Origin of the sequence: Streptomyces sp. NBC_00885, from assembly GCF_045207475.1 — a bacterium.
Classification (GTDB): Bacteria; Actinomycetota; Actinomycetes; order Streptomycetales; family Streptomycetaceae; genus Streptomyces.
Map to the genome: position 1 here is coordinate 3121052 of NZ_CP108796.1, position 56067 is coordinate 3177118.

The following is a 56067-nucleotide window of genomic DNA, read 5'->3' on the forward strand; positions in this document are numbered from 1 at the left end:
GCGCCGCGCGGCGAAGAAGTCGGCGTCGGCGGCCTCCGGTGACACCCTTGCCTCTCCGATGCAGGGCACGATCGTCAAGATCGCGGTCGAGGAGGGCCAGGAGGTCAACGAGGGCGACCTCGTCGTCGTCCTGGAGGCGATGAAGATGGAGCAGCCGCTGAACGCGCACCGCTCCGGCACGATCAAGGGCCTGTCGGCCGAGGTCGGCGCGTCGATCTCGTCGGGCGCGATGATCTGCGAGATCAAGGACTGACGTCCGGCCGAGTGTGTACGTGTGTGGGGCCTGCCCGGTACGACGACGGGCAGGCCCCACGCGTATGCATCCTGGACACTGAACGCCGGGGGGCGGACTCAGGGAGGACGACGCGATGGCGACCAGTACGGCGGTGGGCTCGGCGCGGCCGATGCGGGCGGATGCGCGCCGCAACTACGAACGGCTGCTGACCGAAGCGCGCGCCGTCTTCGCCGAGTACGGCACCGACGCCTCGCTCGAAGAGATCGCGCGGCGGTCGGGCGTGGGCATCGGCACGCTGTACCGGCACTTCCCCAACCGCCACGCGATGATGAGCGCGGTCTTCCAGGAGGCCCTGGCCGCACTGCTGGAACGCTCGGGCGAACTGGCATCGGCGGAGCGGCCCTGCGGGGCGCTGGTGGAGTGGCTGCGCGCCCTCATCACCCATGCGGGTGAGTACCGAGGGCTGGCCCGAGCGCTCATGTCGGCCTCGCACGACAAGACTTCGGCCCTGTCGGCATGCAGCGTGCCGCTGCGCGAGGCGGGCGAACGGCTGCTGATCCGGGCGCAGGAGAGCGGGGCGGTGCGGGCGGATGTCTCGATCGGCGACCTGATGCAGCTGACGAACGCGATCGCACTGGCGGCGGAAGAGGAGCCGGGGGACGCGGAGTTGGCAGACAGACTGCTGACGCTGACGCTACGGGGCCTGAAGGGGGAGGACGGAGCCCGGGCCTGAGGCGGTCCGGCCACCCGGCGCCGTGTGGTGCGGGTTCCGGGTCGCCTCGGGGCTCGACTCCTCGGCGTCGGCGGCGATGAGGGGTCCGTATCGGTCACCCGGTGTTGGCCGCCAATCGGGGGTTCGCCCACGAAACCACCCACCGGACAGCAACCAACAACGCCCCCTGGCCCACGGCACCCACGAACCCGGTACAAGCGCCGTCGGGATCGACTCCTCGGCGTCGGCGGCGATGAGGGGTCCGTAACGCTCACCCGGTGTTGGCCGCCAATCGGGGGTTCGCCCACGAAACCACCCACCGGACAGCAACCACCAACGCCCCCTGGCCCACGCCCACCACGACCGCTGGAAACGCGGGGACGACCCTTCACCGCCCCTCCTCAGGCCGAGGGGCTGTGTGCGCGGAGGTCCGCCGGATGTCTGTACGCAGCGCGAAGCTGCCGCAGGCGGGGGTGCGAGGGGCGCCAGCCCCTGCATTCTTCTCCGCGGCGAAGCCGCTGGAGTCTCGGGGTGGGGGCGTCAGCCCCCACACCCCCCCCAGGGGTCTGGGGCGAAGCCCCAGTTACGGGAAGGGGCGGGGTGGGGGAACAACCCCGGACCCGCACCCCGCGCACCTACCGCCGGCGCAGATCCGCCACCCTCGCCGCCCTCTCCCCTGGAGGCTCCGACGTCAGGGCGTTGCGCAGCTGAGGGCCCGGCCCGGCCCCGCCGCGGGTGCGGCGTTGGGACGGGAGCGGGACGTCGCGGCGGGGCTGGCGGCCGGGCCCGGCCGTGTCCGACGGCGCGCCCGAGCCGGCCACCGCGATCTGGACGCCCTGGTCCGCCAGCGCCTGGAGTTCCGTCGCCGCCCGGTCGTCGTGCGTCGGCGGCTCGTCCGTGACCAGCCGCGTGATCACATCCGTGGGCACCGTCTGGAACATCGTGTCGGTACCGAGCTTGGTGTGGTCCGCGAGGACCACGACCTCCGCCGCGGCCTGGACGAGCGCCCGGTCGACACTCGCCGAGAGCATGTTGGACGTGGACAGGCCGCGCTCGGCCGTCAGCCCGCTCCCCGAGAGAAACGCCCGGGACACCCGCAGGCCCTGCAGGGACTGCTCCGCCCCGCTGCCCACCAGCGCGTAGTTGGAGCCACGCAGCGTCCCACCGGTCATGACGACTTCGACCCGGTTGGCATGGGCCAGCGCCTGGGCGACGAGCAGGGAGTTGGTGACGACGGTCAGTCCGGGGACGCGCGCGAGCCGGCGGGCCAGCTCCTGCGTCGTCGTCCCCGCTCCGACCACGATCGCCTCGCCTTCTTCGACGAGGCCCGCGGCAAGATCGGCGATGGCCGTCTTCTCCGCGGTCGCGGACAGGGATTTCTGCGGAAAGCCGGACTCCCGCGTAAAACCGCCCGGCAGTACCGCACCGCCGTGACGGCGGTCGAGGAGTCCTTCTGCCTCCAGAGCCCGCACGTCCCGCCGTACGGTCACTTCGGAGGTCTGGACGACGCGGGCGAGCTCACGGAGCGACACGGCTCCGTTGGCGCGCACCATTTCGAGGATCAATTGGCGACGTTCTGCAGCGAACACGAAACTGACAGTAACCTGACCGACCGATACTTTTCAGCACTATGCGCCGAATAACAGAAGTTGCGCACAGACGGGACCGCCAAGTGGTATGGGCGGCCCGGGAGTTGATCGGTTGCCGCGCACAGTGCCCGGGGTTCGTCGGGTTTGCGCCCGCATCACCCTTCGCCGGCCGCCTTGCGGGTGTGCAACTGCCGTGCCACCTCGGCGATCGACCCCGACAGAGAGGGGTACACGGTGAAGGCGTTTGCGATCTGTTCCACCGTCAGATTGTTGTCGACCGCGATCGAGATGGGATGGATCAGTTCGCTGGCGCGCGGCGAGACGACCACGCCGCCGACCACGATGCCCGTGCCCGGGCGGCAGAAGATCTTGACGAAGCCGTCCCGGATGCCCTGCATCTTCGCGCGCGGGTTGCGCAGCAGTGGCAGCTTGACCACGCGCGCGTCGATGATGCCGCCGTCGACGTCCGCCTGGCTGTAGCCGACGGTCGCGATCTCCGGGTCGGTGAAGACGTTGGACGAGACGGTCTTGAGGTTCAGCGGCTGCACCGCGTCGCCCAGGAAGTGGTACATCGCGATACGGCCCTGCATGGCCGCCACTGAGGCGAGTGCGAAGACCCCGGTGACGTCACCGGCCGCGTACACGCCGGGAGCGCTCGTACGGGAGACCTTGTCGGTCCAGATGTGGCCCGAGTCCCTGAGCCGGACGCCGGCCTCCTCCAGGCCCATTCCCGCGGAGTTCGGGATCGCGCCGACCGCCATCAGGCAGTGCGAGCCGGAGATGACGCGGCCGTCGGAGAGCGTGACCTCGACCCGGTCGCCGACGCGCTTGGCGGACTCGGCGCGGGAGCGGGCCATGACGTTCATGCCGCGGCGGCGGAAGACGTCCTCCAGGACCGCGGCGGCGTCCGGGTCCTCGCCCGGCAGCACGCGGTCGCGGGAGGAGACGAGGGTGACCCGGGAGCCGAGCGCCTGGTACGCGCCGGCGAACTCGGCGCCGGTGACGCCGGAGCCGACCACGATGAGCTCGTCGGGGAGCTCGGTGAGGTCGTACACCTGGGTCCAGTTCAAGATGCGCTCCCCGTCGGGGAGCGCATCGGGGATCTCGCGCGGGTGGCCGCCGGTCGCGAGCAGTACGGCGTCGGCGGTCAGCGTCTCCTCGGTGCCGTCCGCGGCGGTCACGACCACCGTGCGGGAGCCGTCCATCGCCTGCCGGCCCACCAGCCGGCCGCGGCCGCGCATCACCCGGGCGCCGGCCCGGGTGACGGAGGCGGTGATGTCGTGGGACTGGGCGAGCGCGAGCCGCTTCACCCGTCGGTTGACCTTGCCGAGGTCGACGCCGACGATCCGGGCGGCCTGCTCCATCGGCGGGGTGTCGTCGGCCACGATGATGCCCAGCTCCTCGTGCGAGGAGTCGAAGGTCGTCATCACCTCGGCCGTGGCGATCAGGGTCTTGGAAGGTACGCAGTCGGTCAGCACAGAAGCCCCGCCGAGGCCGTCGCAGTCGACGACGGTCACCTCCGCGCCGAGCTGGGCGCCCACCAGGGCCGCCTCGTATCCGCCGGGTCCGCCGCCGATGATCACGATCCGGGTCACTGGGGTTACGCCTCGCGCTCTCGTTCGTTCTGCCGGGGTTCGGGGGGTGGCCCCTTTGGACTGCAGTACGTCCTCCATTGTCCCGCACGGTTCAAGTGCCCTCGCCCCGGGTCCCTTCATCGGTGAACCGCAACCACCCGCGCCCCTCCCGTACCCTCGATCCCATGTCGCTCTACGCCGCGTACGCCGGCAACCTCGACGCGCGGCTGATGTCCCGCCGCGCCCCGCACTCCCCGCTGCGCGGCACCGGCTGGCTCAACGGCTGGCGGCTGACCTTCGGCGGCGAGCAGATGGGCTGGGAGGGGGCACTGGCCACGATCGTGGAGGCGCCGCGCTCCCAGGTCTTCGTCGCGTTGTACGACATCGCCCCGATGGACGAGGACTCGATGGACCGCTGGGAGGGTGTCGGCCTGGACATCTACCGGCGCATGCGGGTCCGGGTGGACACCCTGGACGGCGAGGAGCCTGCCTGGGTGTACGTGCTGAACGGATACGAGGGCGGGCTGCCGTCAGCGCGGTACCTGGGCGAACTGGCCGATGCGGCGGACTCGGCGGGCGCGCCGCACGACTATGTGATGGAGCTGCGGAAGCGGCCTTGCTGATGCGTTTACCGTCGCGTTCGTGGGAAACGACAAGGCAACGATCCGAAGACCGTGGGCTGCGTCATCTACGCGCGTAGGAAATGACCGGCTACCCTCGTCGGCGTGAACGCATCTGTGAATCCGGACCTCAACGGCGTTAGCGCCGACCCCCACGCCGCAGCCGACGCCGCCGCCGCGCGCCTGCGCGAGCTGACCGGCGCCGAGACGCATGACGTAGCCCTGGTGATGGGCTCCGGCTGGGCACCGGCCGTCGACGCGCTCGGTACGCCCGAGGCCGAGTTCCCGGTCACCGACCTGCCCGGCTTCCCGCCGCCCGCGGTCGAGGGCCACGGCGGCACCATCCGCTCGTACCGCATCGGCGTGAAGCGGGTGCTGGTCTTCCTCGGCCGTACGCACTTCTACGAGGGCCGTGGCGTGGCCGCGGTCTCGCACGGGGTGCGCACCGCGGTGGCCGCGGGCTGCAAGACCGTCGTGCTGACGAACGGCTGCGGCGGTCTGCGCGAGGGCATGCGCCCCGGGCAGCCGGTGCTGATCAGCGACCACATCAACCTGACGGCGGCGTCGCCGATCATCGGCGCGAACTTCGTGGACCTGACGGACCTGTACTCGCCGCGCCTGCGGGCGCTGTGCAAGGAGGTCGACGCGTCGCTGGAGGAGGGCGTGTACGTCCAGTTCCCCGGCCCGCACTACGAGACGCCGGCCGAGATCAACATGGTCCGCGTCATGGGCGGCGACCTGGTCGGCATGTCCACGGTCCTCGAGGCGATCGCGGCGCGGGAGGCGGGCGCGGAGGTGCTGGGCATCTCCCTGGTCACGAACCTGGCGGCGGGGCTTACGGGCGAGCCGCTGAACCACGAGGAAGTGCTGCAGGCGGGCCGGGATTCGGCGGCGCGGATGGGCGAGCTGCTGACGCGGGTGCTGGACCGCATCTGACGGTCCGGGTCCACCGGGGTGCGCGGTCGGGGGTGTGCCGGTGCCGCGCGGTGCGGGTCTTGGCGTCCGCGGTGCGGGCGCGCCGCACGGCGCGGTTTCCGGGTCGCGTGTTGGCCGCCAATCGGGGTTCGCCCGCGAAACCACCCACCGGAGAGCAACCACCAACGCCCCCTGGCCACGCTCACCACGGACGCTGGAAATGTGGGGACGACCCTGCACCGCCCCTCCCCACCGGACGGGCTGCGGTGCGCGGCGGTTCGCCCGCGAAGCCACCCACCGGGCAGCAACCACCAACGCCCCTGGCCCAGGTCCACCACGAATGCTGGACACGCAAAGCCGGCGCCGATCCCCGTCGGGGGCCGGGTCTGGAGCGGTTCGCCCCGCCGGGGCAAGCGGGAACGCCGGAGGCTCCGCGGCGGAGCCGCCGGAGCATCGGGGGTGTGGGGGCGCAGCCCTCACGAGACCCCCTCCTCCCAGGGGCCCGGGGCGCAGCCCGGTTCGGGATGGGGGTACCTCCCACGGCCGCCAGGCCGTAGGGGGAGGGCGGGGTGGGGGAACAAGACCCCGCCGCGCCACGGCACCCCGAAACGCCCAAAACTCCGCGGCGGAGCCGCCGGAGCGCGGGGCCGGGTCCGGGGCACAGCCCCCACGCGGCCGAGCCGCACAACGACACAGCCGAAGGGGCGGGGCGGGGAACAAGCCAGGCACCCGCCCCACCTCGCCCCGCACACGCGGACGTCCGTCCAGAATGGCCGGGCGACCAAACCACACGAGAGGCGGACCAACCGTGCAGCAGGACCTCATCGCGCGGGCCAGCGCGTGGCTGGCGGAGGACCCGGACAGTGAGACCCGGGACGAGCTCGCCAAGCTCATCGAGGCGAAGGATGTCGCCGAGCTCGCCGCGCGGTTCGGCGGCACGCTGGAGTTCGGGACGGCCGGGCTGCGCGGCGAGCTCGGGGCCGGGCCCATGCGGATGAACCGGGCCGTGGTGATCCGGGCGGCCGCCGGGCTCGCCGCGCATCTCAGGGCGAAGGGCCAGGGCGACGGCCTCGTCGTCATCGGCTACGACGCCCGGTACAAGTCCGTCGACTTCGCGCGCGACACCGCCGCGGTGATGGTCGGCGCCGGGCTCCGCGCCGCCGTGCTGCCGCGCCCGCTGCCGACCCCCGTGCTCGCGTTCGCCATAAGGAATCTCGGCGCGGTGGCCGGGGTCGAGGTCACCGCAAGCCACAACCCGCCGCGCGACAACGGCTACAAGGTCTACCTCGGCGACGGCTCGCAGATCGTGCCGCCCGCCGACGCCGAGATCGCCGCGGAGATCGCCGCAGTGGCGAGTCTGGACGACGTACCGCGCGCCGAGAGCGGCTGGGAAACCCTCGGCGACGAGGTCCTGGACGCCTATCTGGCGCGTACGGACGCGGTTCTGACCCCCGGCTCCCCCCGCACGGCCCGCGTCGTCTACACGGCCATGCACGGCGTCGGCAAGGACGTGCTGACCGCCGCCTTCGCCCGTGCCGGATTCGCCGAGCCCGTCCTCGTACAGGAGCAGGCCGAGCCCGACCCGGCGTTCCCGACGGTCTCGTTCCCCAACCCGGAGGAGCCGGGGGCGATGGATCTCGCCTTCGCGACCGCCCGCCGGGTCCGGCCCGACATCGTCATCGCCAACGACCCCGACGCGGACCGGTGCGCCGTCGCCGTCCCGGACGGCGGGGACTGGAAGATGCTCCGCGGCGACGAGGTCGGCGCGCTGCTGGCCGAGCACCTGGTCCACAAGGGCGCACGGGGCACGTTCGCCGAGTCGATCGTGTCCTCCTCCCTGCTGGGCCGGATCGCCGACGCGGCGGGGCTGCCGTATGAGGAGACGCTGACCGGCTTCAAGTGGATCGCCCGTGTCGAGGGCCTGCGTTACGGCTACGAGGAGGCGCTCGGCTATTGCGTCGACCCCGAGGGCGTACGCGACAAGGACGGCATCACCGCCGCGCTGCTCGTCGCCGAGCTGGCCTCCGAGCTGAAGGAGCAGGGCCGCACGCTCACCGATCTGCTCGACGACCTCGCCGTCGCGCACGGGCTGCACGGCACCGACCAGCTGTCCGTGCGGGTCGAGGATCTGAGCATCATCGCGAACGCCATGCGCCGGCTGCGCGAGCAGCCGCCGACCGTGCTCGCCGGGCTGCGGATCGTCTCGGCCGAGGACCTGAACCGGGGCACGGACAAGCTGCCGCCGACGGACGGCCTGCGCTACTACCTCGACGGCGAGTTCAAGGCGCGGGTCATCGTCCGCCCGAGCGGCACCGAGCCCAAGCTCAAGTGCTATCTGGAGGTCGTGGTCCCGGTCGGGGACGCGAGCGAGCTCGGGAACGCGCGCGAGCGGGCCGCCGAGATCCTGGACGGGATCAAGCGGGATCTGGCGGAGGCCGCGGGCATCTGACCCAGGACCCCGCCCCGCGGCGCGAAGCCGCCGGACGCACAGGGGCGTCAGCGCCCCGGTCCCGTCAGGGTGTCGGAAAGGGACGGGGCGGGGGCCCAGCAGCCCGCGCCCCGGACCGGCTCGGCCGGCGCGTCAGCCCGTCGCCAGCAGGATGACCAGCAGCACCGCACCCGCCACCGCGGGCGCCGCGATCTCGTACGCCCAGCGGGCCTGCGGCTCACCCTGCGCGCCCGGCTTGCCCGCATTGCGCTCCATCAGCTCCCGCAGATCCGCCATCGCCCGGTCCGCAGCGGGCAACAGAGGCGAGGAATGGGTGGAATCGGCGCCTGTCGGCATCCGGCCGCGCGTGGCGCCGTTCGCGGGCGAGAGCGGGCGCCGTGCTGCCCTCTTGCGCGCCCGCAACGAGACGGGGATGGCCCAGAGCTGGTACTTCGCACCCTCGTGGGTGACGACCTCGCTGGAGTACCCGGCCCGCACGTCCGCGACGGCCGCCCAGGGAATCGTGATCGTCCGGAAGGGGTTCCTGACCCGCATCCGGTCGTCGTTCGCGAAGACCGCGGGCCGCAGCGTGAAGGCGACCACCAGAGGGACGGCGAACAGCGCCCCGGCGAGGGCCGCCCACGGCGTGCGCCCCTCGCCCCGTACGACGGCGTCTCCGGCGAGCCAGGCGATGAGCGCGAGCAGCAGCACTCCCCCGGCCATCCCGGCGGGCGACCGGAAGACCCGGTCGGCGTACGTGGGCTCGCTGGGCTGCTGGGGACTCGTCATGGCTCCGATTCTGCCGTACGTCCCCGCCCGGCCGACCGGGTCCACCCCGCGCTAGGTCCTGTCCGGTCGATCAGGCCGGATCAGTGAGCGGGGTCTGGTGCGTGCAGATGCAAGGCGGAGGATGGAGCCGACGCGGAGCGTCGGCGACTGACGACAACGCGGCAGATGTGCGCACCAGGGCACGCGAGCCCGGCAAGATCGGCCGGACAGGACCTGGGGGACAAGCCCTCGGCCCCACCCCCTGTACAGGCCGCTACGCGCGTAGATATGCTCATCTGGTGACCATGCCCACCATCCCCACCGCATTCGCTGACGTGACCGCGTCCGACAGCACACTGCGGCGCTTCCTCCACGGCCTGCCCGGCGTCGACGCCGTCGGCCTGGAGGCCCGCGCCGCAGGGCTCGGTACGCGTTCGATCAAGACCACGGCCAAGGCGTACGCCATCGATCTGGCCATCTCGATGATCGACCTGACGACGCTCGAAGGCGCGGACACCCCGGGCAAGGTCCGGGCGCTCGCCGCCAAGGCCGTCCACCCCGACCCGACCGACCGCACCACTCCCTCGACCGCCGCGGTCTGTGTCTACCCCGACATGGCCGCGATCGCCGTCGAGGCCGTCAAGGGCTCCGGCGTCAAGGTCGCCTCCGTCGCCACCGCCTTCCCGGCCGGCCGCGCCGCGATCGACGTGAAGCTCGCGGACACCCGCGACGCCGTCGCCGCCGGGGCCGACGAGATCGACATGGTGATCGACCGCGGCGCCTTCCTCTCGGGCCGCTATCTCAAGGTCTTCGACGAGATCCGCGCCGTGAAGGAGGCCGCGGGCCCGGCCCGGCTGAAGGTCATCTTCGAGACCGGCGAGCTCTCCACGTACGACAACATCCGCCGCGCCTCCTGGCTCGGCATGATCGCCGGCGCGGACTTCATCAAGACCTCGACCGGCAAGGTCGCGGTCAACGCCACCCCCGCCAACACCCTGCTCATGCTGGAGGCGGTGCGCGACTACCGCGCGCAGACCGGCATCCAGGTCGGCGTGAAGCCCGCGGGCGGCATCCGCACCAGCAAGGACGCGATCAAGTTCCTGGTCCTGGTCAACGAGACCGTGGGTGCAGACTGGCTGCATAACCACTGGTTCCGCTTCGGCGCGTCGAGCCTGCTCAACGACCTGCTCCTGCAGCGTCAGAAGCTCGCCACCGGCCGTTACTCCGGCCCCGACTACGTGACGGTGGACTGATCACCATGGCATCTGCACCAGCATCTGTTTTCGAATACGCGCCCGCACCGGAATCGCGGTCGATCGTCGACATCGCACCGTCGTACGGCCTGTTCATCGACGGCGAGTTCACCGACTCCGCCGACGGCAAGGTCTTCAAGACCGTCTCCCCCTCCACCGAGGAGGTCCTCGCCGAGGTCGCCCAGGCCGGCACCGAGGACGTGGAGCGTGCCGTGAAGGCGGCCCGCAAGGCCTTCGAGAAGTGGTCGGCGCTGCCCGGCCAGGAGCGTGCCAAGTACCTCTTCCGTATCGCGCGGATCATCCAGGAGCGCTCGCGCGAGCTCGCCGTCCTGGAGACCCTCGACAACGGCAAGCCGATCAAGGAGACCCGCGACGCGGACCTTCCCCTCGTCGCGGCGCACTTCTTCTACTACGCGGGCTGGGCCGACAAGCTCGACCACGCCGGCTACGGCGCGAACCCGAGGCCCCTCGGCGTCGCGGGCCAGGTCATCCCCTGGAACTTCCCGCTGCTGATGCTCGCCTGGAAGATCGCCCCGGCGCTCGCCACCGGCAACACCGTGGTGCTGAAGCCCGCCGAGACGACCCCCCTCTCCGCCCTCTTCTTCGCGGACATCTGCCGCCAGGCGGGCCTGCCCAAGGGCGTCGTCAACATCCTTCCGGGATACGGCGAGACCGGCGCCGCACTCGTCGAGCACCCCGACGTCAACAAGGTCGCCTTCACCGGTTCGACCGCCGTCGGCAAGGCGATCGCGCGTTCCATCGCCGGTACGGACAAGAAGGTCACCCTGGAACTGGGCGGCAAGGGCGCGAACATCGTCTTCGACGACGCCCCCATCGACCAGGCCGTCGAGGGCATCGTCTCCGGCATCTTCTTCAACCAGGGCCAGGTCTGCTGCGCGGGCTCCCGCCTGCTGGTCCAGGAGTCGGTCGAGGACGAGGTGCTCGACTCCCTCAAGCGCCGGCTCTCGACGCTGCGCCTGGGCGACCCGCTGGACAAGAACACCGACATCGGTGCGATCAACTCCGCGGAGCAGCTGGCCCGTATCAAGGCCCTGACCGAGACGGGCGAGGCGGAGGGCGCCGAGCGCTGGTCCGCCCCGTGCGAGCTGCCGAGCTCCGGCTACTGGTTCGCGCCGACCCTGTTCACGAATGTCACGCAGGCGCACCGGATCGCGCGCGACGAGATCTTCGGCCCGGTCCTGTCCGTGCTGACGTTCCGTACGCCCGACGAGGCGGTCGCCAAGGCCAACAACAGCCAGTACGGCCTGTCGGCGGGCATCTGGACGGAGAAGGGCTCCCGCATCCTCGCGGTCGCGAACAAGCTCCGGGCCGGCGTCGTGTGGGCCAACACGTTCAACAAGTTCGACCCGACCTCGCCCTTCGGCGGCTACAAGGAGTCGGGCTTCGGCCGCGAGGGCGGCCGTCACGGTCTGGAGGCCTACCTCGATGTCTGAAGCGACTCGTCTTGGCGTCTTCAAGACCTACAAGCTGTACGTCGGGGGCAAGTTCCCCCGCTCCGAGAGCGGCCGGGTGTACGAGGTGACTGACTCGAAGGGCAAGTGGCTGGCCAACGCCCCGCTCTCCTCCCGCAAGGACGCGCGTGACGCCGTCGTCGCGGCCCGCAAGGCCTTCGGCAGCTGGTCGGGCGCGACCGCGTACAACCGCGGCCAGATCCTCTACCGCATCGCCGAGATGCTGGAGGGCCGCAGGGACCAGTTCGTACGCGAAGTGGCGGACGCGGAGGGCCTGTCCAAGTCGAAGGCCGCGGCCGTCGTGGACGCGGCGATCGACCGCTGGGTCTGGTACGCGGGCTGGACCGACAAGATCGGCCAGATCGTGGGCGGGGCGAACCCCGTCGCGGGCCCGTACTTCAACCTCTCCACCCCCGAGCCGACCGGTGTCGTGACAATCCTCGCGCCGCAGGAGTCGTCGTTCCTGGGGCTGGTCTCGGTGCTCGCCCCGGTGATCGCGACCGGCAACACCGCGATCGTGATCGCTTCGGAGAAGTCCCCGCTCCCGGCGCTCTCGCTCGGCGAGGTGCTGGCCACCTCCGACCTTCCCGGAGGCGTGGTCAACGTCCTCTCGGGCCGGACCGCGGAGATCGCGACTCCGCTGGCCTCGCACCAGGACGTCAACGCCATCGACCTCACCGGCGCCGATGACGTACTGGCGAAGGAGCTGGAGATCGCGGCGGCGGACAACCTCAAGCGCGTCCTTCGTCCACAGCCTGTGGATTTCTCGGCCGACCCCGGCACGCACCGCCTGACCGCCTTCCTGGAGACGAAGACGGTCTGGCACCCGACGGGCTCCCTCGGCGCGTCCGGCTCGGCGTACTGACCGGTCCGGCCCCATGGCCGAGCCCCCTGCCGTCCCGTCCGACGGCAGGGGGCTCCTTCATGCCCGGCCAAGGCCGCTCAGGCCCGGCTCAAGCCCTGCTCAAAAGGGCAGCATCGCGGAGGCGCCGCCCACCACCGGCAGGTCTTCGAGTGCCTGGCCCTCGGTCAAGTGGCCCGTCGCCGTCGTCGTGCCGACCGGCTTGAAGTCGGCGACCTGGGTGGTGACGCCGTTGTTCAACGGGTCGACACCGGTCCTGGCCAGCGGGTTGAGCGGGAGGCTCTTGAGCTGCCCGACACCGGCCACCGAGTTGGTGACCACGCCGGCCGGACCCTGGGCCTGGCCCGCGTCGAGCATGTCGAGGCCCACGGGTGCCGTCGGCGCGGCATGCGCTGCGGCCTCACCCGCGCCGAGGGCCGCGGCCACCGCCGCGACGGTCAGACCCGCGCGCAGCAGGGTGAGCCGCCGGGACTGGGGAGCTGTGTGACGTGCCATGGGATTCCTGACTGAGTGGGTAATCGGACGAGCACGCAGCGTAGTTGAGGTGTGATGCTCAATACCAACGCCCGACCCGAGGGGTCCCCTTCACGGGTCAATGCCTCACACTGGTGTCCCGTGACCTCTTCCCCCATGCCCACTCGTGTCGTGCTGCTCTCGGGTCCCTCCGGTTCCGGAAAGTCCTCCCTCGCCGCCCGTACCGGCCTGCCGGTCCTGCGCCTGGACGACTTCTACAAGGAGGGCGACGACCCGACGCTCCCGCTGGTCGCGGGCAGTTCGGACATCGACTGGGACTCCCCGGCGTCGTGGGACGAGGACGCGGCGGTGGCGGCGGTCGCGGAGCTGTGCCGTACGGGACGTACGACAGTGCCCGTGTACGACATCGCCACGAGCTCGCGCGTCGATGTGGAGGCGTTCGCGATCGACCGCACGCCGTTGTTCGTGGCCGAGGGGATCTTCGCGGCGGACATCGTCGCGCGCTGCCAGGAACTGGGCGTACTGGCGGACGCGCTGTGCCTGCGCGGCCGCCCGTCGACGACGTTCCGCCGACGGCTGGCACGGGATCTGCGCGAGGGCCGCAAGTCGGTGGGCTTCCTGCTGCGCCGCGGCTGGCGCCTGATGCGCGCGGAACGGGGCATCGTGGCCCGCCAGACGGAACTGGGCGCGTACCCCTGCGGCAAGGCCGAGGCCCTCGGCCGCCTCGCGGCCGCGGCGGCGGGCCGCCGCAGGGCGCCTGCGGCGCGCACGATGGCGTGACGGGGTTCTCCCCACCCACCCGCCCGTGAATATGGGGTACGCGGTACCCCCACACCCCTGCGGTTCGCGGCAGCTTCGCGCTGCGCGTGTGCGGAGCCGCTGCGCAAAGCGCAGGGCCATGCCTGCGGTCGGCCGCAGCTGCACCCCGCGCCCGGCGCCGGTACACAAGTCCCGCGCCGTGCGATCGCGGGGACGTACGGAAACCCGGGCCCCGGAACTGGGCGGAGCTCAGAGCGCTCCCCGAACCCGCGGCGCCGGTTCAGGCGCAAAACGCAGCGGGGCCGGACAAGACCCCCCGGCCTGTCCGGTCCCGCTCTGTATCCCCCGTGACCCCCGTGGTCCCCCGTTCCCGCCGTCTCCCCCGAAACGGCGGCCCCGTTCCCCCCGTTGCCCTCAGGCCACCAGCTCGCCGAAGGACTCTTCCTCGTCACGGCCGAAGCTGAGGACCTCGTCCTCGCGCAGCCGGCGGAGCGACCGCCAGATGCTCGACTTCACCGTGCCGACACTGATGTCCAGGATTTCCGCGATCTCCGGGTCGGTGCGGCCCTCGTAGTAGCGAAGGACCAGCATCGTCCGCTGGAGTTCGGGCAGCCTGGCCAGCGCCTGCCAGAGCACCGCGCGCAGTTCCGTACCCCGCATCGCGTCGGTGTCGCTCGCCGTCTCCGGCAGCTCCTCCGTCGGGTACTCGTTGAGCTTGCGCCGGCGCCACGCGCTGATGTGCAGGTTGGTCATCGTGCGGCGCAGATATCCCCCGACCGCCGCCTTGTCGCTGATCCTGTCCCAGGCCCGGTACGTCGAGAAGAGGGCGCTCTGCAGCAGATCCTCCGCCTCGAACCGGTCCCCGGTCAGGTGGTACGCGGTCGCGTACAGAGAGGCGCGGCGTTCCTGCACGTAGGCGGTGAACTCCGCCTCCGACAGGCTCGCCCGCTCCCCCGCGGCCTCTCCGTACGCCGCACCGCTTGCCCCCATGTTCGCGTCAACGACCGTCATGTACGACGGCTTGTGCTGACGCCCGGCGCTGCGAACGCACCCCCGTCCGTTCACCGCGCCGGACTTCTCGGTGCTCCTCACGACGTCGTGGAGACGCGTGACAACTGCGCTTGAGTTGGTGCTGTGCAGTGCGTTCATCTCGCGCCCCCCGTCGAGTGGAGTCTGTTTCCGTCCGTGTGCAGAAAAGATTGCCCGGGCAGTTTCATGGCGCTGTCCGTCGACTGTCACAGGCCTGTCACAGGGCCCGGCGGAGCCTCGTTGATCAGCGGTCCGGGTCCGGTCGGGACCCCCTCGCGAACCGCGGAACAAAGCGCTCGAAACGCCTCTCACAAGGGGAGGAGTCGTGTGAGAGCGCTCCAGCAGTCGAACTCCGGCTCCCCCATGGGACAGAATGACCTCCGTGCCTTTCCTGTTGCTGATCGAGGACGACGACGCCATCCGCACGGCCCTCGAACTCTCGCTGTCACGCCAGGGCCACCGAGTGGCCACCGCGGCGACGGGCGAGGACGGCCTGAAACTGCTGCGCGAGCAGCGGCCGGACCTGGTCGTGCTGGATGTGATGCTCCCCGGGATCGACGGTTTCGAGGTGTGCCGGCGCATCAGGCGCACCGACCAGCTGCCGATCATTCTGCTGACCGCACGCAGCGACGACATCGATGTGGTCGTGGGTCTTGAGTCGGGCGCGGACGACTATGTCGTCAAGCCCGTGCAGGGCCGTGTGCTGGACGCCCGGATCCGTGCCGTACTGCGGCGCGGTGAGCGGGAGTCCACGGATTCGGCGACCTTCGGCTCGCTGGTGATCGACCGCTCCGCGATGACGGTCACCAAGAACGGCGAGGATCTGCAGCTCACCCCGACCGAGCTGCGGCTGCTCCTCGAACTGAGCCGCAGGCCCGGGCAGGCGCTGTCGCGGCAGCAATTGCTGCGGCTGGTGTGGGAGCACGACTACCTCGGCGACTCACGACTGGTGGACGCGTGTGTGCAGCGGCTGCGGGCGAAGGTGGAGGACGTACCGTCCTCGCCGACCCTGATCCGTACGGTGCGCGGTGTGGGTTACCGGCTGGACGTTCCCCAGTGAGAGATGCGCACGCCATGACCCCCGTGAACGGAAGCACTCGGTGAGCGGTGCCGCAAAGCGCGCGATACTCGCCGGACTTCGCTGGACGAGCCTGCGGCTCCGTCTCGTCGTCGTCTTCGCCCTGGTCGCGCTGACCGCCGCCGTGTCCGCCTCGGGCATCGCGTACTGGCTCAACCGGGAAGCCGTGCTGACCCGTACCCAGGACTCGGCGCTCGGCGACTTCCGCCAGGGGATGCAGAACCGGGCCGCCGCGCTGCCGCTGCGGCCCACCCAGAGCGAACTGCAGAAGACCGCCGAGCAGATGGCCGGAGGCAACGCCGGCTACAGCGTGCTGCTCATCGGCGAGCGCGACAAGGGCAAGCCGATCGTCGGCGCCTCCAACGCGGACAACTTCACGCTCGACGACGTCCCGGCCAAGCTGCAGGAGGCCGTCAACGAGCGCCAGGGCGTCGGCGCGGGCAACTCCGTCCCGTACCACCTCTACTGGCAGCGCACCCAGCGCCGCGGCAAGCCCTATCTGGTCGGCGGCACGCGGATCATCGGCGGCGGCCCGACCGGCTACGTGTTCAAGTCGCTGGATCAGGAGCGCCAGGACCTCAACTCCCTGGCCTGGTCTCTGGGGATCGCCACCGCGCTGGCCCTGGTCGGCTCGGCGCTGCTGGCGCAGGCCGCCGCGACCACCGTCCTCAAGCCGGTGCACCGGCTGGGCGAGGCGGCCCGCAGGCTCGGCGAGGGCAAGCTCGACACCCGGCTGCGGGTCTCGGGCACGGACGAACTCGCCGAGCTGGCAAGGACGTTCAACAAGACAGCCGAGTCGCTGGAGAAGAAGGTCGCGGACATGAGCGCGCGGGAGGAGTCCAGCCGCCGCTTCGTCGCCGACATGTCGCACGAGCTGCGCACCCCGCTGACCGCGCTCACCGCCGTCACCGAGGTGCTGGAGGACGAGGCCGACAGCCTCGACCCGATGATCGCGCCCGCCGTGAACCTGGTGGTCAGCGAGACCAGGCGGCTCGGTGATCTCGTCGAGAACCTGATGGAGGTCACCCGCTTCGACGCGGGCACGGCCAGGCTCGTCCTGGACACGGTCGACGTCGCCGACCAGGTGACCGCCTGCATCGACGCGCGGGCCTGGCTGGACGCGGTGGACCTGGACGCCGAGCGCGGGATCATGGCGCTGCTCGATCCGCGCAGGCTCGATGTGATCCTGGCGAATCTGATCGGCAACGCACTCAAGCACGGCGGTTCGCCGGTACGGGTGTCGGTGCGGCCGGTCGACCACGAGCTGCTGATCGAGGTACGGGACCACGGGCCGGGCATTCCCGAGGACGTACTGCCGCATGTCTTCGACCGCTTCTACAAGGCGAGCGCCTCGCGGCCGCGCTCCGAGGGCAGTGGACTCGGGCTGTCGATCGCGATGGAGAACGCCCATATCCACGGCGGCGACATCACCGCGGCCAATTCGGCGGACGGCGACGGCGCGGTGTTCGTGCTGCGGCTGCCGCGCGACGCCTCGTCGCTGAACGACGGCGACGGACACGGCGACACGGACGCGGACCAGGACCCCGCGGACGACCGGGGAGAGGAAGGCGCGCAGTGACACCCGTGAAGGGCCGTACCCGGCGCACGGCAGCGGCAGTCGCCGTACTCATGGGCGTGGCCGTCCTCGGCGGCTGCGGGATCCGGCCCACCCAGGTGCCCGTCGACGCCGGTCCCGCGCCCTCGCGGGTGCCCTGCGAGGTGACCGGGGAGAACCTCACGCCCCAGGCACAGCCGCAGGGCGTCCCGGTCCGCGTCTATCTGGTCTGCGCCTCCCAGCTGGCGTCCGTGGACCGTACGGCTCCGATGTCGGACGCGAAGGCGGGCGACAGCCGTCTTCGGGTCGCCCAGGCGCTCCTCGACCAGCTCGAGAAGGAGCCTTCGGCGCCGGAGCACGAGGCGGGCTTCGCCACGTACGTACGAGGGCCCCTCACCCTGAGCGGCGCGCGCAAGGGAGATCCGGCGGGGACGCTGCGGCTGAGCCGCCAGCCGGAGGATCTGCCGACGGCGGCGCTCGCCCAGATCGTGTGCACCTTCGCGGAGAGCCGGGCGGCGGCGACGGACGGTTCGGTGCTGCTGGGCGGGCCCGGGGAATACGCGCCCCGCGGGTACCAGTGCTCGGCCGGAACCAAGGAGCGGCCGGAGGAGGCCGTGCCGACGCTCGGCGCGCTGCCCTCGGCGTCGTAGCGCGTCCGGCCGTGCGTCCCCCGGCCCACTCCCGGGCGTCCTCCCGAGCCTCCGGCGGAGCTTCCTCTTCGAGGCGGGCGGAACCGATTCGCGGGAAGCGTGCGTCTTGGGGGGCGTGCAGCGTCAAGGTTCGGCAGGCAGTGCCGCCATCCACTTCCGCGCGGCGGGGGTCATCCTCCTCCTCGCGCATCTGCTGCTCGTTTCCTGGCTGATGCTGCGCCCCCTCGACGTGGTGTGGGTGACGGCCGCGAATCTCGAGCCGCTCGCCGGTATAAAGGCGGATCTCGCGCTGGGCCCGGTGGAGGCCGCGCGCCGGATCGGCGAAGGTCTGCTGCTGCTCGCGCCCCTCGGCGTACTGCTGCCCATGGCGGGCGGCAAGCTCACCGTCTCTCCGCTGGCCTCGCTGACCCGTACGGTCGCGGCCGGGGCCCTGCTGTCGCTCGGCATCGAGCTGCTGCAGACCGGGGTCCCCGGCCGGGTACTCGACGTGGACTCGCTGCTGCTGAACACGGCCGGGGTGGCCCTGGCCCATCTGGCCGTCGTGCCCGCCGGCCGGGCCCGGCTGCGCCGCAGGCACGGGCGGACGTCCGCGGCGGGCTCCTCCCGGCGGCAGCGCGGGGCCATGCTGCGGGATGACGCGTCTCAGGGGGCGACCCCGACGATTCCCAGGGTCGGGATCGCACCGTAGAGCGACGCTTTGACCCCCCTCGCGGAGCCACCATGGATGCATCGGGAGCACGACAGAGATGCTCCCCCGGAAGGTTCTCGAAGGAGCCCACCATGGCCGCACTTGTCCGCCCCCGAGACGGACGCATGATCGGCGGAGTGTGCGCAGCGCTGGCACGGCGCTTCGGCACCTCTGCGACGACGATGCGTGTGATCTTTGTTGTCTCGTGTCTGCTGCCCGGACCGCAGTTTCTGATCTACCTGGCGCTCTGGGCGCTGCTGCCCTCGGAGAAGACCGCCAGTACGGCCTGGTAGTACGCATCCGGACGGACCGGCCGGACCGGGCCCGGCCGTCTCAGCCGGCGAGCACCTGGGCGACCTTCGCCAGCTGCTTGTCGGCAACCTCCTGAGGGACCCGCGGCACGGTACGCCGCGCCAGGTCGAGCGCCATGAAACGCGCCACGGTCGCGCCCTTGCGCACCACGACCAGATGGATCGGGACCTGGGAGCCGTCGCCCGACCCCACAGTGGTCCAGCTGACGGTCTCGTCGGCGCCGCCGACGGTGAAGGCCGCGGTCTTCACCTCGCGGTAGTCGCCGCTGCGGCCGTCGACGGTCGCGCTGAAACCCTCGCCGCAGCCGGCGACCGCCGACGTGAGCGACTGCATCAGCTTTCCTGCCGCCGCCTCGCTGTACGAACTGAGCGAGGCGGACACCGCGAGGCCGAGGCTCTCCAGGGAGCCGAGCCCACGGTTGACGGTGTCCCGCGCCTGCGGGCTCGGCCTGTCGCCCATCGCGTCGGCGAGCGGCTGGCACTGGTGCCTGTCGGCAGCGGGCTGTCCGGAGGGCACGAGCGCGCTCTTCCCCGGGGACACCTGGAAGCCGGCCAGGTCGCCGGTGGCCAGCGCGGCCCGCTCCAACTGGGGCCCGCTGAGCGGCTCGGATGCGTCGGCACCGCCCTTGGCGGTGTCGGGGCTGCGGCCCTTCTGCGTACCGGCAGGGCTGCTCGTGTCCTTGGCGGTCTGCTTGCCGTCGTCACTCGTACAGGCCGTGGCCAGCAGGAGCGCGGGGACGGTGACAAGTGCGGTCAGTCCTGCGGTCTTCACGCGCATGGCGGCGATCCTGGCACACGGAAGTGGGGCGCACACCCGGTTCGGATGTGCGCCCCACTTCCGTGTACGGAGCCGTACGGAGTCTGCGCAGTGCGTCAGCCGCCCAGACCCGGAAGGGCGCCGGTGGGCAGACCGCTGGTGGGCAGAGCGCCCGTGGGCAGACCGCTGGTGGCCGTGCCGACCGGCAGGCCACCGAGCAGGCCGCCGACCGGGTCGGCCGCGCCTCCGTTGGGCAGCACCTTGGTGGCCGCCCCCTGGACGGTGCCCGGCAGCGTGCTGGCGCCGCCCGCCAGCGACTCCGGAGCACCGGCCGGAAGCTGCGTCAGAGCCTCCTGGACGGGCGCGACGCTGGTGACGGTGTCCAGCGGGAGGGCGGAGTCGGGGAGCGCGGGCGCGGCGGTCGCGGTGCCCGCGGCGGCAGCGGCGAAGGCGGCGCCGAGAGCGGCGACACCGAGAGTCTTGGCAGCAGACTGCTTCATCAGGGATGAGTCCTTGGGACGGGGATATCGAGCGGCTCTGCAAGCTAGCCAGCCGTACTCTGCGCCCGCAAACACCACGAAGCGGCCGGGTGTTGACGGTCCCGGCCGCTTCGGAGTACTCGCGCTCAGTCCTCGACGGGGGAAGAGTCGCTGGTCGTGGCGGTTTGCCGGAACAGCCATTCGGATTTCAACTCGGCGTAACCCGGCTTGATGACGTCGTTGATCATCGCCAGTCGTTCATCGAAAGGAATGAACGCCGACTTCATCGCATTGACGGTGAACCACTGCATGTCGTCGAGCGAGTATCCGAAAGTGTCGGTCAGCAGCTCGAATTCCCGGCTCATGCTGGTGCCGCTCATCAGCCGGTTGTCGGTATTGACGGTTGCCCTGAAGTGGAGTTTGCGCAGCAGTCCGATGGGGTGCTCGGCATATGAAGTGGCCGCGCCGGTCTGCAGATTGGAGGTCGGGCAGAGCTCCAGCGGGATGCGCTTGTCCCGTACGTATGCGGCGAGCCGTCCCAGCTTCACGGCGCCGTCCTCGGACACCTCGATGTCGTCGATGATCCGCACACCGTGCCCGAGCCGGTCGGCGCCGCACCACTGGAGCGCCTGCCAGATGGACGGCAGTCCGAAGGCCTCGCCGGCGTGGATCGTGAAGTGGTTGTTCTCCCGCTTCAGATACTCGAAGGCGTCAAGGTGACGGGTGGGCGGGAAGCCCGCCTCGGCGCCCGCGATGTCGAAGCCGACGACGCCCATGTCACGGTAGCTGTTGGCGAGTTCGGCGATCTCCAGGGCGCGGGCGGCGTGCCGCATCGCGGTCAGCAGGGCGCCGACGCGGATACGGTGACCGCTCGCGCGGGCCCGCCGCTCGCCCTCGCGGAAGCCCTCGTTCACAGCCTCGACGACCTCTTCGAGGGAGAGCCCGGCTTCCAGGTGCTGCTCGGGGGCGTAGCGCACCTCGGCATAGACGACGCCGTCCTCGGCGAGATCCTCCGCGCATTCGGCGGCGACGCGGAACAGGGCGTCACGGGTCTGCATGACGGCGCAGGTGTGCGCGAACGTCTCCAGATAGCGCTCCAGGGAGCCGGAGTCGGCGGCCTCGTGGAACCAGATGCCGAGCTTGTCGGGCTCGGTCTCGGGAAGCGCTTCATAGCCCGTCTCGCGGGCGAGTTCGATGATCGTGCCCGGACGAAGCCCGCCGTCGAGGTGATCGTGGAGGAGCACCTTCGGAGCGCGGCGGATCTGGTCCGCGTTGGGCGTGTTGAGGGTCTGGCTCGTCATCTGCGCACTCTAGCCCCTACGCGCGTAGAGAGCGCCGCGTCGATACGTAACAGTGACCGTGCGTACGGGTGGAGTACACCTGTCCTTCTGAGACTGTTCTGCCATGGCAGACCACGCACTGCCCCTTTGGTGGGGGCGTCCGGAAGGCGCGGCGGCAGCGACGGTGGCAAGGGGAGCGCGAGTGAGCCGGACGCCGCCGAGTGCGCGGCTGGGCAGGCCGGCCGGCGGACGCGCGTTCGGCACGGACTCGGCGGTGGGCGGGGTGGTGCTGCTGCTCCCTGACGGCGAACCGGAGTCAGTACGCCGTCCCTCACCGCTGTCGTACGCGGCGGCGCTCCCGCTGGGCCGCACGCTGGCCCGCGCGGGCCGCACGGACGGCCTGGCGGTGCACGCGGTCCACTACCGCTGCCGCGGCTGGAACGGCCCGGACGCGCACCTGGCGGCGGACGCGACATGGGCGGTGGACGAGGTGGTACGGCGCTACGGCGACGTCCCCGTCTGCCTCGCGGGCCACGGCATGGGCGGCCGGGCAGCCCTCCGGGCGGCGGGCCACCCGGCGGTCAACTCGGTGCTGGCGATGGCTCCCTGGCTGCCGGAGGACGATGTGGCGGCCACGCCGGAGCCGGTGAAACAGCTGGTGGGCCGCCAGGTGATGATCGTGCACGGCACGAACGACGCGCGTACGGACCCGGAGCTCTCCTACCGCCTGGCGGAACGCGCGAAGAAGTCGAACCGCGACACGTGCCGCTTCGAGGTCCACTCGGACGGTCATGCGCTGCGCCAGCACCACGAGGAAGTCCTGGCGCTGGCAGCGGACTTCGTCCTGGGCGCCCTGTTCACCCGCACCTACGCCCGCCCGGTGGCCGACGCCCTGGCGGCCCCGCCGCCCCTGGGCCTGCGCATGCCGCTGGCGGCAGGCTTCGGCCGCTCGCTGCGCAGCTGACCCGAGCCCCTGCCGACCGCGCAGGCGTCGGCACGGGGTGCACCCAGGTCCGCGCCGCCCGGGCTCGGGGCTTCGCCCGGGCCGAAACCCTGGCCGCCCACCGCGCGAAGCTGCGGCCACGCAGCGCAGCTGCCCCGCCGACGCCCTCGCGGCCCCGCCGCCCCTGGGCCTGCCTGCCGACCGCGCGGGCGGAGCGCGCGCGCCCCCTCCCCGCAGGGCGGTCCTTAGTCGCGCCGAGCGCGGAGCTGCCGCGCCGCCCGCGCACCGGGCCTTTCGGCCGGGCGAAGCCCTGGCCGCCCGCCGCCGCGCGGCTGCGGCCCCCGGCGGGCGTCGCATTTGCTCAGGCGCCCGTACCAGCACGGGGTACTGCCCGCCCCGGGAACGGGCCCGACTCGGCTCGCGGCACGGACGGGGGCTCGTGCAGCGCGAACCCGCCCCGCAGCCTGGCCCCGGGGCCCTGGCCAATTCGCCGGGCGAAGCCCTGGCCACCCACCGGGGGAAGCTGCGGCCACGCAGCGCAGCTGCCCCGCCGACGCGCCCCTGGCTGCCGGGCGCGAAGCTGCGGCGCTCCGGGGCAAGGGGTACCCCGTACCCCCGTATTCCAAGGGGCGGGCGGGTGGGGAACAACCCCCGGACGTCAGTCCGGCAGCAGATGGCCCCGGCGGGACAGCAGGAACCTCTTGAACGCCGCCACCGGTGCCGTGTCCACCTGGCCGTCCAGCCAGGCCACGCCGATTTCGCGGGCCGCCCGCGGGGACGTCACCGTCAGTTCGACCACTCCCGGGCGGGCCACCGCCGGGGGTGGGAGCAGGGCCACGCCCAGGCCCGCCGCGACCAGGCCGCGCAGGGTTTCCGCCTCCTCGCCCTCGAAGGCGACGCGCGGGGTGAAGCCCGCCTCCGCGCACAGGTCGTCGGTGATGCGCCGCAGGCCGTAGCCCGGCTCCAGGGTGACGAAGGTTTCGTCGGCCGCTTCGGCCAGGCGGATCCGCTTGCGGGCGGCCAGGCGGTGGTCGTCCGGGACCACCAGCCGCAGGCGCTGCTCGTCGAGGCGGCGGGCCACCAGGTCCGGTGCGTCCGGGACCGGTGAGGTCAGGCACAGGTCGAGCTCCCCGGCCCGCAGGCGCTCGATCATCGCCTCGCCGTAGTTCTGGACGAGGGTGAAGCGGATGCGCGGGTGGTCGGCCCTGAAGGCCCGGATCAGGCCGGGCACGGTCTCGGAACCCATCGTGTGGAGGAAGCCGAAGGCCACCTTCCCGGACGCCGGATCCGCGTCCGCCTGGACCGACTCCGCCGCCCGTTCCACCTCCGCGAGCGCGCGCTCCACGGACGTGAGGAAGGTCCGGCCCGCCGGCGTCAGTGAGACGGTGCGGCCCCTGCGGGCGAACAGCACGACCCCCAGGTCCTGTTCGAGGCGCACGATCGCCCGCGAGAGCGTCGACTGCGGCACCCCCATCTCCTGCGCGGCCCGCGTCACATGCTCGTGCCGGGCCACCCCGGCAAAGTACGCGAGCCGGGGAGCGAGCAGCAGCGCGATGTCTTCTTCGTAACTACTCGGTGACAGCCGCGCCTGTGAGCTGTGTTGATGCACCATGGGAACGATTATCGCCATTCCGTGCATTGGACGCATGAAATATCGCGGCCTACGTTCGAAGCATGTCTCCCGCCAGTACCAAGGCGTCCACCATCCCCGTGGACGCCCCCACCGACGACCGCCTGACGCCCTCCTCCCCCGGCTACCGCCGCATGAGCTTCGCGCTCTTCGCCGCCGGAGTGGCCACGTTCGCCCTCCTCTACTCCACCCAGGCGCTGCTGCCCGCCGTCTCCGCCTCCTTCGGCGTGAGCGCGAGCGCCGCCAGCTGGACGGTCTCCGCCGCGACGGGCGCGCTGGCCCTGTGCGTACTGCCGATGAGCGCACTGTCCGAGCGCTTCGGGCGGCGCTGGGTGATGACCGCCTCGCTCGCGGTCGCCGTCGTGGTCGGACTGCTCGTGCCGTTCGCGCCGAGCCTTGAGTGGCTGGTGGCACTGCGCGCCGTGCAGGGTGCGGCGCTCGCAGGTCTGCCGGCCTCGGCGATGGCGTATCTGGCGGAGGAGGTACGCCCCAAGGCACTGGTCGCCGCGATCGGCCTGTTCGTCGCGGGCAACAGCATCGGCGGCATGAGCGGCCGTATCGTCACCGGCTGGGTGGCCCAGCTCTGGGGCTGGCGCGCGGCGCTCGCCGCGGTCGGCCTGATGGCGGTGGTGTGCGCGCTGGTCTTCCGCGCGCTGCTCCCCAAGGCCCGTCATTTCACGCCCGGTTCGCTGAGTCCGAAGGCGCTCGCGAAGAGCGTCCGCGGCCATCTCGCCAACCCGCTGCTGCTGCGGCTGTACGCGATCGGCGCGCTGTTCATGACCGTCTTCGGCGCGGTCTACACGGTGATCGGCTACCGGCTGGTCGAGGCGCCGTTCTCTCTCCCGCAGGGCGTCATCGGCTCGATCTTCCTGGTCTACCTCGTCGGTACGGTGTCGTCGGCCGCCGCGGGCACGCTGGTCGCCCGCATGGGCCGCCGCGGGGCGCTGTATCTCGCGGTCACCACCACCGCCGCGGGCCTGCTGCTGTCGCTGGCGGACTCGCTGCCCGCCGTACTGCTGGGCCTGGTCCTGATCACCGCGGGCTTCTTCGCGGGCCACGCGGTCGCCTCCTCCGAGGTGAGCCGTACCGCGAAGACGGGCCGCGCCCAGGCCTCCGCGCTCTACCAGTCCGCGTACTACCTGGGCAGCAGCGCGGGCGGCACGCTCGGCGCGATCGCCTTCCACTCCGGCGGCTGGGCGGGCACGGTCCTGCTCGGTCTGCTCGCGGTGCTCGGCGTCGTGTCGATCACGCTGTACGGGACCCGGGTGGCCCGCGCCGAACACCGGCTGCTCCTCGCCACGGCCCGCCGCTGAACCAAGCGATTGTCCCGGCACCGACCCCGGCGCCGACATGCACTGAGATTCCATAGAGAATCCGTACAACTCCAACTCCCCGACGCGTGTCAAACCGACAGACGGCGAAGGGGAGTTGGTGGCTGTGACGAACACGAACGGGAGACGCGCGGGGATAGCGCTCGGACTGACCGGGCTCGTGGTCCCGCTGACGATGGCACTCGGCAGCGCGCCCGCGCACGCGGCCTCGTGCACGACGTCCACGGGCCCGTATCAGAGGCAGGTGGAGAAGTTCCTGGGCCGCCCGGTGGACGGAAAGCAGTCGGCGGCCGACTGCAAGGCGATCCAGACCTTCCAGGGCTGGCACGGCATCAAGCCGGCCATCGGCTACGCGGGCGTGATCACCTGGCGCACCATGAACACGATCCTCCAGCAGCGGGCGGCCGGAAAGACGCCCAACAAGGCGGGCAAGTGCCCGGTCAACAAGGGCCGTATCGCGTGCGTGGACCTCACGCGCCAGCTGACCTGGATCCAGGACGGCGCGAAGCTGAAGTACGGCCCGGTGCCGGTGCGTACGGGCAAGGACGGCACCGAGACGCGGACCGGCGCCAAGAAGATCTACTGGCGGAGCATCGACCACTGGTCGACGCTCTACAACGTACGGATGCCGTACTCGCAGTTCTTCGACGGCGGACAGGCATTCCACTCCACCACGAAGTCCATGTACAACCCGCCGGGCTCCGGCGGTTGTGTGAACATGCGGCCCGCGGACGCGAAGGCATACTGGAACCTGCTGAGAAACGGCGACGACGTCTACGTCTACGGGCGCAAGCCCGGAACCTGACCCCCACTGTCAGTCCCCTCCTGTAGGTTCCGAAGGGCTGGTGCCGATGGGCGACAGGGGTGGATGACCCGATGAGTGATCTGGCAACGACGAAGGATCTCGATTCCCGGCTTGAGCAGTACCGGCGCGAGCTGACGGGTTACTGCTATCGCATGCTGGGCTCCGCCTTCGAGGCGGAGGACGCCGTCCAGGACACAATGGTCCGGGCCTGGCGCAATTTCGAGAAGTTCGAGGGGCGCTCGTCCCTGCGCTCCTGGCTCTACCGCATCGCGACGAACGTCTGTCTGGACATGCTCAATGCCGGCAACCGCCGGGCCCGCCCGATGGATCTCACAGCACCCACCCCTGTGGCCCAGGCACAGCTCACCTCCCGTCCGGAGATCACCTGGCTGGAGCCGGTGCCCGACGGGCGGGTGCTGCCCTCGGTCGCCGACCCGGCCGAGACGGCGGTCGAGCGGGAGACGATCCGGCTGGCGTTCGTCGCGGCGCTGCAGCATCTGCCGCCCAAGCAGCGGGCGGTGCTGATCCTGCGGGAGGTGCTGGCCTGGAAGGCGAGCGAGGTGGCGGAGCTGCTGTCCACCTCGGTCGCCTCCGTCAACAGCGCGCTGCAGCGGGCGCGGGCGACGCTCGCCGAGTCGGAGCCGGCCACGACGGACGCTGCCGACCCGCTCGACGAGGAGCAGCGAAAGCTCCTCGACCGCTATGTCGCGGCCTTCGAGGGGTACGACATGAAGGCGCTGACGGCGCTGCTCCACGAAGACGCGACCATGTCCATGCCGCCCTACGACCTGTGGCTGCGAGGCCATGACGACATCGTGGGCTGGATGCTCGGCGTCGGTGAGGTCTGCCGGGGCTCGAAGCTGGTCCCGACCGTGGCCAACGGCTCCCCGGCCTTCGCGCACTACCACCCGAGCCAGAGCGGCGAGGGGTACGAGCCATGGGCGCTCATCGTCCTGGAGATCAGGAACGGCATGATCGGCGGGATGGACTTCTTCCTGGACACCAAGCGCTGGTTCCCGCTCTTCGAGCTGCCGCCGCTGCTGGACAAGGAGGGCTCGCCCACGGGCGGGGCGACGGGTTAGGGCCTGTCGTTCGGATAAGGCCGGGTCAGTGAGCGGGGTCTGGTGCGTGCGATCGCAAGGCGGAGGAAGGAGCCGACGCGGAGCGTCGGCGACTGACGACAACGCGGCATGGGGGCACCTCCCGTGCCCGAAGGGCTACGGGGGAGTGCGTGCCAGGGCACGCGAGCCCGGCAAGATCCGAACGACAGGCCCTCGGCCCGCGGTCAGACGACGGCCTCGCCGAAGCCCACCAGATCGAGGAGCGCCCGCAGCTCGGGCCGGGCGTCGTGCAGCCGGATCCGGCACCCCCGTCGCCGGGCGGTGAGCTGCAGCCGGGCAAGAGCGTTCACGGCGGCCAGGTCGGCATGGGTGAGTTCGCCGACGTCACAGATCACCTCGGTGGCATCGCTGTGGATGAGCCGCGCGGCCAACTCCTCGCACAGGCGCGGCACATCGGCCGGTGTCACTCTCCCGGCGATACGCACGACGACGGGCTGCGTGGCGTCCACACCGAAGGGACTGTCCCTGCGGCCGGAACTCATCGCGATACCCGGTCTGCGCCCATGACCCACCTTCCCGTCCCTCGCAGGGGCGGATATGCCCTGCTCTGTGGACCGCCCGGCGGGGCGAATCTCATCGGATCGTCGCCTTCCGGCACGAAAACGGGACCGGTGGCTCGCGCCGCCGGTCCCGTTCCCGTTCTCGTTCCCGTACTCGTTCGCGTACTGACAATGCGTCAGGCGATACGGTCCAGCACGATCGGGTTCGCGGTGAACTCCGTGCCCGCCGGTGCGATGTCGTACGCCGACTTCAGCGAGTCCAGCGCGTAGTCGAACTTCGAAGGGGTGTCGGTGTGCAGGGTCATCAGCGGCTGCCCCGCCGTCACCTGCTCGCCCGGCTTGGCGTGCAGCTCCACGCCCGCGCCGGCCTGCACCGGGTCCTCCTTGCGCGCGCGGCCCGCACCCAGGCGCCAGGCGGCGATGCCGACGCCGTACGCGTCGAGACGGGTGAGCACACCGGAGGCGGGTGCGGTCACCACATGCTGCTCGCGGGCGACCGGGAGCGTGGCGTCGGGGTCGCCGCCCTGGGCCGCGATCATGCGGCGCCAGACGTCCATCGCGGAGCCGTCGGCCAGGGCCTTTGCCGGGTCCGCGTCCTTGATACCGGCCGCTTCCAGCATTTCGCGGGCCAGCGCCAGGGTCAGCTCGACGACATCGGCGGGGCCGCCGCCCGCCAGGACCTCGACGGACTCGCGGACCTCCAGGGCGTTGCCCGCGGTGAGGCCGAGCGGGGTGGACATGTCGGTGAGCAGCGCGACGGTCCTGACCCCGCTGTCGGTGCCCAGCGCGACCATGGTGGAGGCCAGTTCGCGGGCGTCCTCGATGGTCTTCATGAAGGCGCCGGTGCCGACCTTGACGTCCAGGACCAGGGAGCCGGTGCCCTCGGCGATCTTCTTGGACATGATCGAGGAGGCGATCAGCGGGATGGCCTCGACGGTGCCCGTGACATCGCGCAGCGCGTAGAGCTTCTTGTCCGCGGGAGCCAGGCCGTCGCCGGCGGCGCAGATCACCGCGCCGGTGGTGTCCAGGACGTGCAGCATCTCCTCGTTGGAGAGCAGTGCGCGCCAGCCGGGGATGGACTCCAGCTTGTCGAGGGTGCCGCCGGTGTGGCCGAGGCCGCGGCCGGACAGCTGCGGTACGGCGGCGCCGCACGCGGCGACGAGCGGCGCGAGCGGCAGCGTGATCTTGTCGCCGACGCCGCCGGTGGAGTGCTTGTCGGCGGTGGGGCGGGAGAGCGCGTCGAAGTTCATGCGCTCGCCGGAGGCGATCATCGCGGCGGTCCAGCGGGCGATCTCCGTGCGGTTCATGCCGTTCAGGAGGATCGCCATCGCCAGCGCCGACATCTGCTCGTCGGCGACCTCACCGCGCGTGTAGGCGTCGATGACCCAGTCGATCTGCTCGGGGCTCAGCTCGCCCCGGTCCCGCTTGGTGCGGATGACGGAGATGACGTCCATGGAATTCCTCCAGAGTGGCTCAGAGTCGCTCTACGCGCATAGAGAAAGCGTAGGGGAACGGCCCTTCCGCTGGAGCGGAAGGGCCGAGGGACTACCCCAGATGCCCGGGGCCGAAGGCCTGCGGAAGCATCTCGGAGAGTGGGAGTACCCCTGCCGGGGTCTCCACCAGCAGCTCGGGGCCGCCGAATTCGTACAGCAGCTGACGGCATCTGCCGCACGGCACCAGGATCTCGCCGCGGCCGTCCACGCAGGTGAAGTGGGTCAGCCGGCCGCCGCCGGTGGCCTGCAGCTGGGAGACGAGGCCGCACTCCGCGCACAGGCTGAGCCCGTACGAGGCGTTCTCGACGTTGCAGCCGATCACCGTGCGGCCGTCGTCGACGCGCGCGGCCACGCCGACCGGGTAGGTCGAATAGGGGGCGTACGCATGCGACATCGCCTCGCGCGCCAGCTCGCGCAGCGCGTCCCAGTCGAACTCCCGGTCGGCGTCTCTCACTTGCCCTGGCCCCTCTTGTACGGCAGGCCGTCGGCCTTGGGCGGCCGCAGCCGCTGCGCGGACAGCGCCAGGACCAGCAGCGTGGTGACATACGGCGCGGCGTCCACGAACTGGCTGGGCAGCGCGTCGGTCAGTGCGTACCAGGCGTACAGGCCCGCGGCGACGAAGAGGCAGATCGCGGCCTGCCAGTGCTTGCTCTTGTACAGCTGCCAGGCGAACGCCAGCACGAGCAGGATCGCCAGCAGGAGCAGCATGGCGTGGACGTTCTCGGCGCCGCCGCGCAGCTTGAGGCTGTCGGTGAAGCCGAAGAGTCCGGCGCCCAGCGCCATGCCACCGGGCATCCAGTTACCGAAGATCATCGCGGCGAGACCGATGTAACCGCGGCCGCCGGTCTGGCCCTCCTGGTAGATACCGGTGGAGACGATGGCGAGGAAGGCACCGCCGAGTCCGGCCAGGCCACCGGAAACGAGGACGGCGATGTACTTGTACTTGTAGACGTTGACGCCGAGGGACTCGGCGGCGACGGGGTTCTCACCACAGGACCGCAGCCGCAGACCGAAGGATGTGCGCCACAGCACCCACCAGGTCCCCGGGACCAGCAGGAGCGCCACGATGGTCAGCAGCGACAGGTTGGTCACCAGACCGCCGATCGCACCGGCCAGGTCGGAGATGAAGAACCAGTGCCTGGCCTGCAGGTCCGCCAGCCAGTCCGAGAGTCCCGGAATGGTGATGTCGTAGATCTGGTCGATGCGCGGGGACTGCTTGGAGGAGCCGCCCTCGGCCTCGGCGAAGGTGAAGTTCGATACATAGCGGGTGAAGCCGACGGCCAGGATGTTGACGGCCACACCGGAGACGATGTGGTTGACGTTGAACGTGACCGTCATGACCGCGTGCAGCAGACCGCCGAGCGCACCGCCGACGATGCCCATCAGGACACCGGTCCACGGGCCCCACTGGTAGCCCGCCCAGGCACCGAACCAGGTACCGAGGATCATCATGCCCTCGAGGCCGATGTTGACCACACCCGCGCGCTCGGCCCACAGACCGCCGAGTCCGGCGAGGCCGATCGGCACGGCCAGTTGGAGGGCTCCGGCGACCTGGCCGACGGAGGTGAGGTCGTTGGCACCACTGATCACCCGGACCAGCGAGAACAGCGCGAGGCCGCCCGCGATGATCAGCAGGATCACGGGCAGGGACAGCTTGCGGCGTCCGCCGCCCTTCTTGGGCGCGGTGGACACCATCGAGACGGTGCTCGTGGACTCGCTCATGCCGCGACCTCCTCACTCTTCTTGGCCTGCGCGGCAAGCTCCTCGCCGACCTTCTGCTGCTGTCGGCGAAGTCCGTACTGGCGCACGACCTCGTAGGACACGACGACCGCGATCACGATCAGGCCCTGCATGATCGTGGCGATCTCCTTCTCGTAGCCGTGCTGGTCCAGCTCGGCGGAGGCCTTGTCCAGGAACGAGAGGAGCAGTGCGGCGAAGAAGATGCCGATCGGGTTGTTGCGCCCGAGCAGGGCGATGGTGATGCCCGTGAAGCCGACACCGACCGGGAAGCTCAGGCTGTACGTGTGGGTGTCGCCCAGCAGCAGCGGCAGGCCCGCGAGGCCGGCGACCGCGCCGGAGATCAGCATGGCGGTGAGGATCATCTTCTTGGCGTCGACGCCGCTCGCCTGGGCGGCGGACTCGCTGGCGCCGGTGGCGCGCAGGTCGAAGCCGAAGCGGGTGCGGTTGAGCGCGAACCAGTAGACGATGCCCAGCGCGAAGGCGACGAAGGTGAAGCCGTAGATGGTTCCGCCGTCGACGTCCACGCCCGGGAACCAGCCGGACTCGGGGATCTCTCCGGTGGTCAGGTCGTTGGAACCGGGCAGCTGCACACCGAGGTTGGCGGGCAGGATCATCCAGGCGATCAGGCTGGTGGCGATTGCGTTCAGCATGATCGTGGAGACGACCTCGCTGACCCCGCGGGTGGTCTTCAGGACACCCGCGATACCCGCCCAGATGGCTCCGACGCCCATGGCGACGAGCACGATCAGCAGGATGTGGATCGGGCCCGGCAGATCGACGTTGGCACCGACGACGGCCGCGAGCATCACCGCAAGGCGGTACTGACCGTCCACACCGATGTTGAACAGATTCATCCGGAAGCCGATGGCGACGGCGAGTGCGGCCAGGTAGTACGTACCGGTCGTATTGACGATGTTGACCTGTACGTCGGTGAACTGGGCCGTGTCGTACATGATTTGGTACGGCTCGATCGGATCACGGTCCGAGACGAGCAGCACCACCGAGGTGAGCACGAAGGCCACGACCAGCGCGAGCGCCGGGCCGGCGAGGCCCAGCAGCAGCCGTTCCTTGTCGAACTTCTTCATCGGCCCTCACCGTTCTCAGGCTGCTCGTGTGCTTCGAGGTGGCCGGTGGCAGCTCCGGTCATGGCCGAGCCCAGCTCCTCCGGGGTGATCGTGGCGGGGTCGGCGTCCGCGACCAGCCGGCCCCGGTACATCACCCGCAGGGTGTCGGAGAGCCCGATGAGCTCGTCCAGGTCGGCGGAGATCAGCAGCACCGCGAGGCCCTCGCGGCGCGCCTCGCGGATCTGGTCCCAGATCGCCGCCTGCGCGCCCACGTCCACGCCACGGGTGGGGTGCGCGGCGATCAGCAGCTTGGGGTTGTGGCTCATCTCGCGGCCGACGATCAGCTTTTGCTGGTTGCCGCCGGAGAGAGAGGCCGCGGTGACCTCGATGCCGGGGGTGCGCACGTCGTACTCGCGCACGATCCGCTCGGTGTCCTTACGGGCCCCCTTGAGGTCGAGCAGGCCCCGCTTGCTGTTGGGCTCCTCGGTGACATGGCCGAGGATGCGGTTCTCCCAGAGCGAGGACTCCAGGAGCAGACCGTGCCGGTGGCGGTCCTCGGGGATGTAGCCGATGCCGCCCTCGCGGCGCTTACGGGTCGGCGCGTGCGAGATGTCGTCGGTGTCGAGCGTGATGACACCGCCGTCGGGGATGCGCATCCCGATCAGGGCCTCGATGAGCTCGGTCTGGCCGTTGCCCTCGACACCGGCGACACCCAGCACCTCGCCCTTGTGAATGGTGAAGTTGATGCCCGCGAGGACCTCGCGGACGACGCCGTCGGGGTCGGTCACGGTCAGCTTCAGGTCGGAGACCTGCAGCATCGGCACGTCCGTCACCGTCGACTCACGGGTCTCCGGCGAGGGCAGCTCGCTGCCGACCATCAGCTCGGCGAGCTGCTTCGTGGTGGTGCTGTGCGGGTCGGCGGTGCCGACCGTCGTACCGCGGCGGATGACCGTGATCTCGTCGGCGACCCTCAGGACCTCGCCCAGCTTGTGCGAGATGAAGATGACCGTGAGGCCCTCGGCCTTGAGGTCGCGCAGGTTGTCGAAGAGCGCGTCGACCTCCTGCGGGACGAGCACGGCGGTGGGCTCGTCGAGGATCAGGGTGTGGACACCGCGGTAGAGGACCTTGAGGATCTCCACGCGCTGGCGGTCGGCGACACCGAGGTTCTCGACCAGGGCGTCGGGACGCACGTTCAGGCCGTACGCGTCCGAGATCTCCTGGATCTTCTTACGCGCCCGGGCACCGATGCCGTAGAGCTTCTCGCCGCCGAGAACCACGTTCTCCAGCACGGTGAGGTTGTCGGCCAGCATGAAGTGCTGGTGGACCATGCCGATGCCGCGCGCGATGGCGTCGGCCGGGCTGGAGAAGGTGACCTGGGCGCCGTCGACGGTGATGGTGCCCTCGTCCGGCTTCTGCATGCCGTAAAGGATCTTCATCAGGGTCGACTTGCCGGCACCGTTCTCACCGACGAGGGCGTGCACGGTGCCCTTGCGGACGGTGATGTCGATGTCGTGGTTGGCGACGACGCCGGGGAAGCGCTTGGTGATGCCGCGCAGTTCTACGGCGGCAGGAGGGCTGGACGCGTTGATGACGCACTCTCCTTGGCGGGAAAGGTGCCTGGAGGGCAGGCGGGACAGGCTGCGGAAATACGGGCAGGGGGTGGGGCGAAGCTATCGCGTCCCAGCGCGCTCTACGCGCGTAGCGCAGCCGAATAACAAAAACCGATGGCCAAAACCCGGGCCGGGGCCCGGAGGGGCGGCTGTGTGCCGCCGTCTCCGGACCCGCGTGCCTTCGGTCTTGGCGTGCCCGCGATTACGGAGCGGTCTTGACCTTGATCGTGCCGGCGGTGATGGCGGCCTTGGCCTTCTCCACCGCTGCGGTCACGTCGGTCATCTTGGTGTAGGCCGGGTTCGAGGCGGCCAGGCCCACGCCGTTTGTGGCGAGGCCGTAGCGGACCTCACCGGTCTGCGGCTTGCCGTCCTTGACCGACTTGATCACGTTGAACACGGCGAGCTCGACATCCTTGGTCACCGAGGTGAGGATGGAGGCCTTGTAGGCCGCGAGGCCCTTCTGGTTGTACTGGTCGGAGTCGACACCGATGGCCCACTTGCCGGCCTTGGACGTGGCCTCGATCGCGCCCGAGCCCGCCAGACCGGCGGCGGCGTAGATCACGTCGGCGCCTGCGTCGAGCTGGCCCTGCGCGGCGGCCTTGCCCAGGTCGGGCTTCGAGAAGCCACCGAAGTCCGGCGGCTGCGTCAGGTACTGGACCTTGACGGTGACGTTCTTCTTGGTGTCCTTGACGCCCTGGACGTAGCCCGCCTCGAACTTCTTGATCAGCGGGGTCTCGACGCCGCCGATGAAGCCGACGATGTTCGACTTGGTCACCTTGGCGGCGGCGACGCCGGCCAGGTAGGACCCCTGCTCCTCGTTGAAGACCAGGTTGGCGATGTTCTTGCCGGTCTTGGAGGTGTCGTCGATGAGGCCGAAGGTGGTGTTCGGGAACTTCGGCGCGACCTGGGCGATGGCGGGGGCGTAGGCGAAGCCGACACCGATCACCGGGTTGTTGCCGGCGCGGGCCAGCGACGTGAGGCGCGAGACCTTGTCCGGGTCACCCTCACCCTCGGTGGGCTCGGCCTCGGTGCCCTTGGTACCGAGTTCCTTCTCGGCCTTCGCCAGGCCGGCGTAGGCGGCGTCGTTGAAGGACTGGTCGCCACGGCCGCCGATGTCGTACGCGAGGGCGGCCTTGCCGCCATTGCCCGCGCTGGACTCGGAAGACGAAGACGAAGACGAATTGCCGCCACACGCGGTGACGGACAGCGCGAGAGCCGCGGACGCGATGCCCACGGTGGCGATCCTGGTGATCCGGCGCACTGAGGGGCTCCTTAAAACCTGACCGAAAGCGCCAGTTCCGGCGCTGGTTTCGCGGCGATCGTAACGCGCGTAGATGTCAGTTAAAGCCCTGTTCATGAGTCGTTATCGGATCGTCGCGAACAGGCCATCAGCTTTGCGCGCGGTAGCGGCTCAAGAACGCAAGCTACACCCGCCGGGCCGCCGCGCGGCCCTGTTACACGGCAGGGCAACTCATTTCCAGGAAACCACCCATGTGGGCGGCCGGACCAGAGGAGTACGCACGCGAGATGCTGGGGCGACTGCTCGCGTGAACCCGGCGGGGGCCTGCGGGGAACAGAGGGTGTGACCACACCCGCCAGAGACGGAGACCCTGTGATCGGCCCACCGGACACCACCGGCGGCGGCCATGACGACTCGGCCGTCATAGCAAGCTCGTTGGAGCGCCCCGAGGTCTTCGCCGAGCTGTACAGCCGGTACGCAGCCGACATCCACCGGTACGCCACCCGGCGGCTCGGTGACGCGGCCGCCGACGACATCACGGCCGATACGTTCCTCGCCGCGTTCCGCGCCCGCTCGCGCTACGACCTGGGCCGCGCCAACGCCCGCCCGTGGCTCTACGGCATCGCTGCCAACCTGATCGGCAAACAGCGCCGCACCGAAGTCCGCGCCCTCGCCGCGCTGGCCCGTACCGGGCGCGACCCGGTCGCCGAGTCCTGGGTCGACCACGCCGACGACCGCGTCACCGCCCAGGCCGCCCACGGGCCCCTGGCCGGCGCCCTCGGCTCCCTGTCCGGCGGCGACCGGCACGTGCTGCTGCTGGTGGCCTGGGCGGACCTGACGTACCAGGAGGTCGCCGAGGCGCTCTCCATCCCCGTCGGGACGGTCCGCTCCCGGCTCAACCGGGCGCGCAAGAAGGTACGGGCCGCGCTCGGCGACATCGACCCCACCCTCGTACACGACTTCGCTTCGGAGGTCACCCATGGATGAGATGCGGACGCTCAAGGACTTCCGCGCGGACGCACCCACCCCGGACCGCGCCCGGCTCGCCCCCGGCCATCAGCGCCTCCTCGACGAGGCCGGCCGCCCCAAGCGGCGCCTGCGGGGCGGTTGGTGGCTCGCGGCGATCGGCGCCGCGGCGGCGATCGCCGTGGTGGCGACGCTCGCCACGCTGTTGCCCGCGCCCCACGAGCCGGCAGCGTCGGATGTCAAGCCGCGGGCGGACCAGTGGATCTACCGCAAGACCGCGTGGCGCACGGTGAACTGCTCCTACGTAGCAAGCGGCAGCGGCTCGATGGAGTGGCTCGACCTCAACCTCGAATCCGACCGCCGACCCTGCGATCTGCACGGCGAGCAGTCCCGCGACGAAGAGGGGTGGGTCCGCTACGACGGCCGTAGGCCGATGCCTCGGGGTGCCGGTGCGGGCGCCACGCCCGAGGGCGTCGAGGAGTGGGTCGACGCAGGTGGCGACACCCTTTCCCCTCAGCAGGCGGACGCCCTGGTGGAGGACCTCCCGGACGACACCGATGCCGCCCTCCGCATGATCCGGAAGCGGTCCATTCCCAGCCGTGTGACCAGCGCGTGGCGTCTCACGCAGGCCCAGCGTGACTTCGAGGAGGTCGCGGAGGTGCTGGCGATGGCGACCCGGGTGCCCTCGGACAAGAGGAAGCTGCTGTACCGGATCGTCGGGGAACTGGACGGGGCCAGGACGGTGGAAGCCGGCCCCGAACCGGACGGTGGACAAGAGAGGCTCGTGGCCCTCGCGGTCGACGGCAATTACCGCGACTACTCCTACGAGCGGAACACCTTCCAGGTGCTGTTCGACCCGGAGACCTTCGCCTTCCGGGGCTTCCGGCTCGTCGCAGGGATGGGCTACTACGTCGACGGCAAGGCCTCCGGCGGCCCCTACGTGGCCAAGGGCACGGTGCTCGCCACCGCCGCGCGGGTCACCACGAAGGTCGTCGACAAGGACGGCGCCCGCACCTGAGACGTTCCCGCCCGCCCCGGCACGGGGGTCCGGGACGGGCGGGCGACGGGGCCGGCATGCCGTGGGTCAGGACACGCAGGCCCTAGACGCGGTCGGCGTCCAGCAGTGCGGCCCCGGTGAAGAGCTCGACCCCGACCTGGATCGCGTGCTCGTCGGCGTCGAAGTCACCCCGGTGCAGATCACGGCGCGTCGTGTCGCCGGGCGTGCGCACGCCCAGCCGTGCCATCGCGCCCGGGACGTGCTCCAGGTACCAGGAGAAGTCCTCGCCGCCCAGGCTCTGTTCCGTGTCCTCGATCGCGCCTGATCCACGGCGCGCCGTCTGCGCGTCGCGCAGCAGCTCGGTCACGACCGGGTCGTTGACCACCGGCGGGACTCCGCGGATGTAGTTGATCTGCGACTTGGCCCGGTGCAGCGTGGCGATCTCGTCGATCGCGGCGTGCACCAGGTCGGGGGCTGCGCGCCAGCCCGGCAGATCCAGACAGCGCACGGTTCCGGACAGTTCGGCGTGCTGCGGGATGACGTTGCAGGCGTGGCCCGACTCGATACGGCCCCAGGTGAGGGCGAGCCCGGAGCGGGCGTCGACGCGGCGGGCGAGCAGGGCGGGAACGTCGGTGACGATCCTGGCCGCGGCCGTGACCAGGTCGGTGGTCAGATGCGGGCGGGCGGTGTGGCCGCCGGGGCCGTCGAGTGTGACCTCCAGACGGTCGCAGGCGGAGGTGATTGGTCCGGGCCGCAGCCCGATGACGCCCGCGTCGACCCGGGGGTCGCAGTGAACCGCGATGATCTTGCCGACACCGTCCAGCACGCCGGACTCCATGGCGTCGGGCGCGCCGCCCGGCAGGACCTCCTCGGCGGGCTGGAAGATCAGCCGGACGGGCTGGGGCAGCAGCCCCTGCCGGTCGAGCTCGGCCAGCACGAGCCCGGCGCCGAGGACCGCGGTGGTGTGCACGTCGTGCCCGCAGGCGTGCGCCCGGCCGGGGACGGCGGAACGGTAGGGCACCTCTGTCTTGGTGTCGGGAATCGGAAGCGCGTCGATGTCCGCACGGATGGCGAAGAGGGGACGTACCCCGTCCCAGCTGCCGATGTCACAGATGAGCCCGGTGCCGATGGACAGCACGCGGGGCCTCAGCCCCGCCTTCTCCAGGCGCGCCTTGAGCGCCGCGGTGGTGCGGAACTCCTGGTTGCCGAGTTCCGGGTGCATGTGCAGGTCGCGGCGGAAGGCGATGAGCTCGTCGCGCAGCGGCTCGGAGAGCGTGCCTGGCAGTGCGGCTTCCCCGGGCTGGTCGGCCTCGGACTCGCGGGACATCAGTTGGTTCACCTGTTGAAGAGTAGGCCCAGACAGGGGTCAACTGACCACTGATCAACAAAAGTTCAACCCGATAGGGGAAGGAAAGGTGGCCGCGAGGTGCATAGTTGCACGCTCGTGTGGGTAAGCTCACTCCTCTTCTCTACCGTAGCGCGAGTGGGCGAGCGCGCCTCTTATGCGGGGGCAGGCAGCCGCTGGACATCGCGGGCCGTCCCCGTCACTCCCGCCAGAAATCCCTGGGCCCGCGGGGATGCGCTGTCTCTGAGCCACTCCGGGGCGATGTCGCAGACGGCCACCTGGACGCCCGTACCCACCAGGGCGAGCGGCAGGGTGTGCACGACGGTCGACGGAAAGCTGAGGACCGTACGGCCGATCGGGCCACGGCGGGCGATCAGCTCCAGCGGAAGGTCCGGGCGGACGATCTCCAGGCCGGTCTCGACGGCGAGGCGATGGAGCTTGTCCGAGCTCTCCCGGCGGTGGGCGAAATAGCGGGTGGCGCCGTGTGCACGGGCCAGGGCGGCAACCGCTTCCACATACTGGTCCAGGTCCACGACCCCCGTCTCGACCAGGGACGTGCCCACCAGGTCCGCGCCCCGGGTGATCTTGGGCGGGCCGAAGCGGGAGCGGGTCCACGCGAAGCGGTTCGCGGTGACGGTGATCCCGGGCGGCGGCTCCACCGGCATCGAGGTGAAGACCTCGACCTGGCGGCTGCGGGAGGGCGTGAGCCTGCGGCGGGCCAGAAAGGTGACGGGCGCGAGGACGAGTTCGCGCATGCCCCGCCTGCCGCGCCGGTGCCAGCGCACCAGCTTCTCGCCGCGCGCGAGCTGCGCGACGAACTCCATCGTGGCCGTGCCGTCGTCGACGACGGTCAGATCCCTGCTGCCGGTCATGGTGAGCAGCAGCTGTACGTAGCGCGAGAACGGGTCACCTATGACGATGCGCTCTGCCCGGTGGAGCATCGGGGCCAGCTCCCGCACCGTCTTCAGCGGGGCCTTCGTGCCGCCGCGCGCCTCCTGCCAGCGCACCGTGAAGCCCTCGTCGCGGGCCAGCTCCGCCATCCGGCGCAGCTGGCCCCGCGACATGGGGTCGGTGGGCGACAGGACGACCACCGTGAGTTCGGCGACCGGCAGACGTGCCGCCGCTGCCGGGCCGGTCGGCTGTGACGGGACCCGGTCCAGCGTGGCGCCGGGCCTGGAGTGGGCCCACTCCAGGACGTTCAGGAGCTGGACCGGACTCTCGACGAAAGCGAGATTCACTGAAGTTCACCTCGTGATGCCGGGACGGCCCGAGCGCCGCTGCGACCGGGGGTCCGGGGGATACTCCCCGGCGAGACGGAGCACTGACATTCACCTCGTGATGCCGGCTGTGCCGGCCCCGCCTGCCTGTGCGGCCGGGGGTCCGGGAAGGGCTTCCCGGGGTGAGACAGCACGGCGGCAGGGCCCGTCAGACCGCGGCCGGCTCGCGGTCGTCGGCCTCGGCGACGACGCCCGCGACGCGGCGCAGCTTCTTCATCGGGGCGAGCTCGGAGTCGTAGACCTTCTTGACGCCGTCGCCGAGCGCGGTCTCGATGGTGCGGATGTCGCGGACCAGGCGCTGCAGGCCGCCCGGCTCGACGGAGGCCGCCTGGTCGGAGCCCCACATGGCGCGGTCGAGTGTGATGTGGCGCTCGACGAAGGCGGCGCCGAGTGCGACCGCGGCGAGCGTGGTCTGCAGGCCCGTCTCGTGGCCGGAGTAGCCGATCGGGACGTTCGGGTACTCCCCCTGGAGGGTGTTGATGACGCGGAGGTTGAGCTCCTCGGCCTTGGCCGGGTACGTCGAAGTGGCGTGGCAGAGCAGGATGTTGTCGCTGCCGAGCACCTCAACGGCGTGACGGATCTGCTTCGGCGTCGACATGCCGGTGGAGAGGATGACGGTCTTGCCGGTGGCGCGCAGGGCACGCAGCAGCTCGTCGTCGGTGAGCGAGGCGGAGGCCACCTTGTGCGCGGGGACGTCGAACTTCTCCAGGAAGGCGACGGCCTCGGTGTCCCACGGGGAGGCGAACCAGTCGATGCCGCGCTTCTTGCAGTGCGCGTCGATCTGGCGGTACTCGTCCTCGCCGAACTCGACCCGGTGGCGGTAGTCGATGTACGTCATCCGGCCCCACGGGGTGTCGCGCTCGATGTCCCACTGGTCGCGCGGGGTGCAGATCTCCGGGGTGCGCTTTTGGAACTTGACCGCGTCGCAGCCGGCGTCGGCGGCGGCATCGATGAGCGCAAAGGCGTTGTTCAGGTCGCCGTTGTGGTTGATGCCGATCTCACCGGTGACATAGACGGGGTGGCCGGGACCGGCGGTCTTGGTGCCGAGGGTGCGCAGGCGGGACGGGCTCATGGGGGTCGTTCCTTACTTCTCGGGGGAGTTGTGGGACGTGGCGGGGGTTTCGCGGGTGTTCTCAGGGGTGTTGAGCGTCGGGCCGAGGAGCCAGGAGGCGATCTCACGGATCGCCCCCTCGCCGCCACGCGCGGAAGTGACGGCGCGCGCCGCGGCACGTACGGAGCCGTGCGCACTCGCGACGGCCACGGGCCAGCCGACGAGGTGGAAGCACGGAAGATCGTTGACGTCGTTACCGACGTAGAGCACCCGGTCGGGGGCGATGCCCCGCTCCTCGCACCACTGCTTCAGCGCGAGGTCCTTGCGGTCGATGCCGTGCAGGACCGGGATGTCGAGCTTGCGGCCGCGTGCGGCGACGACCGGGTTCTGCTCGGTCGAAAGGATCAGCAGTTCCAGGCCCGCCCTGCGCAGATGCGCGATGCCGAGGCCGTCGCCGCGGTGCACGGCGACCGTCTCGTGGCCGTCCGCGTCGATCCAGACGCGGTCGTCGGTCTGGGTGCCGTCGAAGTCCAGGACGACGGCGTCGACGGCGTCGCGCGCGGGCTGCGCGGGAGTGTCGAGGAGCGGCGCGAGCGCGCGGGCCCGGGCCAGGTCGTGCGGGTCGTCGACTTCGAGGACGCGCGCGGGGTCGGTGCGCACCAGCGCGGTGCGGCCGAAGAAGCGGTGACCGGCCTCCCGGAAGCCGGTGGCGGACATCGCGTACGCGGCCCCGGTCTCCAGGAAGTCCTGCGGCCGGTCCTGGCGGCGGGGCCGGAAGGACGCGTCGTGGTTGACGCCGTATCCGCGGGCCGCGGCGGTGTCGACGAGCACCGCGGTGGAGCCCCCGACGCGCTGGGCGCCGATGACCGCCTGGCCCGCGTCGCTCTCGTCCTCGCGCCAGACGAAGCCGTGGAAGGGGGCCACGGTGACCGCGCTGTCCGCGCCGCCCTCGATGACCGCGGACGCGACGCCTTCGACATCCTCGCGGGTGAGGAAGGGGCTGGTGCACTGGACCAGCAGGACCACGTCCACGGGCGCGCCGTGCATCGCCTCGTGGGCGTCCATCGCGTGCAGCACCGCGGCCTCGCTGGTGGCGGTGTCCCCGGCGATCGCGGCGGGACGCAGCACCACTTCGGCGCCCGCGGCGCGTGCCGCGGCAGCGATGTCCGCGTCGTCCGTGGAGACCACCACATCGGTGACCAGGCGGGCGGCGAGGCTCTCGCGCACGGCTCGCGCGACGAGCGGCACACCGGCCACGGGGGCCAGATTCTTGGCCGGTACGCCCTTGGAGCCGCCCCGGGCGGGAATCACGGCGAGAGTGGTCATCGGTGCTCCTGAGTACGGGAGTTGAAAGGTGGCGCCGGCGCGGGCGGGCGTCACAGTTCGCCCATCCGGCGGATGACGGGGGCGACCCGCTGCACGCCGTGGCGGTACGCGCCGCGCGCCGCGTTGCGTACGGCCTCGCGCACCACGCGCCGAAGCGCGCTGGTCTGCGACTTCGGGGCCGCGCCCGGCAGCGGGGTGCCGTCGGGAGCGAGGTGGTGGCGGGCGAGGATGCCGGGCAGATAGCCGGGCGCGGTGGCGGGGGTGTAGTACGGCGCGATCGGCGCGAGCTCCGGCCGCTCGATGAGTTCGGCGACGCGCTTGCGGGCCGCGTCGAAGGCCGTGTCGTACGCACCGTCGGCGGCGACGCCCTGCCGCGCCAGCCAGTCCTGGTCGGGGACCGGACGGTGGCCGCCGTCCAGCTGGTCCCAGGAGGCCAGCAGCCCGGAGCCGAGGAAGTGGTGGTTGCCGAGCGCCTCGCGCACGCCCAGGTCGCTGAGGACCGCGGTGGGCACACCCCGGTGCAGGGACTCCAGCGCGGCCGTCGAGGAGACCGTCACCAGCAGGTCGGTACGGTCGAGAACCTCGCCCATGTGCCCATACACGAGGCGGAAGTTGGGCGGCAGTCCGCCGGGCAGCCTGTCGGCGAGCTTCTGGTAGGGCAGCTCTTCGAGGTGTGTGGTGTGCTCGCCCGGCTTGGAGCGCAGCTTCAGCAGCACCTCGCGGTGCGGGTGGAGCCTGGCGTGCTCGACGAGCCGGCGCAGCAGATAGGTGCGGTCGGCGCGGGACTCGGGCACGGAGGGCTGGGCCGCGAAGACGACGGTGTCTCGGCCTTCCTCGGGCTCGTAGGGCGCGCCGCCGAGGAAGGGCAGCGCGGCCTCGGTGACGGACGAGGCATCGGCGCCCACGCCCTCGTACACCGCGCGGAATCGGTCCGCGTCGTGCCGGGAGTTGGCGAGGACGACATCCGCGCCCTGCCGCAGCAGCAGGCCGTCGGCGAGCTTTTCGTATACGACTCCGACGTAGCCGGTGACGACGACGGGCCGCTCGGCCAGACGCAGCGCGGCCATTCCGTGGAGCATCGCCTGGACGGCGCCGCCGACGAGGGCGAGCACGACCACGTCGTACCCCTCGTCACGTATCGCCCGCAGGAACTCGTTCCCGGTGACCTCGCGCAGCTCGTCGGCGCTCACGTTGACCTCGGCGAGCTGGCGGGCCGTGGGAGTGGCCCGGCCGCGCAGCAGAAAGCCGCTCAGCTCGACGGGGTTCGGCGCGTCGTCCGGGGCGATACGGCGCGCGGTGAGCGCGCCCCATTTCCACCGGGTGTCGGAGTCGGCGAGCACGGCGACCCGTACGGCCTCGCTGGTACTTGATGGCACGTCGAGGACGTTAGAAAGGCATTCCGTTTGACGGCCCAACTGGACCGCAACAGATGGTTAACAGCGAGTCGACGGTTGGCGAAAATGCCAGGGAATGAGGCCGGTTAACCATTCCGCCATTCTTCGTTCACCCATCATCTCTCCCAGGGACAGGGCGAATGCCGGGTGGCGACCTAACCTCACGCGGGTGGTTAAGCTCTCCGTCATCGTGCCGTTCTACAACGTGCAGACATACGCGCCCGACACACTCAGAAGTCTCCAGGCGAACGCCCGCGACGACTTCGAATTCCTGCTGGTCGACGACTGTTCGACGGACGGGACACCGAAGATCCTCGAGCGCGCGGAGCGTGAGGTTCCGGGAGCTCGGCTGATCAGACATGAACAGAACGGCGGGCTCGCCACCGCGCGCAACACCGGCCTCGACGCGGCGAGCGGGGAGTACATCACCTTCCTGGACGGCGACGACTGGCTGGCACCCGGCCACTACGAGACGCTGCTCACGGCCATCGAGGAGCTGGGCTGCGACTTCGTCCGCACCGACCACGTGCAGTGCACGGCAAGGGCTCGGACGGTCCACCGTGTTCCGGTCGGCCGGCGCGGCGAGGTGTTGCGGCCGCGTGACGCGATCCTGCCGGCGGACCGCTCCACCGGCGTCGACTATCCGATGGCATGGGCGGGGATGTACCACCGGCGGCTCGCCGAGCGCGGGCTGCTGCACTTCACCGACGGACTGCGCACCGCCGAGGACCGGCCGTGGATCTGGCGGCTGCACCGCGAGGCGGAAACGTTCGCCGCGATCAGCCACTTGGGGATCTTCTACCGACGCGGCGTTGCATCATCCCTGACACAAATCGGTGACATTCGGCAGCTGGATTTCATCCGCGCATTCGACCAGGTGCTCGAAGAAACGGCGAAGGATCCCGATTCTGCTCGCCTTCTTCCAAAAGCCGTGCGAACGTACTGTGCCGTTATTTCCCACCACCTGGGATCAGTTGAGAGGTTCGAACCCGCAGTGGCGCGGAAATTGCGTGCAATGAGCGCGGCGGCGCTGAAACGGATGCCGCAGGACATTTTGAAGGAAGCGCTCGACTCGATGGACTCCGAGCGCGCGTCCAGGCTGCGCAGGCTGCGCCGCCGCCCCTCTCTCTCGGCGGAGGCCGCGGCCTGATGCGTACGACCCAGATCTTCTACGCGTCCTCCCTGTACGGCGCCGCCACGCTCGCCGCCGCGATCGACAGCGGCGCCTTCGCCACCGCCGACCGGCGCCTGCTCCTGGTCGCCAACAACGCCACGACGCCCGAGACGTCGCCCCCGCTCGACGCGATGCCCGGCTTCGAGCAGCTGCGCGGCCGCTTCGACGGGGTGCTGTCCTGGAACGAGGCCATCGCCCCCTTCCATCCGGGAGGCTGGTCCCCGCGCCAGGACGACATCCCGATGTGGGAGCGGTATCTGCGGATGCTGTGGGACCTCGGCGACGACAGCATCGAGCTGGCGGTCGAGTCCATCCAGGTCACCCCTGCGCTCGCGATCGCGCAGCTCTTCCCGGACGCCAAGCTCGACGTGTACGCGGACGGGCTCATGAGCTACGGCCCCACCCGCAACAAGATCGACCCGCTGGTCGGCGAGCGGGTGCGCACGCTGTTCCACCTGGACCTCGTACCGGGCCTGAAGCCGCTGCTGCTCGCGGAGTTCGGCGCCGAGCCGAAGGTCGTGCCGACCGAGGCCTTCGTCAAGGTCGTCGCCGAACTCGCCGACACCGTGACCGACCTGGCACCCGTCGAGGGCGACGGTCCGGCACTGCTGCTCGGCCAGTACCTCGCCGCGCTCGGCATCATCACGCACGAGGAGGAAGAGACCCTCCATGTGCGGATGGTGCGGGGCGCGGTCGCGCTCGGCCACCGGCGGATCGTATTCAAACCGCACCCCACCGCGCCGGCGTCCTGGACGCGCGCGCTGGAGCGAGAGGCGGAGGCGCTGGAGGCGGAACTGACCGTCCTGGACCGGCCGATCATCGCGGAAGCGCTCTACCGTCAGCTGCGGCCCGCCCTGGTGGCGGGCTGCTTCTCGACCGCGCTCTTCACGGCGAGCACCTTCTACGGCATCCCCGTCGCCCGGATCGGCACGGAGCCGCTGCTCGACCGGCTCACGCCGTACCAGAACAGCAACCGGATCCCGGTGACGCTCGTCGACGCACTGGTCCCCGACCTGGCGCTCGGCGAGTCCGGCACGCCCAAGGAGGCGGACGACACGCTGAAGGGCCTGGTCACCTCGGTCGGCTACGCGATGCAGCCGCAGCTGCGGCCGGATCTGCGGGAGGCGGCGGTGGCGCATCTCGGCCGCCACCTGGACTCGCGCACGATGCGCTACTTCAAGCGCCGCAGGCTGACGGTGCTGGGCCTGCCGGGAGGGATCCCGGTCCCGCGGCACGCGGCGGTGCGACGGGTGGTACGCAGGGCGCGCCGCCTGAAGCGGGTGGCGCTGGGCTGAGTCTTCAGCCCGTCCGGCGTTCGAGGACATGCGGCCGCAGGTCGCATACGGGGGCGGGGACAAGGCCCGCCGCAGGCGCTACGCGCGCCCCCGCAGCACCGCTCCCACCCCCGCCACCACCGCCGCCAGCCCCACCTCGAACCCCTCCGCGTGGCCGCGGAAGATCTCCTCCCCCGCCGCAGCCGCAAGCGGATACTCCGCGAGCCGCTCGGCGCGCGCCGCAAGGTCGTACCCCTCCGCGCCCGTCGCCGGATCCGGCCCCATCGACTGTTCCTCGATCACGTAGCCGATCGTGTAGCTGTACGCGGTGAGCCACGCCCGCGCCGCCGCGCCCGGCGTGAAGCCCGCCTCCGTGAGCAGGCGCAGATGCGCCTCCATCGGCGCGGCGTAGCTCGTGTCCGTGAAGTGCGTACCGCTGTAGACCTTCGCGCCGTCGCGGTAGCGCAGCAGATGCTCCCGCAACCCCCGCATCGCCGCGGCGAGGACCTCCGGCCAGTCGCCCCGCGGCTCCGACGGCGCGAGGTCCGCCGCCATCCGCCGCACCATCTCCGTGGCCATCTCGTCGAGCAGCGCCTGCTTGTCCTTGAAGTGCCAGTACAGCGCTGGCGCCTTGACGTCGAGTTCCTTGGCGATCGCGCGCAGCGTCAGCCCTTCCAGGCCCACTTCGTTGAGCAGGCGAAGGGCGGCCCGCGCCACCCGGGTCCGGTCGAGTCGTTCAGCAGCCACCTTGACAATTTAACAGCGTTAAGCGCATCCTCCCAACCATGGAACTTAACAGCGTTAAGGAAACTGACGTACTGGTCGTGGGGGCCGGACCCACCGGGCTCGCCCTCGCCTGCGATCTGACCCGCCGCGGCGTGCGCACCCTCGTCGTCGAGCAGTCGGACGCCCTCTTCCCCGGCTCCCGAGGCAAGGGCATCCAGCCCCGCACCATGGAGGTCCTCGACGACCTGGGCGTGGTGGACGCGATCCTCGCGTCGGGCGGGGCGGCCCCGGTCGGGATGGTCTGGCAGAACGGCACCCGGCAGGGCGAGCACGACATGTTCGAGCGCCCCGGGCCCACGGATTCCGCGCCGTACGGCGAGCCCTGGCTGCTCCCGCAGTGGCGGACCCAGCAGATCCTGCACGCCCGGCTGACCGAGCTCGGCGGCAGCGTCGCCTTCGGCACCACCCTGACGCGGATCACCCAGGACGAGCACGGCGTGAGCGCGCAGCTGTCGACCGGGACGGTGCGCGCCGCCTACGCGGTCGCGGCCGACGGCGGCCGCAGCACGGTGCGCCGCGCGCTGGGCATCGCGATGACCGGCGAGGACGTCGACCCGGCGCCGATACTGGTCGCCGATGTCCGCATCCCCACCCTTGACCGGCTCAACTGGCACGTCTTCCCCGGCGACGGCGCCGGCTATCTCGCCCTCTGCCCGCTGCCGGGCACGGACGACTTCCAGCTGGTGGGCCAGATCACCGACGGCGAGCCGGACATCTCGTCCGCGGGCGTACGTGCCCTGGTCGCCGCCCGCACCCATCTGACCGCCGACGAGGTCACCGAGATCCTGTGGGCATCGGACTTCCGGCCGCGCGCGGCGATGGCCGAGCGCTTTGGTGAAGGGCGGGTGTTCCTGGCGGGCGACGCGGCCCACGTGCACTCCCCCGCCGGCGGACAGGGCCTCAACACCAGCGTGCAGGACGCGTACAACCTCGGCTGGAAGCTCGGCCAGGTACTGCGCCACGGCGCGCCCGCCTCACTGCTCGACACCTACGAGCAGGAACGGCTGCCCGTCGCCGCGCAGATGCTCGGCCTGTCGACTCGTATCCACCGCGGCGAGGAGCAGCGCGGCGCGGCCACGATGCAGCTGGGCCTCGGCTACCGCGGCGGCTCGCTCGCCTCCGGCTCCGCGGGCGCCCTGGAGGCGGGAGACCGCGCCCCGGACGGCCCGCTGCCCGGCGGGCGTCGGCTCTTCGACCTCTTCCGCGGCCCGCACTTCACCCTGCTCGCGGTCGGCACGGACGCCGAACTGCCGCCGCTGGACGGAGAGTTGGTGCACATACACCGCATCGAGGCGTACGAGCCGTACGGCAAGGGCCTCTTCCTCGTACGCCCGGACGGCTATGTCGGCTGGGCGGGCGAGGACACGACCGGCCTGAGTGACTACCTGGCGAAGGTCACGCGCTGCTGAGCGAGAGCTTCACCGCGAAGCCCAGGAAGAGCGCGCCGGCGGCCGACGTCGCTCCCGCAGACAGCCGCTTGCGGCGGCGGAAGGCAGCCGCCAGATGGGTGCCGGTGAAGATCAGCAAGGTCAGATAGAGGAAGCTGGCAAGCTGCGCGAAGACGCCGAGCACGACGAAGGACAGCGCCGGATAGGCGTATCCGGGATCGACGAACTGCACGAAGAAGGCGATGAAGAAGAGGATCGCCTTGGGATTGAACAGGCTGATCACCAGCGCCTTGCGGAACGGCCGCTCAGCGGCGGGCGCATCGGCGGGTGCCGACTGCTCGGCGGTCAGCTCCCGGCGGCTGCGCCACATCGACCACGCCGCCCGCAGCATCCCGACCGCCAGCCAGGTCAGATAGCCGGCGCCCGCGAACTTCACGATCCCGAAGAGCAGGGAATTGCCCTGAAGCAGCGAGGCGACGCCCGCCGCGGAGAGCACCATCAGCACGGTGTCGCCGCACCACACACCGGCGGCGGCCTTGTAGCCCGTACGCACGCCACGGCGCGCGGCGACCGAGAGCACGTACAGCGAGTTCGGCCCGGGCAGCAGAACAATCAGGACAAGGCCTGCGAGATAGGTCGGCAGATCGGTAACACCCAGCATGAGGCGGAGTGTCGCACATGGGTACGACACTCCGCCTTTGTGTTCCGTATCGCGGAATGGATCAGAAGCAGATGCGCGCACCGAGCATGGTGCCCCCTGTCGTGGGGAGAACCACGACCGGCCGGGCAGCGGCTGAAAGCGTCGCACCCTCGGGGAAGCTCAGAACGCGTCGGTCGGGACGTACGTCCCCCACACGGCGCGCAGTGCGTCGCACACCTCGCCCACCGTCGCCCGCGCTTTGAGCGCGTCCTTCATCGGGTACAGCACGTTGTCCGTGCCCTCGGCCGCCTTGCTCAGCTCCGCGAGCGCCGCGTCGACGGCTGCCTGGTCGCGCTCGGCCCGCAGCCTCGACAGGCGCTCCGCCTGCTGTGCCTCGATCGCCGGGTCGACCCGCAGCGGCTCGTACGGCTCCTCCGCATCCAGCGTGTAGCGGTTGACGCCGACCACCACCCGCTCGCCGCTGTCGGTCTGCTGCGCGATGCGGTACGCGCTGCGCTCGATCTCGTTCTTCTGGAAGCCGTGCTCGATCGCGCTGACCGCGCCACCGAGGTCCTCGACCCGCCGCATCAGCGCCAGGGCTGCCTCCTCGACGTCGTCCGTCATCTTCTCGACGACGTACGAACCCGCGAAGGGGTCCACGGTCGCGGTCACGTCGGTCTCGTACGCGAGGACCTGCTGCGTGCGCAGGGCGAGCCTGGCCGACTTGTCCGTCGGCAGGGCGATGGCCTCGTCGAAGGAGTTGGTGTGCAGCGACTGGGTGCCGCCGAGCACCGCCGCGAGGCCCTGGACGGCGACCCGCACCAGATTCACCTCGGGCTGCTGCGCGGTCAGCTGCACCCCGGCCGTCTGGGTGTGGAAGCGCAGCATCAGCGACTTGGGGTTCTTCGCGCCGAACTCCTCACGCATCACCCGGGCCCAAATGCGGCGCGCGGCACGGAACTTGGCGACCTCCTCCAGGATCGTCGTACGGGCGACGAAGAAGAAGGACAGGCGCGGCGCGAAGTCGTCGACGTCCATGCCGGCCGCGACCGCCGTACGCACGTACTCGATGCCGTCCGCGAGCGTGAAGGCGATCTCCTGCGCGGGCGAGGCCCCGGCCTCCGCCATGTGGTAGCCGGAGATCGAGATGGTGTTCCACTTCGGGATCTCGGTCTTGCAGTACCTGAAGATGTCGGCGATCAGCCGCAGCGAGGGCTTGGGCGGGAAGATGTAGGTGCCGCGGGCGATGTACTCCTTGAGCACATCGTTCTGGATCGTGCCGGTGAGCTTGTCCGCCGGCACGCCCTGCTCCTCGCCGACGAGCTGGTAGAGCAGCAGGAGCAGCGCCGCGGGGGCGTTGATCGTCATCGAGGTGGAGACCTTGTCGAGCGGGATCCCGCCGAACAGGACGCGCATGTCGTCGATCGAGTCGATGGCGACGCCGACCTTGCCGACCTCGCCGTGGGCGAGCGGCGCATCGCTGTCATGGCCCATCTGGGTCGGCAGGTCGAAGGCCACCGAGAGGCCCATGGTGCCGTGGGCGATGAGCTCCTTGTAGCGGGCGTTCGACTCGACGGCGGTACCGAAGCCCGCGTACTGGCGCATCGTCCACGGACGGCCGGTGTACATCGACGGATACACACCGCGGGTGAAGGGATACGAGCCGGGCTCACCCAGCTTCTCGGCCGGGTCCCACCCCTGAAGGGCCTGCGGCCCGTAGACCGGTTCGATGGGCAGTCCCGACTCGGACTCGCGCGCCATGTCTGTGCCTCCGCTGAAGCTACTCGTTGGTAACCAACCTCGCGACGGACTGTAGTGGCGGGTCCCCGACGGATGGAGAGCCCCGCGCTGGGACCTGGGGCCTGTCTTTCGGATCTTGCCGGGCTCGCGTGCCCTGGCACGCACATCTGCCGCGTTGTCGTCAGTCGCCGACGCTCCGCGTCGGCTCCCTCCTCCGCCTTGCATCTGCACGCACCAGACCCCGCTCACTGATCCGGCCTGATCCAAAAGACAGGCCCTGGCTCACAACCGTCCGCACGGCTTTCTCCCCATCATGCGCGGGATTGCGCAACCGAGCAGGCCGGGAATCTGTCTCATGAGGCACAGCAGATACAGGGGGGCGACATGCTTCGGAAAATCGTCATACGCAGATCACTCGCCGCGGCCGCGGTGCTCGCCGTGACCGCGGGGTGCACGGCCCAGGCCGCGACCGGCCGCCCGGCCGACTCGAAGGCGGGGAGCACGGCGTCCGCGCAGCCGCCGTCTTCGTCGGATCCGGCCACGCCATCGGCGAAGCCGAGTGGGAAGCCCGGAGACAAGCCGGGTGAGAAGCCGAGTGAGTCGGCTTCCCCGAAGCCCAAGGTGCTCATGGCAAGCGGCACCAAGAGCGAGCAGGTGCGTGAACTGCAGGCCAGGCTGGCCCAGATCGGCTGGTTCGACGACACCCCGACCGGCACCTACGGTCCGGTGACGGTCGCCTCGGTCAAGGGCTTCCAGGGCAAGCGGGGGCTGCCGACGACCGGTGACACGGACACCGTGACCTGGCAGCGGCTGCTCGGTATGACGAAGGAGCCGACGCGCGACGAGTTGGCGGGCAGGACGGTCAACAAGCCGTCGGCGAAGCTGGATCCGCGCTGTATGACGGGCCGGGTGATCTGCGTCAGCAAGACCACCCGCACGCTCTCCTGGGTGGTCGACGGCAAGGTGCGGTCGACGATGGACGTGCGCTTCGGCTCGCAGTACACGCCGACCCGCGAAGGCGTGTTCAGCGTGTTCCACAAGTCGCGGGACCACGTCTCGACGATCTACCACACGTCCATGCCGTACGCGATGTTCTTCAGCGGCGGCCAAGCGGTGCACTACTCCGCGGACTTCGCAGCCCGTGGCTACAACGGCGCGTCGCACGGCTGCGTCAATGTCCGCGACAAGGGAGCGATCGCCTCGCTCTTCAACCAGGTCAACAACGGCGACAAGGTCGTCATCTACTGGTGAGTCGAGAAGGTCAATGTAAGGGGCGCGGGCGGGACCGGGGGAACGTGTCCCGCCCGCGCCATTTGCGCCGAGTCGTAGGTACGGGGGGAACCCCGGCTCAGGCGCAGCCGATGACCAGTCGGCTCACTTTCTACTGCGTCACCGGCTCGAAAAACGTCACACCTGGTGGGTCCGAAACTCGATCCCGGCAATGAAGCGCAGGTCAGAGCGCGAACAGCGTGGTGCTGGACGAAGGTGAGGGAACACTTTCGGACGGCGCGGGCGTCCAGGCGACGGGCGGCACGGACGCGCTGCCCGACTGGCTGCCGCCGGAGAACTTCCCGGCGCCACCGTCACTGTCGTGGCTGTCACCGCTGCTGCTGCCGCTGTCACTGCCGCTCTCGCCGCTGCCCTGGGTGTCGCTGCCCAGCAGCTGGTCGCAGAAGCGCTCGATGCGACCCGCACCCTTGGCATCGGCTTCCAGCCGCCGCTTGATGTCCGGATCGATATGGCCGCTGCGGTAGTCGCGGCAGGCCTCCGCCGTCTTGCGGTACCACTCTTCGCGCTGCTGACGGGACTTGTCCCCGTCGCCCCGCTGCTGGCCCGAGTTGCCGTCGGTGCCGCCGACGGCGGGGTCCGGAGCCCCGGACCCGTCGCTCGGCGAGGGCGAGAGGGGCGCGCTCGGCGATCCCGAGGTGTTCGGAGGAGCCACTGCTCCCCCGCCGGTGGGCGAGTCGGAGACCAGCGGCTCGGGGGTCGCGGCCGCCGTGACGGAGGAGGCGGGCAGCGGATCGCCACCGAAGGGACTGGGCAGGAGGCCGGTCGTCGCGGCGACGGCGGCGCCACCGAGCGCGCAGCCGGCGAAAGCGGCGGCCAGTCCGAAGCGCACCGGACGGCCGAAGCGCGAGCGGCGCGCAGGACGCCGATGCGAAGGCGCCAGCCGTACGGCCGCGACGGCTTCCCCGGCGGGCGCCGCGGCGTCCGCCCTGGCCTTGCGGAAGGCGGCCAAGGCGGCGGCCTCACCGGGCATTTCGCCGTCACCGGCGTAGCCGGGAGACTCGTTCCGGCCCGCCTCGTACAGCGCGCGGGAGAGTCGTGCGGCCTGGATGCGGGCGTGCTCGTCCGAGACTTCGACCGGCTCGCCGCGCAGCATCCGCTCCGCCGCTTGCCTGTCAAGCCACTCGAACTGCTCGTCGGCCATCACATGTCCTTCTGCGTCCGCAGGCGTGAATGCGTCACACCGGCGGGCGCCGAGGCGCCCGGCCGGGGGCCGCGCTGCGGCGGTACTCCGTTCAGATCCGCGCCATGCTCTTCGGGGGTCGAAGCGTTCGACCCGTTCGAATTATTCGGAGCGTCCCGACTGTCCGTATCGTCCTGACTGTCCATGAAGTCCGCATAGTCCGCGCCGTCTGCGCCCAGCAGTTCGGCGAGGCGCTTGAGCCCGCGGTGCGCTGCTGTCCGTACGGCTCCGGGCCGCTTGCCCAGCGTCTTGGCCGCGCTCTTGGCGTCGAGACCGACGACGACGCGCAGCACGACGGCCTCGGCCTGATCCTGCGGCAGCTGGGCGATGAGCGCCATGGTGCTGCCGGTGGCGAGCGCCTCCATGGCCTCGTCCGCGGTGTCCGACTCGGCGGGCTTGCCCGTCAGTTCGGTCTCGTCACCGCCCACGGCGGGGCGGCGGCCGCGCATGCGTATGTGGTCGAGGGCGCGGTTACGGGCGATCCGTGCGGCCCAGCCGCGAAAACGGTCGGCGTCGCCGCTGAACCGGTCGAGGTCGCGGGCTATCTGGAGCCATGCCTCGGAGGCGACATCCTCGGCGTCGGGATCGCCGACCAAGGTGCGTACATACCCGAGCAGCCGCGGATGCACAGCGCGGTACACAGTCCGGAAGGCGTCTTCGTTCCCGGCCTGCGCCGCGAGCACAGCGGCGGTCAACTCCGCGTCGTCCCCCAGCACTACCCCAAACCCTGTCCTGAATCGCAGCTGGTCACCACTGCCGCGCCACCGTGCGCGAATCAGCACGCTACGTGCTTGCACCCGGCCGCGTCCACATTTTGTACAACCCGCAACATCATGCTGCCACAGCGGGGTGTGACAGAAAACGCACGCACGGCGCTGAGAGAAGTACGGGGCCGCTCTGCGGCCCCGGCGAACGACGACCGGGGCCTCTCCTGTGGGGGGTGGCGGCCCCGGTCGTCCTTGCATGTCCAGGACCGCCGGTCAGCGGGGTCGGGCCGCCGGTATGTCCCGGTCGCCGGGACCAGCCGCTCGCCCATTGCCCTGCTTCCCCGGCTTCTCGGGCATCTTGGACGGCTTTTCTTTCGCGGGCTTTCCCTTCGCGGGCTTTCCGTCCGGGCGGCCGTCCGCAGGGTTCGGCCGGGTGTCGGACATCTCACCCTCCAACAGCCGCTCGCAGTAGGCCCGTACGAACTCCGGCCCTCCCGCGACCGCTTCCAGCCGGGCCATGGCCGCGCTCCGGGGCGCAGTGCCCTGTCGCGAAACGGCCGCCAGATACACGCGGCAGTGCGCGGCGGTGTCCCGCGCCGTGCCCGGACGTGCAGGGGGAGTCGTGTCCGTGGACGGCCGGGGGCTGCCCACCGGGCTTTCCGGCGCTCCTCCCCCGCGCCGTTCGCGGGCCCGTTCTTCCTCGGGCCCCGGTTCCGCGGGCGCGCTCCGTACCGGCTTCGGCTCAGCGCCGCCCCCGAAAGGCGACGGGATCGCGCCCTTCCCGGCCGCAACCGCGACCCCGCCCACCGCCGCCGCCGCGGCAACACCCGCCACCAGCGCCCTGAAGAACCGCACGCGGTGCCGCTCACCGGCCGTCCGCCAGTCGTCCCGGCTCCGCCGCCACCACACCCGCTCCGTGAACAGGCCCGCCTCGCGCGCGTCCCGGAACGCCTGGAGCGCCCGCTCCTCGGCACCGGCATCGACCATTCCGGGCCGGCGTGCCGCCCCGAGCAGCCTTTCGAGCTCGGGTGTGCGCGGGTCCTGCGGTTCGGGTTTCATCTCTCATCCTTCGGCGTACGCCCTGGCCAGTAGCTCCGCCAGTCCCTTCAGTCCCCGGTGCGCCGCGGTGCGTACGGCGCCGGGGCGCTTGCCCAGTACCCGTGCGGCCGCCGGCCCGTCGAGTCCGACGACCACACGCAGCAGTACGGCCTCCGCCTGCTCGCGCGGCAGCCGGCCGATCAGCGCGAGAGCACGCTCTGTGGAGAGCGTTTCGAGCGCCGCGGCGGCGGTGTCCTGTCCGCCCGGAAGGTCCAGCACGTCCTGTTCGAGTAAAGAAGTACGCGGACGCCGCTTCTGCTTGCGCAAGTGATCCAGGGCGCGGTGCCGGGCAATCGTCGCGGTCCAGCCCCGGAACCCCGCACCGTCCCCCCGGAAACGACCGAGGTCACGGGCGATCTCCAGCCACGCCTCGGCCGCCACGTCCTCGGCATCGTCGCCGACGAGCCCGCGGACGTACCCGATCAGCCCCGGCTGCACCAGCCGGTACGCAACGGCGAAGGCGTCCTCGTCCCCCCGCTGCGCCCGCTCGACGGCAGCTCCGAGTTCCGCGTCGTACGCCCCCACACTTCCCTCTCCGCACCGGCGCCTCTTGGCACATGCCCCTACTTCTCTGCGTACGGAGACCGAGAAACGTCACCGTCCGCAGGCGGCCCCCGAGTCGGCGGTCCTGCGCGCCCGGCCGTGCAGCAAAAGATAGAGGCGCTGAACGGATTCTTCAGGGCCGCCCAGCTCGAAGCGGTTGGCTACCTTGCCGAGCGGATTCCACACCCGCCCGTCGGGCATCCGCACGCCCGCCGGCTGCCCGAACAACTCCCGCTGCTCGGCGCCGAGGTCCACCCACTCCGCCCCGGCCCGCCGGACGATCACCTCTCCCGTGTAGGCCCCGAGTCCCTGGAGCAGCCCCGCGACCTGCCCGATGTCCGGCCGGCCGCGGCGCACCCCGTCCACCATGAAGTCGACGAGCCGCAGGCTGGCGACGGAGTAGTCGAGCGGCAGCCTGCTGCGCTGCGTGAGACGGTCGACGACCCCGGCGACGTACGCGCGCATGTCGGCAGCGCTGGGCAGCACTCCAAAGTCCGTATCCATGTATGACCAAGCGATATGCGGACGCAGAACATCACGGTGTCCGGAAGTGACGCTTCTCACACGGGAGTTCGAGCCATGCGGTGTTGACCGGTGCGTCAGCCGATGGCGATGCGCGGGTGGGCGCCGGGCTGGATCCAGGCCATGATCCGGTCCATGGCCGAGCGCGGCACCGATACGCAACCCGCGGTCGCCCCCTTGCCGTTGACATGCAGGAAGATCCCGGCTCCGCGGCCGGGCGTGGCGGGCCAGCGGTTGAAGTTGATGACCAGGGCCTTGGCGTACTGGGTGGGGTAGTTGATGAGGTGCTCACTGCCGCGGTCACCGGTCTCGGTGAGCGGGAAGTCGGCCCCGGCCGCGGTGTGCATCTGGTTGTAGAACTGCGACTGGGGGTCCTCCACCCACCAGTGGCTGCTGTTGACCCG

The 56067-nt window shown here is 70.8% G+C and carries 54 protein-coding genes (2 of these 54 only partly in view); 24 read left to right on the top strand and 30 right to left on the bottom strand.

Features of this window, described 5'->3' with window-relative positions; translation table 11 throughout:
* Nucleotides 1-253 carry the end of an acetyl/propionyl/methylcrotonyl-CoA carboxylase subunit alpha gene (locus tag OHA61_RS13795; RefSeq protein ID WP_406303301.1) on the top strand. The gene continues 1502 nt to the left of window position 1, outside the view, so the window shows 253 of its 1755 coding nt (coding positions 1503-1755); its start codon lies off the left edge, out of view; its stop codon occupies nt 251-253.
* 115 nt (nt 254-368) lie between these two features.
* Nucleotides 369-968, top strand: coding sequence for a helix-turn-helix domain-containing protein (locus tag OHA61_RS13800; protein ID WP_324974003.1), 600 nt, complete (start codon nt 369-371; stop codon nt 966-968).
* A 614-nt stretch (nt 969-1582) separates the two neighbouring features.
* On the opposite strand, the gene OHA61_RS13805 is transcribed toward OHA61_RS13800, so the two are convergent.
* A complete protein-coding gene (locus OHA61_RS13805) occupies nt 1583-2536 on the bottom strand; it encodes a DeoR/GlpR family DNA-binding transcription regulator (RefSeq protein ID WP_324974000.1) in 954 nt (317 codons plus the stop codon).
* A 155-nt stretch (nt 2537-2691) separates the two neighbouring features.
* A complete protein-coding gene (locus OHA61_RS13810) occupies nt 2692-4131 on the bottom strand; it encodes an NAD(P)H-quinone dehydrogenase (RefSeq protein WP_406303302.1) in 1440 nt (479 codons plus the stop codon).
* A gap of 164 nt (nt 4132-4295) precedes the next feature.
* Here OHA61_RS13810 and OHA61_RS13815 point away from each other — a divergent pair, with 164 nt between their 5' ends.
* The 3 genes from OHA61_RS13815 (at nt 4296) to OHA61_RS13825 (ending at nt 8094) form a co-directional block, all read left to right on the top strand.
* Nucleotides 4296-4733: a gamma-glutamylcyclotransferase gene (locus OHA61_RS13815; RefSeq protein WP_142214025.1), complete on the top strand. Its 438-nt coding sequence runs from the start codon at nt 4296-4298 to the stop codon at nt 4731-4733.
* Between the two features lie 102 nt (nt 4734-4835).
* Nucleotides 4836-5666: a purine-nucleoside phosphorylase gene (locus OHA61_RS13820; protein WP_324973993.1), complete on the top strand. Its 831-nt coding sequence runs from the start codon at nt 4836-4838 to the stop codon at nt 5664-5666.
* 748 nt (nt 5667-6414) lie between these two features.
* Entirely contained in the window at nt 6415-8094 is a 1680-nt protein-coding gene (locus OHA61_RS13825) for a phospho-sugar mutase (RefSeq protein WP_406303303.1), read from the top strand.
* Between the two features lie 132 nt (nt 8095-8226).
* Here OHA61_RS13825 and OHA61_RS13830 read toward each other — a convergent pair whose 3' ends face one another.
* Nucleotides 8227-8862, bottom strand: coding sequence for a PH domain-containing protein (locus tag OHA61_RS13830; RefSeq protein ID WP_406303304.1), 636 nt, complete (start codon nt 8860-8862; stop codon nt 8227-8229).
* Between the two features lie 284 nt (nt 8863-9146).
* On the opposite strand from OHA61_RS13830, the gene deoC reads away from it, so the two are divergent.
* From deoC to OHA61_RS13845, 3 genes are read left to right on the top strand one after another with little or no spacing between them, the layout of a single operon-like run.
* Nucleotides 9147-10094 carry a deoxyribose-phosphate aldolase gene (gene deoC, locus OHA61_RS13835; protein WP_406307349.1) on the top strand — a complete coding sequence of 316 codons (948 nt, stop codon included), beginning with the start codon at nt 9147-9149 and terminating at the stop codon, nt 10092-10094.
* 5 nt (nt 10095-10099) lie between these two features.
* A complete protein-coding gene (locus OHA61_RS13840; RefSeq protein WP_406303305.1) occupies nt 10100-11548 on the top strand; it encodes an aldehyde dehydrogenase family protein in 1449 nt (482 codons plus the stop codon).
* A complete protein-coding gene (locus OHA61_RS13845; RefSeq protein WP_406303306.1) occupies nt 11541-12431 on the top strand; it encodes an aldehyde dehydrogenase family protein in 891 nt (296 codons plus the stop codon). Before OHA61_RS13840 ends, OHA61_RS13845 begins: the two co-directional genes overlap by 8 nt.
* 99 nt (nt 12432-12530) lie before the next feature.
* Here the strand turns inward: OHA61_RS13845 and OHA61_RS13850 are convergent, their stop codons facing one another.
* Nucleotides 12531-12923, bottom strand: a complete 393-nt coding sequence (locus OHA61_RS13850; protein WP_324976382.1) for a hypothetical protein — start codon at nt 12921-12923, stop codon at nt 12531-12533.
* 54 nt (nt 12924-12977) lie between these two features.
* On the opposite strand from OHA61_RS13850, the gene OHA61_RS13855 reads away from it, so the two are divergent.
* Entirely contained in the window at nt 12978-13682 is a 705-nt protein-coding gene (locus OHA61_RS13855) for a uridine kinase (RefSeq protein ID WP_406303307.1), read from the top strand.
* Between the two features lie 393 nt (nt 13683-14075).
* Here OHA61_RS13855 and OHA61_RS13860 read toward each other — a convergent pair whose 3' ends face one another.
* Nucleotides 14076-14810: a SigE family RNA polymerase sigma factor gene (locus tag OHA61_RS13860; protein WP_406303308.1), complete on the bottom strand. Its 735-nt coding sequence runs from the start codon at nt 14808-14810 to the stop codon at nt 14076-14078.
* Between the two features lie 262 nt (nt 14811-15072).
* Between OHA61_RS13860 and afsQ1 the strand changes: the two genes are divergently transcribed.
* The 5 genes from afsQ1 to OHA61_RS13885 all read left to right on the top strand — a co-directional run bounded on the left by afsQ1 (nt 15073) and on the right by OHA61_RS13885 (nt 18954).
* Nucleotides 15073-15750, top strand: coding sequence for a two-component system response regulator AfsQ1 (afsQ1, locus tag OHA61_RS13865; protein ID WP_324973057.1), 678 nt, complete (start codon nt 15073-15075; stop codon nt 15748-15750).
* 40 nt (nt 15751-15790) lie between these two features.
* Nucleotides 15791-17347, top strand: coding sequence for an ATP-binding protein (locus OHA61_RS13870; RefSeq protein ID WP_406303309.1), 1557 nt, complete (start codon nt 15791-15793; stop codon nt 17345-17347).
* Nucleotides 17344-17973 (top strand): hypothetical protein, encoded by a 630-nt coding sequence (locus OHA61_RS13875; protein WP_406303310.1) that lies wholly within the window; start codon nt 17344-17346, stop codon nt 17971-17973. Before OHA61_RS13870 ends, OHA61_RS13875 begins: the two co-directional genes overlap by 4 nt.
* 115 nt (nt 17974-18088) lie before the next feature.
* Nucleotides 18089-18661, top strand: coding sequence for a VanZ family protein (locus tag OHA61_RS13880; RefSeq protein ID WP_361902635.1), 573 nt, complete (start codon nt 18089-18091; stop codon nt 18659-18661).
* A 92-nt stretch (nt 18662-18753) separates the two neighbouring features.
* Nucleotides 18754-18954, top strand: a complete 201-nt coding sequence (locus OHA61_RS13885; RefSeq protein ID WP_266486876.1) for a PspC domain-containing protein — start codon at nt 18754-18756, stop codon at nt 18952-18954.
* Between the two features lie 40 nt (nt 18955-18994).
* Here OHA61_RS13885 and OHA61_RS13890 read toward each other — a convergent pair whose 3' ends face one another.
* The 3 genes from OHA61_RS13890 to OHA61_RS13900 all read right to left on the bottom strand — a co-directional run bounded on the left by OHA61_RS13890 (nt 18995) and on the right by OHA61_RS13900 (nt 21509).
* Nucleotides 18995-19750, bottom strand: coding sequence for a hypothetical protein (locus tag OHA61_RS13890; RefSeq protein WP_406303311.1), 756 nt, complete (start codon nt 19748-19750; stop codon nt 18995-18997).
* A 95-nt stretch (nt 19751-19845) separates the two neighbouring features.
* The gene (locus OHA61_RS13895; protein WP_406303312.1) at nt 19846-20229 is read right to left on the bottom strand and encodes an ATP-binding protein; all 384 of its coding nucleotides are present in this window, start codon (nt 20227-20229) and stop codon (nt 19846-19848) included.
* Between the two features lie 125 nt (nt 20230-20354).
* On the bottom strand, nt 20355-21509 hold the full coding sequence (locus tag OHA61_RS13900) for an adenosine deaminase (protein ID WP_389372531.1): 1155 nt from the start codon (nt 21507-21509) through the stop codon (nt 20355-20357).
* Nucleotides 21510-21771: 262 nt separating this feature from the next.
* Here OHA61_RS13900 and OHA61_RS13905 point away from each other — a divergent pair, with 262 nt between their 5' ends.
* Nucleotides 21772-22452, top strand: a complete 681-nt coding sequence (locus OHA61_RS13905) for an alpha/beta hydrolase (RefSeq protein ID WP_406307350.1) — start codon at nt 21772-21774, stop codon at nt 22450-22452.
* Between the two features lie 637 nt (nt 22453-23089).
* On the opposite strand, the gene OHA61_RS13910 is transcribed toward OHA61_RS13905, so the two are convergent.
* Entirely contained in the window at nt 23090-24043 is a 954-nt protein-coding gene (locus OHA61_RS13910; protein ID WP_406303313.1) for a LysR family transcriptional regulator, read from the bottom strand.
* 62 nt (nt 24044-24105) lie between these two features.
* Between OHA61_RS13910 and OHA61_RS13915 the strand changes: the two genes are divergently transcribed.
* From OHA61_RS13915 to OHA61_RS13925, 3 genes are all read left to right on the top strand, one after another.
* Complete coding sequence (locus tag OHA61_RS13915) at nt 24106-25374, top strand: MFS transporter (protein ID WP_406303314.1); 1269 nt, start codon at nt 24106-24108, stop codon at nt 25372-25374.
* A gap of 193 nt (nt 25375-25567) precedes the next feature.
* Nucleotides 25568-26197 carry a L,D-transpeptidase gene (locus OHA61_RS13920; RefSeq protein ID WP_324972814.1) on the top strand — a complete coding sequence of 210 codons (630 nt, stop codon included), beginning with the start codon at nt 25568-25570 and terminating at the stop codon, nt 26195-26197.
* Between the two features lie 71 nt (nt 26198-26268).
* Nucleotides 26269-27279 (top strand): sigma-70 family RNA polymerase sigma factor, encoded by a 1011-nt coding sequence (locus OHA61_RS13925; RefSeq protein ID WP_406303315.1) that lies wholly within the window; start codon nt 26269-26271, stop codon nt 27277-27279.
* A 203-nt stretch (nt 27280-27482) separates the two neighbouring features.
* Here the strand turns inward: OHA61_RS13925 and OHA61_RS13930 are convergent, their stop codons facing one another.
* From OHA61_RS13930 to OHA61_RS13960, 7 genes are all read right to left on the bottom strand, one after another.
* Nucleotides 27483-27800 (bottom strand): STAS domain-containing protein, encoded by a 318-nt coding sequence (locus OHA61_RS13930; RefSeq protein ID WP_406303316.1) that lies wholly within the window; start codon nt 27798-27800, stop codon nt 27483-27485.
* A 194-nt stretch (nt 27801-27994) separates the two neighbouring features.
* Nucleotides 27995-29272 (bottom strand): thymidine phosphorylase, encoded by a 1278-nt coding sequence (locus OHA61_RS13935; protein ID WP_406303317.1) that lies wholly within the window; start codon nt 29270-29272, stop codon nt 27995-27997.
* A gap of 91 nt (nt 29273-29363) precedes the next feature.
* Nucleotides 29364-29765 carry a cytidine deaminase gene (locus OHA61_RS13940; protein WP_406303318.1) on the bottom strand — a complete coding sequence of 134 codons (402 nt, stop codon included), beginning with the start codon at nt 29763-29765 and terminating at the stop codon, nt 29364-29366.
* Nucleotides 29762-31033 carry an ABC transporter permease gene (locus OHA61_RS13945; RefSeq protein ID WP_406303319.1) on the bottom strand — a complete coding sequence of 424 codons (1272 nt, stop codon included), beginning with the start codon at nt 31031-31033 and terminating at the stop codon, nt 29762-29764. The genes OHA61_RS13940 and OHA61_RS13945 overlap by 4 nt, the downstream gene beginning before the upstream one ends.
* Nucleotides 31030-32136: an ABC transporter permease gene (locus OHA61_RS13950; protein ID WP_406303320.1), complete on the bottom strand. Its 1107-nt coding sequence runs from the start codon at nt 32134-32136 to the stop codon at nt 31030-31032. Before OHA61_RS13950 ends, OHA61_RS13945 begins: the two co-directional genes overlap by 4 nt.
* Nucleotides 32133-33671, bottom strand: a complete 1539-nt coding sequence (locus OHA61_RS13955; RefSeq protein WP_406307351.1) for an ABC transporter ATP-binding protein — start codon at nt 33669-33671, stop codon at nt 32133-32135. Before OHA61_RS13955 ends, OHA61_RS13950 begins: the two co-directional genes overlap by 4 nt.
* A 256-nt stretch (nt 33672-33927) precedes the next feature.
* Nucleotides 33928-34986, bottom strand: a complete 1059-nt coding sequence (locus OHA61_RS13960) for a BMP family protein (protein ID WP_406303321.1) — start codon at nt 34984-34986, stop codon at nt 33928-33930.
* A 351-nt stretch (nt 34987-35337) separates the two neighbouring features.
* Between OHA61_RS13960 and OHA61_RS13965 the strand changes: the two genes are divergently transcribed.
* Both OHA61_RS13965 and OHA61_RS13970 read left to right on the top strand, forming a co-directional pair.
* Nucleotides 35338-35952 carry an RNA polymerase sigma factor gene (locus tag OHA61_RS13965; protein ID WP_406303322.1) on the top strand — a complete coding sequence of 205 codons (615 nt, stop codon included), beginning with the start codon at nt 35338-35340 and terminating at the stop codon, nt 35950-35952.
* Nucleotides 35945-36949: a hypothetical protein gene (locus tag OHA61_RS13970; protein ID WP_406303323.1), complete on the top strand. Its 1005-nt coding sequence runs from the start codon at nt 35945-35947 to the stop codon at nt 36947-36949. Before OHA61_RS13965 ends, OHA61_RS13970 begins: the two co-directional genes overlap by 8 nt.
* A gap of 82 nt (nt 36950-37031) precedes the next feature.
* On the opposite strand, the gene OHA61_RS13975 is transcribed toward OHA61_RS13970, so the two are convergent.
* The 5 genes from OHA61_RS13975 to OHA61_RS13995 form a co-directional block, all read right to left on the bottom strand.
* A complete protein-coding gene (locus OHA61_RS13975; protein ID WP_406307352.1) occupies nt 37032-38255 on the bottom strand; it encodes an amidohydrolase in 1224 nt (407 codons plus the stop codon).
* 173 nt (nt 38256-38428) lie between these two features.
* Nucleotides 38429-39511 (bottom strand): hypothetical protein, encoded by a 1083-nt coding sequence (locus OHA61_RS13980; protein WP_406303324.1) that lies wholly within the window; start codon nt 39509-39511, stop codon nt 38429-38431.
* A 187-nt stretch (nt 39512-39698) separates the two neighbouring features.
* Nucleotides 39699-40622 (bottom strand): N-acetylneuraminate synthase family protein, encoded by a 924-nt coding sequence (locus tag OHA61_RS13985; RefSeq protein WP_266486854.1) that lies wholly within the window; start codon nt 40620-40622, stop codon nt 39699-39701.
* Between the two features lie 12 nt (nt 40623-40634).
* Nucleotides 40635-41927 carry a cytidylyltransferase domain-containing protein gene (locus OHA61_RS13990; RefSeq protein WP_406303325.1) on the bottom strand — a complete coding sequence of 431 codons (1293 nt, stop codon included), beginning with the start codon at nt 41925-41927 and terminating at the stop codon, nt 40635-40637.
* A 50-nt stretch (nt 41928-41977) separates the two neighbouring features.
* Nucleotides 41978-43303, bottom strand: coding sequence for a DUF6716 putative glycosyltransferase (locus tag OHA61_RS13995; RefSeq protein WP_406303326.1), 1326 nt, complete (start codon nt 43301-43303; stop codon nt 41978-41980).
* A 187-nt stretch (nt 43304-43490) separates the two neighbouring features.
* On the opposite strand from OHA61_RS13995, the gene OHA61_RS14000 reads away from it, so the two are divergent.
* Both OHA61_RS14000 and OHA61_RS14005 read left to right on the top strand, forming a co-directional pair.
* Nucleotides 43491-44471, top strand: coding sequence for a glycosyltransferase family 2 protein (locus OHA61_RS14000; RefSeq protein WP_406307353.1), 981 nt, complete (start codon nt 43491-43493; stop codon nt 44469-44471).
* The gene (locus tag OHA61_RS14005) at nt 44471-45790 is read left to right on the top strand and encodes a polysialyltransferase family glycosyltransferase (RefSeq protein WP_406303327.1); all 1320 of its coding nucleotides are present in this window, start codon (nt 44471-44473) and stop codon (nt 45788-45790) included. The genes OHA61_RS14000 and OHA61_RS14005 overlap by 1 nt, the downstream gene beginning before the upstream one ends.
* Before the next feature lie 78 nt (nt 45791-45868).
* Here OHA61_RS14005 and OHA61_RS14010 read toward each other — a convergent pair whose 3' ends face one another.
* On the bottom strand, nt 45869-46525 hold the full coding sequence (locus tag OHA61_RS14010) for a TetR/AcrR family transcriptional regulator C-terminal domain-containing protein (RefSeq protein ID WP_406307354.1): 657 nt from the start codon (nt 46523-46525) through the stop codon (nt 45869-45871).
* Nucleotides 46526-46554: 29 nt separating this feature from the next.
* Between OHA61_RS14010 and OHA61_RS14015 the strand changes: the two genes are divergently transcribed.
* Nucleotides 46555-47964, top strand: coding sequence for an FAD-dependent monooxygenase (locus OHA61_RS14015; RefSeq protein ID WP_406303328.1), 1410 nt, complete (start codon nt 46555-46557; stop codon nt 47962-47964).
* Here OHA61_RS14015 and leuE read toward each other — a convergent pair.
* A complete protein-coding gene (gene leuE / locus OHA61_RS14020; RefSeq protein ID WP_406303329.1) occupies nt 47951-48604 on the bottom strand; it encodes a leucine efflux protein LeuE in 654 nt (217 codons plus the stop codon). The genes OHA61_RS14015 and leuE overlap by 14 nt on opposite strands.
* A 159-nt stretch (nt 48605-48763) precedes the next feature.
* Nucleotides 48764-50344: a methylmalonyl-CoA mutase gene (locus tag OHA61_RS14025; protein ID WP_406303330.1), complete on the bottom strand. Its 1581-nt coding sequence runs from the start codon at nt 50342-50344 to the stop codon at nt 48764-48766.
* A gap of 363 nt (nt 50345-50707) precedes the next feature.
* Between OHA61_RS14025 and OHA61_RS14030 the strand changes: the two genes are divergently transcribed.
* On the top strand, nt 50708-51574 hold the full coding sequence (locus tag OHA61_RS14030) for a L,D-transpeptidase family protein (protein WP_406303331.1): 867 nt from the start codon (nt 50708-50710) through the stop codon (nt 51572-51574).
* A 202-nt stretch (nt 51575-51776) separates the two neighbouring features.
* Here the strand turns inward: OHA61_RS14030 and OHA61_RS14035 are convergent, their stop codons facing one another.
* The 6 genes from OHA61_RS14035 to OHA61_RS14060 form a co-directional block, all read right to left on the bottom strand.
* Nucleotides 51777-52754 carry a hypothetical protein gene (locus OHA61_RS14035; RefSeq protein WP_406303332.1) on the bottom strand — a complete coding sequence of 326 codons (978 nt, stop codon included), beginning with the start codon at nt 52752-52754 and terminating at the stop codon, nt 51777-51779.
* Nucleotides 52754-53509, bottom strand: a complete 756-nt coding sequence (locus tag OHA61_RS14040) for an RNA polymerase sigma factor (protein WP_406303333.1) — start codon at nt 53507-53509, stop codon at nt 52754-52756. The genes OHA61_RS14035 and OHA61_RS14040 overlap by 1 nt, the downstream gene beginning before the upstream one ends.
* A 264-nt stretch (nt 53510-53773) precedes the next feature.
* Complete coding sequence (locus OHA61_RS14045; protein ID WP_406303334.1) at nt 53774-54559, bottom strand: hypothetical protein; 786 nt, start codon at nt 54557-54559, stop codon at nt 53774-53776.
* 3 nt (nt 54560-54562) lie between these two features.
* A complete protein-coding gene (locus tag OHA61_RS14050; protein WP_406303335.1) occupies nt 54563-55123 on the bottom strand; it encodes an RNA polymerase sigma factor in 561 nt (186 codons plus the stop codon).
* Between the two features lie 69 nt (nt 55124-55192).
* On the bottom strand, nt 55193-55645 hold the full coding sequence (locus tag OHA61_RS14055; RefSeq protein WP_406303336.1) for a hypothetical protein: 453 nt from the start codon (nt 55643-55645) through the stop codon (nt 55193-55195).
* Between the two features lie 95 nt (nt 55646-55740).
* A protein-coding gene (locus OHA61_RS14060) for a L,D-transpeptidase (RefSeq protein WP_406303337.1) crosses the window boundary here: on the bottom strand, nt 55741-56067 show its 3' portion. 252 nt of this gene lie beyond the right edge of the window; only the last 327 of its 579 coding nucleotides appear in the window; the start codon falls outside the window, past its right edge — the gene reads right to left on this strand; its stop codon occupies nt 55741-55743.

Excerpts from the sequence above, each read along its gene's own strand:
- OHA61_RS13885 (WP_266486876.1), top strand. The coding sequence starts at position 18,754 with ATGGCCGCACTTGTCCGCCCCCGAGACGGACGCATGATCGGCGGAGTG.
- OHA61_RS13970 (WP_406303323.1), top strand. The coding sequence starts at position 35,945 with ATGGATGAGATGCGGACGCTCAAGGACTTCCGCGCGGACGCACCCACC.
- OHA61_RS14055 (WP_406303336.1), bottom strand. The coding sequence starts at position 55,645 with ATGGATACGGACTTTGGAGTGCTGCCCAGCGCTGCCGACATGCGCGCG.
- OHA61_RS13915 (WP_406303314.1), top strand. The coding sequence starts at position 24,106 with ATGTCTCCCGCCAGTACCAAGGCGTCCACCATCCCCGTGGACGCCCCC.
- leuE (WP_406303329.1), bottom strand. The coding sequence starts at position 48,604 with ATGCTGGGTGTTACCGATCTGCCGACCTATCTCGCAGGCCTTGTCCTG.
- OHA61_RS13930 (WP_406303316.1), bottom strand. The coding sequence starts at position 27,800 with ATGAGTTCCGGCCGCAGGGACAGTCCCTTCGGTGTGGACGCCACGCAG.
- deoC (WP_406307349.1), top strand. The coding sequence starts at position 9,147 with ATGCCCACCATCCCCACCGCATTCGCTGACGTGACCGCGTCCGACAGC.
- OHA61_RS13920 (WP_324972814.1), top strand. The coding sequence starts at position 25,568 with ATGGCACTCGGCAGCGCGCCCGCGCACGCGGCCTCGTGCACGACGTCC.
- OHA61_RS13985 (WP_266486854.1), bottom strand. The coding sequence starts at position 40,622 with ATGAGCCCGTCCCGCCTGCGCACCCTCGGCACCAAGACCGCCGGTCCC.
- OHA61_RS14015 (WP_406303328.1), top strand. The coding sequence starts at position 46,555 with ATGGAACTTAACAGCGTTAAGGAAACTGACGTACTGGTCGTGGGGGCC.
- OHA61_RS14030 (WP_406303331.1), top strand. The coding sequence starts at position 50,708 with ATGCTTCGGAAAATCGTCATACGCAGATCACTCGCCGCGGCCGCGGTG.
- OHA61_RS14035 (WP_406303332.1), bottom strand. The coding sequence starts at position 52,754 with ATGGCCGACGAGCAGTTCGAGTGGCTTGACAGGCAAGCGGCGGAGCGG.
- OHA61_RS13815 (WP_142214025.1), top strand. The coding sequence starts at position 4,296 with ATGTCGCTCTACGCCGCGTACGCCGGCAACCTCGACGCGCGGCTGATG.
- OHA61_RS13990 (WP_406303325.1), bottom strand. The coding sequence starts at position 41,927 with ATGACCACTCTCGCCGTGATTCCCGCCCGGGGCGGCTCCAAGGGCGTA.
- OHA61_RS13855 (WP_406303307.1), top strand. The coding sequence starts at position 12,978 with ATGCTCAATACCAACGCCCGACCCGAGGGGTCCCCTTCACGGGTCAAT.
- OHA61_RS14045 (WP_406303334.1), bottom strand. The coding sequence starts at position 54,559 with ATGAAACCCGAACCGCAGGACCCGCGCACACCCGAGCTCGAAAGGCTG.
- OHA61_RS13890 (WP_406303311.1), bottom strand. The coding sequence starts at position 19,750 with ATGCGCGTGAAGACCGCAGGACTGACCGCACTTGTCACCGTCCCCGCG.
- OHA61_RS13845 (WP_406303306.1), top strand. The coding sequence starts at position 11,541 with ATGTCTGAAGCGACTCGTCTTGGCGTCTTCAAGACCTACAAGCTGTAC.
- OHA61_RS14005 (WP_406303327.1), top strand. The coding sequence starts at position 44,471 with ATGCGTACGACCCAGATCTTCTACGCGTCCTCCCTGTACGGCGCCGCC.
- OHA61_RS13860 (WP_406303308.1), bottom strand. The coding sequence starts at position 14,810 with ATGAACGCACTGCACAGCACCAACTCAAGCGCAGTTGTCACGCGTCTC.
- OHA61_RS13850 (WP_324976382.1), bottom strand. The coding sequence starts at position 12,923 with ATGGCACGTCACACAGCTCCCCAGTCCCGGCGGCTCACCCTGCTGCGC.
- OHA61_RS13900 (WP_389372531.1), bottom strand. The coding sequence starts at position 21,509 with ATGACGAGCCAGACCCTCAACACGCCCAACGCGGACCAGATCCGCCGC.
- OHA61_RS13925 (WP_406303315.1), top strand. The coding sequence starts at position 26,269 with ATGAGTGATCTGGCAACGACGAAGGATCTCGATTCCCGGCTTGAGCAG.
- OHA61_RS13825 (WP_406303303.1), top strand. The coding sequence starts at position 6,415 with ATGGCCGGGCGACCAAACCACACGAGAGGCGGACCAACCGTGCAGCAG.
- OHA61_RS13910 (WP_406303313.1), bottom strand. The coding sequence starts at position 24,043 with ATGGTGCATCAACACAGCTCACAGGCGCGGCTGTCACCGAGTAGTTAC.
- OHA61_RS13830 (WP_406303304.1), bottom strand. The coding sequence starts at position 8,862 with ATGACGAGTCCCCAGCAGCCCAGCGAGCCCACGTACGCCGACCGGGTC.
- OHA61_RS13975 (WP_406307352.1), bottom strand. The coding sequence starts at position 38,255 with ATGTCCCGCGAGTCCGAGGCCGACCAGCCCGGGGAAGCCGCACTGCCA.
- OHA61_RS13800 (WP_324974003.1), top strand. The coding sequence starts at position 369 with ATGGCGACCAGTACGGCGGTGGGCTCGGCGCGGCCGATGCGGGCGGAT.
- OHA61_RS13935 (WP_406303317.1), bottom strand. The coding sequence starts at position 29,272 with ATGGACGTCATCTCCGTCATCCGCACCAAGCGGGACCGGGGCGAGCTG.
- OHA61_RS13840 (WP_406303305.1), top strand. The coding sequence starts at position 10,100 with ATGGCATCTGCACCAGCATCTGTTTTCGAATACGCGCCCGCACCGGAA.
- OHA61_RS13895 (WP_406303312.1), bottom strand. The coding sequence starts at position 20,229 with ATGAAGCAGTCTGCTGCCAAGACTCTCGGTGTCGCCGCTCTCGGCGCC.
- OHA61_RS13945 (WP_406303319.1), bottom strand. The coding sequence starts at position 31,033 with ATGAGCGAGTCCACGAGCACCGTCTCGATGGTGTCCACCGCGCCCAAG.
- OHA61_RS13950 (WP_406303320.1), bottom strand. The coding sequence starts at position 32,136 with ATGAAGAAGTTCGACAAGGAACGGCTGCTGCTGGGCCTCGCCGGCCCG.
- OHA61_RS14025 (WP_406303330.1), bottom strand. The coding sequence starts at position 50,344 with ATGGCGCGCGAGTCCGAGTCGGGACTGCCCATCGAACCGGTCTACGGG.